This is a genomic window from Streptomyces sp. NPDC047982, assembly GCF_043204165.1.
In the GTDB taxonomy this organism is placed as follows: Bacteria; Actinomycetota; Actinomycetes; order Streptomycetales; family Streptomycetaceae; genus Streptomyces.
Genome location: NZ_JBIDBS010000016.1, coordinates 111,709 through 169,379 on the forward strand (window position 1 = coordinate 111,709; position 57,671 = coordinate 169,379).

34 protein-coding genes (2 of these 34 only partly in view) are annotated in these 57,671 nt (G+C 69.4%); 20 read left to right on the top strand and 14 right to left on the bottom strand.

What is annotated here, in order from left to right:
- From ACGF2V_RS20615 to ACGF2V_RS20630, 4 genes are all read left to right on the top strand, one after another.
- On the top strand, nucleotides 1-13,196 hold the 3' end of the coding sequence (locus ACGF2V_RS20615) for a UvrD-helicase domain-containing protein (protein ID WP_362708191.1). The gene continues 17,908 nt to the left of window position 1, outside the view; 13,196 of the gene's 31,104 nt are visible here — the last part of the coding sequence; its start codon lies off the left edge, out of view; it ends in the stop codon at nucleotides 13,194-13,196.
- A 1,428-nt stretch (nucleotides 13,197-14,624) separates the two neighbouring features.
- The gene (locus ACGF2V_RS20620) at nucleotides 14,625-23,321 is read left to right on the top strand and encodes a toprim domain-containing protein (RefSeq protein WP_362708194.1); all 8,697 of its coding nucleotides are present in this window, start codon (nucleotides 14,625-14,627) and stop codon (nucleotides 23,319-23,321) included.
- Nucleotides 23,322-23,445: 124 nt separating this feature from the next.
- Entirely contained in the window at nucleotides 23,446-25,416 is a 1,971-nt protein-coding gene (locus ACGF2V_RS20625) for a hypothetical protein (RefSeq protein ID WP_392912828.1), read from the top strand.
- A gap of 34 nt (nucleotides 25,417-25,450) precedes the next feature.
- The gene (locus ACGF2V_RS20630; protein ID WP_362708199.1) at nucleotides 25,451-25,666 is read left to right on the top strand and encodes a hypothetical protein; all 216 of its coding nucleotides are present in this window, start codon (nucleotides 25,451-25,453) and stop codon (nucleotides 25,664-25,666) included.
- 76 nt (nucleotides 25,667-25,742) lie between these two features.
- Here ACGF2V_RS20630 and ACGF2V_RS20635 read toward each other — a convergent pair whose 3' ends face one another.
- Nucleotides 25,743-26,615 (bottom strand): hypothetical protein, encoded by an 873-nt coding sequence (locus tag ACGF2V_RS20635; RefSeq protein ID WP_392912830.1) that lies wholly within the window; start codon nucleotides 26,613-26,615, stop codon nucleotides 25,743-25,745.
- A 293-nt stretch (nucleotides 26,616-26,908) separates the two neighbouring features.
- On the opposite strand from ACGF2V_RS20635, the gene ACGF2V_RS20640 reads away from it, so the two are divergent.
- From ACGF2V_RS20640 to ACGF2V_RS20650, 3 genes are read left to right on the top strand one after another with little or no spacing between them, the layout of a single operon-like run.
- On the top strand, nucleotides 26,909-29,809 hold the full coding sequence (locus tag ACGF2V_RS20640; protein ID WP_362708205.1) for a DEAD/DEAH box helicase: 2,901 nt from the start codon (nucleotides 26,909-26,911) through the stop codon (nucleotides 29,807-29,809).
- Nucleotides 29,806-30,027: a hypothetical protein gene (locus tag ACGF2V_RS20645; protein ID WP_362708208.1), complete on the top strand. Its 222-nt coding sequence runs from the start codon at nucleotides 29,806-29,808 to the stop codon at nucleotides 30,025-30,027. The genes ACGF2V_RS20640 and ACGF2V_RS20645 overlap by 4 nt, the downstream gene beginning before the upstream one ends.
- 48 nt (nucleotides 30,028-30,075) lie before the next feature.
- The gene (locus ACGF2V_RS20650; RefSeq protein WP_362708210.1) at nucleotides 30,076-31,107 is read left to right on the top strand and encodes an SWIM zinc finger family protein; all 1,032 of its coding nucleotides are present in this window, start codon (nucleotides 30,076-30,078) and stop codon (nucleotides 31,105-31,107) included.
- Nucleotides 31,108-31,167: 60 nt separating this feature from the next.
- On the opposite strand, the gene ACGF2V_RS20655 is transcribed toward ACGF2V_RS20650, so the two are convergent.
- The 8 genes from ACGF2V_RS20655 to ACGF2V_RS20690 form a co-directional block, all read right to left on the bottom strand.
- Nucleotides 31,168-31,434, bottom strand: a complete 267-nt coding sequence (locus ACGF2V_RS20655) for a hypothetical protein (RefSeq protein ID WP_362708212.1) — start codon at nucleotides 31,432-31,434, stop codon at nucleotides 31,168-31,170.
- 163 nt (nucleotides 31,435-31,597) lie between these two features.
- Nucleotides 31,598-32,596 (bottom strand): hypothetical protein, encoded by a 999-nt coding sequence (locus ACGF2V_RS20660; RefSeq protein WP_362708214.1) that lies wholly within the window; start codon nucleotides 32,594-32,596, stop codon nucleotides 31,598-31,600.
- Complete coding sequence (locus tag ACGF2V_RS20665; protein WP_362708216.1) at nucleotides 32,593-33,015, bottom strand: hypothetical protein; 423 nt, start codon at nucleotides 33,013-33,015, stop codon at nucleotides 32,593-32,595. The genes ACGF2V_RS20660 and ACGF2V_RS20665 overlap by 4 nt, the downstream gene beginning before the upstream one ends.
- A gap of 40 nt (nucleotides 33,016-33,055) precedes the next feature.
- Complete coding sequence (locus ACGF2V_RS20670; RefSeq protein WP_362708218.1) at nucleotides 33,056-34,162, bottom strand: hypothetical protein; 1,107 nt, start codon at nucleotides 34,160-34,162, stop codon at nucleotides 33,056-33,058.
- The gene (locus ACGF2V_RS20675) at nucleotides 34,159-34,365 is read right to left on the bottom strand and encodes a hypothetical protein (protein ID WP_362708221.1); all 207 of its coding nucleotides are present in this window, start codon (nucleotides 34,363-34,365) and stop codon (nucleotides 34,159-34,161) included. The genes ACGF2V_RS20670 and ACGF2V_RS20675 overlap by 4 nt, the downstream gene beginning before the upstream one ends.
- 197 nt (nucleotides 34,366-34,562) lie before the next feature.
- Complete coding sequence (locus tag ACGF2V_RS20680; RefSeq protein WP_362708223.1) at nucleotides 34,563-35,960, bottom strand: DUF2637 domain-containing protein; 1,398 nt, start codon at nucleotides 35,958-35,960, stop codon at nucleotides 34,563-34,565.
- A 74-nt stretch (nucleotides 35,961-36,034) separates the two neighbouring features.
- Nucleotides 36,035-36,382, bottom strand: coding sequence for a hypothetical protein (locus ACGF2V_RS20685; protein WP_362708225.1), 348 nt, complete (start codon nucleotides 36,380-36,382; stop codon nucleotides 36,035-36,037).
- Between the two features lie 638 nt (nucleotides 36,383-37,020).
- The gene (locus ACGF2V_RS20690; protein ID WP_362708229.1) at nucleotides 37,021-37,455 is read right to left on the bottom strand and encodes a hypothetical protein; all 435 of its coding nucleotides are present in this window, start codon (nucleotides 37,453-37,455) and stop codon (nucleotides 37,021-37,023) included.
- Nucleotides 37,456-37,963: 508 nt separating this feature from the next.
- On the opposite strand from ACGF2V_RS20690, the gene ACGF2V_RS20695 reads away from it, so the two are divergent.
- The 11 genes from ACGF2V_RS20695 (at nucleotide 37,964) to ACGF2V_RS20745 (ending at nucleotide 52,402) form a co-directional block, all read left to right on the top strand.
- Nucleotides 37,964-38,722 (top strand): GntR family transcriptional regulator, encoded by a 759-nt coding sequence (locus ACGF2V_RS20695; protein WP_362708231.1) that lies wholly within the window; start codon nucleotides 37,964-37,966, stop codon nucleotides 38,720-38,722.
- Between the two features lie 2,666 nt (nucleotides 38,723-41,388).
- Nucleotides 41,389-41,745 (top strand): hypothetical protein, encoded by a 357-nt coding sequence (locus ACGF2V_RS20700; RefSeq protein ID WP_362708234.1) that lies wholly within the window; start codon nucleotides 41,389-41,391, stop codon nucleotides 41,743-41,745.
- 748 nt (nucleotides 41,746-42,493) lie between these two features.
- Nucleotides 42,494-42,706: a hypothetical protein gene (locus tag ACGF2V_RS20705; protein ID WP_362708236.1), complete on the top strand. Its 213-nt coding sequence runs from the start codon at nucleotides 42,494-42,496 to the stop codon at nucleotides 42,704-42,706.
- Nucleotides 42,707-43,282: 576 nt separating this feature from the next.
- The gene (locus ACGF2V_RS20710; RefSeq protein ID WP_362708238.1) at nucleotides 43,283-44,323 is read left to right on the top strand and encodes an aldo/keto reductase; all 1,041 of its coding nucleotides are present in this window, start codon (nucleotides 43,283-43,285) and stop codon (nucleotides 44,321-44,323) included.
- Between the two features lie 43 nt (nucleotides 44,324-44,366).
- Nucleotides 44,367-45,614 carry a methyltransferase domain-containing protein gene (locus tag ACGF2V_RS20715; protein WP_362708240.1) on the top strand — a complete coding sequence of 416 codons (1,248 nt, stop codon included), beginning with the start codon at nucleotides 44,367-44,369 and terminating at the stop codon, nucleotides 45,612-45,614.
- Between the two features lie 126 nt (nucleotides 45,615-45,740).
- Nucleotides 45,741-46,457 (top strand): uracil-DNA glycosylase family protein, encoded by a 717-nt coding sequence (locus ACGF2V_RS20720; protein ID WP_362708242.1) that lies wholly within the window; start codon nucleotides 45,741-45,743, stop codon nucleotides 46,455-46,457.
- Between the two features lie 79 nt (nucleotides 46,458-46,536).
- The gene (locus ACGF2V_RS20725; protein ID WP_362708244.1) at nucleotides 46,537-47,313 is read left to right on the top strand and encodes a nucleoside 2-deoxyribosyltransferase; all 777 of its coding nucleotides are present in this window, start codon (nucleotides 46,537-46,539) and stop codon (nucleotides 47,311-47,313) included.
- A gap of 163 nt (nucleotides 47,314-47,476) precedes the next feature.
- Nucleotides 47,477-49,252 carry an AMP-binding protein gene (locus ACGF2V_RS20730; RefSeq protein WP_362708246.1) on the top strand — a complete coding sequence of 592 codons (1,776 nt, stop codon included), beginning with the start codon at nucleotides 47,477-47,479 and terminating at the stop codon, nucleotides 49,250-49,252.
- A complete protein-coding gene (locus ACGF2V_RS20735; RefSeq protein WP_362708248.1) occupies nucleotides 49,249-50,382 on the top strand; it encodes a beta-ketoacyl synthase N-terminal-like domain-containing protein in 1,134 nt (377 codons plus the stop codon). The genes ACGF2V_RS20730 and ACGF2V_RS20735 overlap by 4 nt, the downstream gene beginning before the upstream one ends.
- On the top strand, nucleotides 50,379-51,404 hold the full coding sequence (locus ACGF2V_RS20740) for a beta-ketoacyl synthase N-terminal-like domain-containing protein (protein ID WP_362708251.1): 1,026 nt from the start codon (nucleotides 50,379-50,381) through the stop codon (nucleotides 51,402-51,404). The genes ACGF2V_RS20735 and ACGF2V_RS20740 overlap by 4 nt, the downstream gene beginning before the upstream one ends.
- On the top strand, nucleotides 51,401-52,402 hold the full coding sequence (locus ACGF2V_RS20745; RefSeq protein WP_362708253.1) for an alpha/beta fold hydrolase: 1,002 nt from the start codon (nucleotides 51,401-51,403) through the stop codon (nucleotides 52,400-52,402). Before ACGF2V_RS20740 ends, ACGF2V_RS20745 begins: the two co-directional genes overlap by 4 nt.
- Before the next feature lie 77 nt (nucleotides 52,403-52,479).
- Here the strand turns inward: ACGF2V_RS20745 and ACGF2V_RS20750 are convergent, their stop codons facing one another.
- Complete coding sequence (locus tag ACGF2V_RS20750; RefSeq protein ID WP_362708255.1) at nucleotides 52,480-52,869, bottom strand: hypothetical protein; 390 nt, start codon at nucleotides 52,867-52,869, stop codon at nucleotides 52,480-52,482.
- A 360-nt stretch (nucleotides 52,870-53,229) separates the two neighbouring features.
- Between ACGF2V_RS20750 and ACGF2V_RS20755 the strand changes: the two genes are divergently transcribed.
- Nucleotides 53,230-53,595 (top strand): hypothetical protein, encoded by a 366-nt coding sequence (locus tag ACGF2V_RS20755; RefSeq protein ID WP_362708257.1) that lies wholly within the window; start codon nucleotides 53,230-53,232, stop codon nucleotides 53,593-53,595.
- Nucleotides 53,596-53,662: 67 nt separating this feature from the next.
- Nucleotides 53,663-54,763, top strand: a complete 1,101-nt coding sequence (locus ACGF2V_RS20760; protein WP_362708260.1) for an aminoglycoside phosphotransferase family protein — start codon at nucleotides 53,663-53,665, stop codon at nucleotides 54,761-54,763.
- Between the two features lie 285 nt (nucleotides 54,764-55,048).
- Here the strand turns inward: ACGF2V_RS20760 and ACGF2V_RS20765 are convergent, their stop codons facing one another.
- The 4 genes from ACGF2V_RS20765 to ACGF2V_RS20780 all read right to left on the bottom strand — a co-directional run.
- A complete protein-coding gene (locus ACGF2V_RS20765; RefSeq protein ID WP_362708263.1) occupies nucleotides 55,049-55,570 on the bottom strand; it encodes an NUDIX hydrolase in 522 nt (173 codons plus the stop codon).
- Nucleotides 55,571-55,733: 163 nt separating this feature from the next.
- A complete protein-coding gene (locus tag ACGF2V_RS20770) occupies nucleotides 55,734-56,213 on the bottom strand; it encodes a PPC domain-containing DNA-binding protein (RefSeq protein WP_362708265.1) in 480 nt (159 codons plus the stop codon).
- Nucleotides 56,213-57,238: an asparaginase gene (locus ACGF2V_RS20775; RefSeq protein ID WP_362708268.1), complete on the bottom strand. Its 1,026-nt coding sequence runs from the start codon at nucleotides 57,236-57,238 to the stop codon at nucleotides 56,213-56,215. The genes ACGF2V_RS20770 and ACGF2V_RS20775 overlap by 1 nt, the downstream gene beginning before the upstream one ends.
- Nucleotides 57,239-57,280: 42 nt before the next feature.
- Nucleotides 57,281-57,671: the 3' end of a 6-carboxytetrahydropterin synthase gene (locus ACGF2V_RS20780; RefSeq protein WP_362708271.1), read on the bottom strand. It continues 1,613 nt past the right edge of the window; the window shows 391 of its 2,004 coding nt (coding positions 1,614-2,004); its start codon lies beyond the right edge, outside the window; the stop codon is at nucleotides 57,281-57,283.

Below are 57,671 nucleotides of genomic sequence, written 5' to 3' on the forward strand. Positions count from 1 at the left end.
CCCAGGACCTCGCCGCGTCCTGGAACCGCTACCTGGCCCCCGCCGCACTGGAAGCGGACTCGCTGTTCGACCTGGAGCCCACCTCCCCCCAGGACGGCCCCTACACCAGCCTCGAAGAGTTCACCCGCGCCACCACGGACATGATCACCGCGGCATGGGCGCTGGCCGCTCATCCGCAGTGGCCGGCCACCGACCCGCGCACCTCCCAACTGCGCGAGGCGATGGCAGCCGTGCGGGCCTTGAGTCCCAGCACGCCCTCTGAGGTCGTCCGACCGATCCTGATGCTGGCCCGCGCCACCCAGAACCCTGCCCTTCGGGAAGTCCTCCCGGCAGAGCTGGATCCCGTCTTCACCGCGCTCGCCGACCAAGCCCGACAGCACGCCGACAAGACGGCCGCCACCGCATGGAGCGAAGCGTGGCGGCAGGTATTCCCCACCGCGATGGAACCCTGGTACGAGGACCCGTTCCTCATGCCGCGCCTGGGCTACCCCGACCCGCGCCAACGCCCCCTCGCAGCACTCCCCATGGAGGAGCTCGGCGACTACGAGGCATTCGGCAACCAGACCTACGAGCAGACCACCCGCCCCGGCAACCCTGACCGGCTGTGCTACCGCGTCCCGGGCACCGACGACTACACCGTCGTGCAGGAAGCCATCTGGAGCGGCCCCGCCTACACCCTGCGCACGCCCGACGACACCATCGTGGCGACCCTCGTCAAGGAGGGCTCGGGCTGGCACACCGTGATGGGACAGCACCTGCCCGGCAACACCACCCAGCCGCTCACCATCCTGCCCCCACAGCCGTACGGGTCGGACAACTTCCACCACGCGGTCCTCAACGCCCTGCGCGTCTGGGCCGAGGAGAGCGGCGAGCCCCTGCCCGGCCACACCACCTACCCCGACGCGATGCGCGTGTCCTGGGCCTTCGCCGAACTCGAACCCGGTGCCGCCGCACTGCGCATCGCCGCACGCCACACCTGGCCGCTCACCTGCACCCAGCAGCCCGCCCTCACCCGCGTCCTGGATGCCCTCGACCAGGTGCAGGCGCACGACCGGATCCAGCTCGACGACAGCCAGATCCGCACCAAGGCCGACGCCATCGAGCGCCTCGCCCCTGCCGTGGCCGCGCTGCGCACACAGCTCGAGAACGAGCAGCAGCACTCCAGCGACCTGTACGGGCTGGTGCGGGTGCTGTCCGGACACGTCCACGAGATGCCCGAACGGCTGCGCACCTTCGTCGACAGCCGCACCATCCCCGCACCCGAACCTGCACCAGTTGCTACGCCGACGCCCGAGACGGCGGCCCCGGCATCGGAGGCCTCGATGACCACCACCCCCACATCCGGCGATGACATACCGGTGACGGAGGGAGGCGTCTGGGAGCCCGACTACCCGGTGCCCGCCACTGTCGGCGAGCTGTGGAGGACCGCCCGGGCCCGCGGGTGGAGCATGACTCGCGAAACCATCTCTGGCAGCTACAGCACCGACCGGTTCAAAGTCATTCTGGAGGCCCGCACGACCGTCGGACACTGGAAGTTCGGCCTGGAATGGGGGCTGCGAAAGGGGCGGTACGCCGCCGACAAGGAGCGGTCCTGGGCCTGGTGGCCCGACGGTCGCACCGGACCGCGCGGTGGCGAAGTACATCCGACCGTGGCCGATGCCCTCAACGCCATGGCCCGCTACGCGGCGATCTCCGCACCCGCCGAGGAGCCCGGAGTCCCCACTGAGCAGGCGGTTGCGGTCGAGCAGACGGCTGCCGTCCCGATGGCTGCGGCCGAACCGGACACGAGCGCCGGTCTGCCCTTCGACGCGCAGGAAATCGCGAGCATGCCTGGCTACTGGTGGCGGCTGGAACCGCCGCGCGAGGGTGACCACGACGATGTCGAACGCATCACCGTGGGCCACGGCACCGAGCGGGTCGGCCACGGGCACGGCTCCGACAGCTCGGACAACACGGCCAAGTGGAAGATCGTAGTCGGCACCGACTCCATGCCCGGCGAGCGCACCCCGTTTGCCACTGCCAGGAAGATCGCTGAACGTCACCACGCACTGGAGGAGGCCGCCCGCCTCACCGGGCCCCGTGACGCAGAGACGGTGTGGATCCACCATGAGCGAGAGCACGGCAAGGAGACCCGCACCTACGTCTTCGGTGTCGCCGCAAGCGACAGGGACGTCGTGGCGGCTCTGGAAGCAGAAGACTTCATCCCTATGCCGAGCGCCGGCGCCTGGGTCCAGCGCAAGGGCACACGCCCGGAGACCCGGGCCTACAAGACGGGCCTGTTCGTACGACGCATGCTCAAGCATGGTCGCTCCATCGCCGTCCACTACAACCGTGATGGTGCACCCGCCGACACCACCCTTCCCGAGCTCGACGACGGGCGGCGCGGCGCACTCGACTCCCTCAGCCAGGGGGAGCGCAGGGACTGGAGCCCGATCGAGTTCCAGACCGGGGACCAGGTCCTCCTGAAGGGCTCGCACACTTGGTGGCACACCGTCACCGACGTCCAGCCCCGGCAACTTGCCGTTGAGCTGGAGACCGTCGTATACGGCGATGTCCTTGCCCGCCGACGCGGCCAAGACCTGCTCACCGCCAGCGACCCGGTCGGTGAGATCACCACCGCCCGCCCCGGATCCATCAACCTGCGCGGCGAGGCCCCCGAGGTCCTCGAAACCGAACAGGCACGGCTAGAGCTGCCGCTGGCCGACCCCGCGCACGCTCCTTTCGTCGAAGCACGCCAGGCCCAGATCGCGACCGAGCGGGAGCGGGTCTCGGGCAACCTCGGAGCCACCGAGAAGCGGCGGGCCCGCCTGCAGTCGGTCCTCACCAACAAAAAAGCGCTCAAGGAGCACGGCGGCAAGCTGCTGGCCAATGAGTGGGGCGAGCCCCTCGGAGCGGTCGTCAAGAAGGAGTCCATCGAGAACCTGCCGCGCATGAACAGCGCGTACAAGTGGTTCTTCATCGACTTGGACGGCAATCCACTGTTCCCCCTGGACCGCAAGGGCGCGGCCCAGGGCGACGCGATCCGCCGCGAGGAACGTCTGCACACCAAGGCACCGGCCGGCTGGCGGCGCAGCAACTGGAGCCAGGTGGAGGCCGGCACCGTCATCCGCCTGCCCGAGACCGAGGAGAAGGGCCTGACGCCGGAGAACTGGTCCGAGCCGCTCACGCTGATCGCCACCCACCGCGGCGCCGACGGCTCCCTCACGGTAGAAGGCACCCGCGACGGACAGACCATCCAGCGCGAGTTCAGCCGCGTCGACGCTCTGCCGGGCCCGCTGCGGGAGGCAACCGGGACCTGGGCGGTGCGCCCCGAAACCGTCGTCGCCCGCGCCGCCCGCCCCGCGCTGCTCGAGGCCCTGCGGCACACCCACCCCAACGTGGTGCTCCCCGGCAGCAGCCTCGAACTCGCCGACGCGCTGACAGCCATCCGTCGTGCGGAGGAGGCGCTCTACGAACGGCCCACCCCCATCCCCGTCCTGCGCGAGCAGATCACTGCCGCCCGCGACGCTGCCGCCCGACTGGCGGCCGATGCAGAGCGGACCGGGTGGTCGGAGGTCGCCAAGCGGGCACAGGCAGCCAACGCGGTGGCCCAGCACTGGGCCGACGCCTTCGAGGATGTCGAAGCCACGGCCCAGCGACTTCAGGGAGCCAGCACCGCACCGGAGCCTTCTGCAGCTACCCCCTCCGCTGACCTGCAGGCCATGAAGCAGGAGCCAGCTGGCCAGCCTTGGACGCAGATGCGCCGCGAGGACTTCGGCAGCGCCCCGGCCTCCGAGGCCGCGCAGTCGGCCGGGCTTCCGGAAAGACAGATGCAGCTCGGTGCAAAGACGCAGGACCAGCCCCCTCTGTCCGATTACGACGCGCTCCGCCTCGGCGGCCGCGCCCTTGCCACAGAACTGGCATCTCGCGCCACCCTCGCTGATGCGGTGACGTACGACGATCTGCGCGCGGTGCTGCTGGACGGTGCCGCCATCGGGCACATCCGGCCGGACGGCGAGGGCTGGAGGCCGCATGGCGTCGACGCGGAAGACCGTGGCGAGCTCTTCGAGAGCCAGACCGGTGCCATCGCCTGGGCCGTCGCTGCCTTCGACCGCCGGCAGTCCGAGCCGCCGTCTCCTGACGCCGACGTTGAGCCCGAGCAGCCCCTCCGGCAAGAGCAGGAACAGGACACCGCCCAGCAAGCCCCGGCAAGCTCAGGAGAGAAGGCGCACGGGGCGGTCAGTATCGACCTGGCCTCCAGCTCCCTGTCTGCCTGGGACGCCATGCGACTCCACGGCGAGGAGACGGCCCAGGCCCTGCTGGACCGGGCCACGGTGGGAGACCTGCGGGCCGATGGACACCTGATGCGTGCACCCGTCCTCCTGGACGGCCAGGTCGTCGGCTCCATCGTCACCAGGCCCTCCGGCGGGTACGCCGCCACGACCATCGACAACTGGACAACCAAGGACCCCTACGAAACCCCGACCGGAGCGGTCGCCGCAGTCGTCCGGGCCTACGACATCTGGGAAGACACCCGCGAGGAACGCGAGGCACGCCATCGCGAATTCGCCCTCGACCAGGAACCGGCCGTACCGGCGGGCGAACTGCCCGACGGTGCCACACCCGTGCCCCGCCACCCCGAATACCACGAGGTCAGGGACTTCCCCGGCGTTGTGGTGTACGGCCCGGACCGCAACAGGATCGGCTCGGTCGATACCCGCACCTACGGCCAGGGCAAGCACAGGACCCTGTACGGCGATAGCCCGCTCAAGGGGAAGGACACCATCGAGCAGTCGGTCCGTCACCTGGTGGAAGCCCACATCTTCCTCCACGACCAGCCCAACCAGCAGCTCTGGACGGATGTCTGGATCGAGCACAACCACGAGCACACCTACGTGTGGGGAGCCGCCGAGCAGTACCGGGAGCTCGCCTTCGCGCTGGAGCTGGCCAGCGGCCCGCAGGGATTCAACCGCCGCGTCGTGGACGGCCCCCACCGGCAGCACGGCACCGATTGGCATGCCCTCCCGTCGAACTACTCCTACGAGACCCGCACCCAGAAGCTCGACACGCTGCGTCAGATGATGGCCCGACGAGGACGTGACATACCCGTCTTTGAGAGCCTGGAGGCCAAGCAGGCGGCTTTCGCCGGCGACCCGACCCCCGTCGACCCGCAGGACTTGCGCTTCGCCGCGATCCCCGACTCCGAACCGGGCTCGGCCTTCAACACCACCGCCGAGGTCCGCAAGATCCTTCGAGACATCACGAGGCTCCACAGCACCGGACTGCGCTACAGCACGGCCTGGTACCGCATGACGAAGACGCTGGGGGTGGAGGGGCGTCACGACGCACGGCGCCTGAACGCCGCGATCGACGCCGTGCGGGGCGAGGAGCTCTTCACCGTTCCACAGCCGCTGGCACTGGCGCGCACGGTGGAGCTGGCGCGTGCCGCGCGTGCGGTCGCTGACCGGCTGCGCGACGAGAACACCCCGGCTCTCCACCGGCGGATCGAGGAACTTGCCAGCCTGGCAGAGCCGCTGGCTGCGCGTACTCTCACCACGGCTGAGCGCCCGATGACCTGGCAGGCCGTCTTCAAGACTCCGGTCGCCGACGACTCCGCGCTGGGGTCCTACCAGCGGGCGTATGCGCAGGTATGGGCCCAGTGGTGGACGATCGTCAGCTCCGGCTACGACCTCACCTCCACAGCAGGTAGGGCCCTCCAGGCCGTCCTGCTCGGCGACCAGCTCCCCGCGGAAGCCGCCAGCGTCGAAGACGCTGTCCGGGGACTGACCGCTCTGCACGCCGCGGCGAGCGACCTGCAGAGGGTCCTGCTAGACAACCCTGACCTGTCCCATCCGCAGATCCAGTCCGCTGTGGCCGAGATCGCTGCCATCGCCCACAGCAGCCTGCCGCAGGAGCCTGGTGCCGACGCCACTTCGCAGGCCGCACCTGCCACCGAGAAGCTGCCCCAGTCGGTGGCCGCCGCTGTCGCGGGAGAGCAGACGGCGTCGGAGGCCGGGGTGCAAACTCCCGTCGAGCCCGACACAGCGGCCCTGCTGGCTGTGTCCGGCCCGGTGCCCGTGGCCGATGCGCAGGCCGCAGCCGTCTGGGAGGCGTCCAACCCGCGGCCCGCGCAGCGCCTGGCCGTCTTCCGCGAGCGCACCAACGTGATCGTGACCGGCACAGAGAAGGGCGAAGGCGATGCCGAGCTGCGGGATTGGCTCAAGAACAAGCACTTCTCCTACATCCAGGAGGCGGGCCGCTGGGAGTCCAACCATGGCGGCTGGCGGAAGAATCCGAAGACGAACATCTTCGCGGCCCGCCTCGAAAAGGACACCCAGGCCCGCATCAACGTCCTCGACGTCCAGTGGCAGCAGACGAGGGACCGGCTCGGGCAGGCACTGACCCCCGAACTGCGCGCCGAGTACGAGCAGAAGGCTCTGGCGGCCGAGACGAACACTCTCACCGCCCAGCAGCGCGCGATCGTCACAGCCGCCCAGAACGGCCTCAACGTGGCCGTCCAGGCCTTGGCCGGCACCGGAAAGACCAGCACGATGGTCGCCCTCGCCCGGCGCATGCTCAACCGGCGCATCACCTACCTGGCCTTCAACTCCGCCAACGCCGTCGACGCCCGGCAGAAGTTCGCGGGCCTGCGGCACGTCAGTGTCTCCACCGCCCACTCACTCGCGGCCCGGGACCTGATGTCTACCGACCTGGCCCAGAAGGTCCAGGAGGGCAAGGCAGACGGCGGAGTTGGCCCCAACGGCAATGCGGACTGGGCCGAGTTCCTCGGGGTGCGCTCCCACCCCGCCTCCGACGGCGGCGACGACCTCGCCCCGGAGGACATCGTCGTCCTCATCAAGGAGACCATCAAGAACTTCCGCAACAGCGACGCCGACGTGCTCGACCTGACCCACGTGCCCGACGTCGACCACCCGCTGCTCGACATCGCCGCCCGGCGCAGCCGGCTGCGCCGAGACGTCCTGGAATACGCCCGGGACGCATGGGCCGACAAGACCGATCCGGACAGCCGGGAGGTGAACTTCCACCACGACGACTACCTGAAGATCTGGGCGCTGTCGCGGCCGAAAATCCACGCCGACACGATCATTTTCGACGAGGCCCAGGACATCAACCCCGTCCTGCGCAAGGTCGTGTACGACAACATGCGCCCCGCCCAGGGCCCGGCCGCGCAAGTCGTCATCGTCGGTGACCCCAACCAGGCCATCTACGCCTTCCGCGGTGCGGAAAACGCGCTCAAGGACTGGCCGGCCGACATCGAGTTGCCACTGAACAAGTCATGGCGGTTCGGCCCCGAGGTCGCCGACATCGCCAACGTCTTCCTCAAGCTGCTCGGCTCTCCCTACCTGATGGAGGGCAACGACGCCATCAGCACCCCCATCGGCCCCATCGACACCCCCAACGCTGTCCTGGGCCGCAACAACACCGGCGTGGTCGCCGCAGTCCTCGACGCCCTGGAAGAGGGCCGCTCGGTGCACATGGTCGGCGGCGGTGACGAGCTGCAGCGCATGGCCGAGGGCGCCAAGGAACTGCAGGAGAAGGGCAAGACCCGCAAGCACCCCGAACTGGTGTCCTTCCGCTCCTGGAAGCAGGTCCAGCAGTACGTCGACAAGCACGACAGCGCCCGGCAGCTCAAGAGCTTCGTGCGCCTGGTCGACGACCATGGCGCGGACACGCTCATCGACATGGTCGGCCAGCTCACCGAGAACGCGGACGACGCCGACCTCATCGTCTCCACAGCCCACAAGTCCAAGGGCTTGGAGTGGGCATTGGTCCAGGTCGGCACCGACTTCCGGGGCCCCAAGACCAGCACCGAGCCGGGCCAGGACATCACGCTGCCCGAGGACGAGGAACTGCGCTTGGCCTACGTCACCGCCACCCGCGGTATGCGCGGTCTCGACCTCGGATCACTGGACTACGTGGAAGATCTGCGCGCTCTTGCCGACGAGCGCTACACCTCCCGAGGAGAAGCAGTGTCCGACGGCACTCCCTCGCCGCCCCAACCGACGCCCGTCGACACGACCCCGGAGCAGACTCAGCAAGGCGAACCTGCTGCCGGGAGCCAGGAAGCACCACAGCAGGACACTGCTGCTCCCGAGCGGACCGCATTCGAGGCCATGAAGCCTGCCGAGGCGGCCAAGCTGGCCGCTTCCGACGGCACCCTGTGGTGGGGAGGCAAGGCCGCGAGCCGAAAGAAGGCGAGCACGCAGCCGGTCCTCGTCCGCCTCAAGTTCGGGCCCCGCGGGGTGGTCGACGTCGAGGACGCCGCGACCGGCGAGAACATCGAGCGTATCCGCACCGGCACACCGTTCTTCGCCGCTTCGCCCGCGGTCCCCCAGACGGCGCCGCCCGCCGGCGGCCTCGCAACTGGTGAGGACACCACACCCACCGCCGGACGCGAGCCCGCAGCGGATGCCGCCCCCGCCGACTCACCCGCCGCTACGGAGCAGCGGCCGGCCGCAGACTCCCCGCCGTTCCGTGTCAGCGCCCGGCCTACGGACGCGGGCAGGCGCTGGACAGTCGTGGACCGTGCCAGCGGAGAAGTCGTCTGGATCCGCCACCAGGGCGGGGAGCCCTTCGAAGCGGTCTTCGCGGACAAGGACGACGCCGAGCGCATCCGCAACAGTCTCACCCTGGCGCCCGAAATGCGCGTCCCCGCTCCCGAGCACGCACCCTCCACCCCGGATACGGCTGGCAAACAGCCCGGCGCCGCCTTGGCCCCGATCCTGGGCAAGGTCATCGCCAAGGAGAGCCGGGGCACCGCCCAACTGATCAAGGTCCAAGTCGGCGAAGGCACCGCCACCCGCGTCTTCGTGGCCTGGGACCCCGTCGGCGGTCACCAGGTCGAGCTCGGCCAAGCCGCGTTCCTCTCCGGCACGCTCGGTGCCGAGGTCCATTTCAACGGACGCGTCGAGACGCCCGTCGAGGGCGGCACCGTGGAAGGCGAAGAGGTCGCGTACGACCGTCGCCACCGCACTCAGCCCGCTCCCCAGGGATGGATATCCGCCGACCCGAGCGCCCAGCCCGACATCGAGGAGGGCCAACGTGTCCGTGTCCTCGATCCGCACCACCCCGCGCACGCCACCGAAGGTCAGGGCACTCAGCTCTACAGCACCGTCACCGTAGAGCTGGCCGACGGCACGTACTACATCGGCACCACGCCGGACGCACGCACCCTGGACTTCACCCGCGACCAAGTGATCGCGGTCCCGGCCACCGGCACTCCCGAGCAGCCGCAGTCCCAAACGGCCCCAGCCCCCGAGCTCGCCACAGACCCGGACGCCGCGCTCGACGTCCCGGTCCCTCTCCTCTCGCGGCTGCAGGGACCCGAATTCCCCTACCCCCGGCGAGCCGACCGCTGGACCGTAGACGAACTGAAGCCGCGGGAGGACGGCACCCGCATCGAGGTCTTGCTGCGCAAGAGCGGCGAGTGGGCCCAGGCCGCCTGGGTCGGCCCGCACAACCTGCGGGACGAGCGCGGGCACTACCACGGTCTCGAAGAAGTCCTGGCATGGCGGGACGGCACCCAGCTCGTCACCCTGCTCGACCGTCCCGAGCGCCTGCCGCGCCCAGGCGCGGCGGCCCCCGTCCTGGTGCAGGAGTCCGCTCCCAAGCCCCCGCTCGTCTCTCGCGCGCCGCAGAGCATGAAGCGCGCCGAGCTCGAAGCCAGTGCCGCGGCCCTGGACCAGTGGCTCAACGCGTACGCCGCACACGAGGACAGTGGCGCGAGCGTCCGCGCCGTCGAACAGCGCGACACGATGCGTGCCGAGCTGACGCGCCGCAGCCGACAGCAGACGGACGCAGAACAGCTCGGCGGCCCTGCGGCCTTCCGCCGGGACCTGGCCGCACTCACCGTGGAGCCGGCCGACGCCAGTGGCATCCAGGACGTCACGCGCAACGGCGCTCTGCTCGGCACGATCGTGGCGAGCCCGGAGGGCTTCCACTTCGCCGCTGACGGCCAGCTGGCCCTGGCCGAGGGCACGGCCTACGCCAGCCCTGAAGGCGCCGCGGTCGCGCTCAGCCGGTTCGTGGCCGGTGTCCCCGAGGACCAGCCTCTGTCCGAGCGCGGCACCGCGCCTGTTTCGGTCCCGGCCCCGCGCTTCGTCCTCACCAAGGAGGACAAGCAGGCCTACCCGGGTGCCGAGCCGAACATGCTGCTCAAGGCACACCTGAGCGGGGCCGTCCGATACAAGGCGGATCCAGATCAGCGCAGCCAGCGGATGATGATCGAGCTGTGCCACAAGCACGGCAAGCCCGAGGCCGGGACGCACCTCAGCTCGGGCGGCCGCCTTGCGATCATCACGGTCGCCCCCGACACCTACGAGGTCCGTGCCCCCGACCGGCTTACCCACGTCCTCGGGCCCTGGGGCAAGAAGCTCGAGACGCGCGAGCGTGCCCACCGCGTCGCGGACGCCCTGGAGAGCATCCGCGATGCACAGGGCCAGCCGTTTCCGTGGGACATGGAGAACCCCACGTTCCGGGCTCTGCAGCTCAAGGCCATGCACTGGCGCGACGAGCACGGCCGCGACATCGAGCAGGCGATCTTGTATGCCCTGGTCACCCAGGGCCTCGACGAGCGCGACGGCCGGTACGCGAAGGCGTACTTCGAGAGGACCGGCCAGCGGCTGAGGGGACCTGCGCGGCCCGCCCCCGCTCCCCGGCCGGTGCCCGAGCACACCGACCCGTCCATGCCGGGGCCGGACGCCTTCGAGATCACCACGGTCAAGAAGCTCGGCGAAGTGATCGCGGCCGACGGAACCTTCTGGTGGAAGGGCGAAGTAAACAACCCCCGCCAGAAGGCTCAGCTGCGCTCCTCTCTCACCCCGCTCGACACCCCTGTGCTCGTCCGGATCAAGGAGTCCACCTCGGAGAAGGGCGCGAGCATCGGCTGGGGCCAGATCCTGGACGCGGCCACGGGCGAACACCTGCAGAACATCCGCTCCACCAGTCACGTCCTGGTGGCCTCGCCCCTGGACGCAGCACCGGCGCCCGGAGGAATCGCTCCCGTTCAGCAGCGCTGGGCCTCACTCGACCAGGTCCGCACCCACCTGACACACGACCGCATCCCCGGCCTGAGCCCTCAGCGCCGTAAGGACCTGCGCAAGTTGGCTAAGGACCGGGAGCTTGTGGAGCTCACCGCCGACGGGCAGTTCGCCCTGCGGCACAACCCCACCACCGACACCTACGAAGTACTCCCGGCCGGCAGCGGCCTGCCCTTCGATGGCTTCCTGCCCGATCTCTACCTCAGCCCTGAGGCCCGACGCGACCTCACCGTCATGCCACAACCGCTGGAGCACTTCCCTTCGCTGGGAGAAGCCCGCGACTTCGCGGGCCGGCTCACCGAGCTGCGGCTCACTGAAGAAGCGCCGATCGACTGGAGCGACCCGCAACTCGGCCTCGACATCGACGACGTCGACATGCTGCGGCTGAACCACACGATCCTGGAGGAACGCGCCCACCACGACCGTGCCCACGGACACGACCATTCCCCCAGCGACCAGCTGTGGACCCTCTTCGAGGAACGTGCTGGCCGCCCCGACGAGCCCGAGGAGGGCCACCTCTGGGCGGATGAGCTTGCGCCCGGCGCGTGGGTCTGGCTGACGATCAACGACGAGTACAAGCCCTGGGAAGTCCTCGACCGCGACGACACCGAGTTCGGCACAGTCGCCCTCACCCTCGATGACGCAGGCACCTGGCACGTCCCGCGCAACCTCCCGATCGCGCAGGCCGACGACGAGACCGTCCTCGATGCCGACGGCCAAGCCGTCGGGGTACGCCTGGACCACGACTACGTCCTCAACGACGACATCATCGAATTCGACCTGGACAACCAGGGGAACGCCGTGTCGCCCTCCGGCCCCGGGGGCATCCCCGCACCCGGCACCCGCCGCATCCGCGGCCGTGCCCTGGTGACCCACCGCCATGCGCACGGTGGCGGCGAACGCACCTTGCTGCTGGACGCCACGATCGTCAACGGCACCACCATCGAGGCTGCGCCAGCCGAACTCGCACTAGCCGCACACGAGTTGCCCGAACATGTCTACCGGCTCTCCCCCCGGGCGGAGCTCGCGGAACAGCCCATCCAGCCGCAGGCAACGGCCATGCCCCGTCCGGCCGCAGACGCGACCGTGCTGCCGGAAGATCCGCAGGAAGAGCCGGATCTCGACATCGACCCTGCCCTTGAAGCGGACGCAGACCTTGAGCTCGCGGCGCAGACGGAGTCCGAGCGCGAATGGGAAGAGGCCCTGCGGGCGCTCCAGCAAGCCGGACCGGAGGAGCTGGAGCACGAAGCGGACGACAGGGAACCAGCAGAGGCTCCCGCGCCCCCCGCGGGAGAGTCTGAGGCCGGTTCCCAGCTCGAAGCCGACGACGCCGAGCCGGAAATCGAGCCCGAGACGGACGCCGAGCTGGAGCAAGAGACCGCCCAGGAGTCGGACCTTGAACCCGAGGAGGCACCGCAGAATGTGGCGGCGCTCCCCGCCAGGCCATCAGAGGGCGAGGCACTGCGCCGCAGCCTACTGCGTTTGCTGCGTGACACCGGGGCACCATCGACGCCCATCAAACACACCCAGCTGAACGATGTCCCGCTGTATGTACGGGTCGTCAACAGCGCGCGATACGGCAGGGTCCTGCAGTTCGGATTCGACCCTGACGCTCCCCGTCCGGTCGCTCAATTCACCGGCGCTGAGCTCGAGGGGGCCAGCGGTGAGCAGGTGCTGCACGCAATCCTGGCCCACCAGCCTCAGCAGCCTGCCGAGCCAGAGCCGATCGACCCCCAGGAACTGCGTGCGGACCTGCTACGGCTCATGGACAACCCCACCGCGCCCAGGGAGCCCGCCCTTCAAGGAACCGTGAGCGCCCTCGACCTGTACGTGGCCGTCACTCCTCACCCGCAGCACGGGCGCGTGCTGCACTTCGGTTTCGATCCCGACACCCCAGCGGCCGCGCAGTTCACTCGGTCTGAGCTTCAAGGTGCCACCAACGACAAGGTCGTCATGGCCGTAGAGCGCTACGGTTCGGCCTTCGTCCAGGATCGTGTCAATACGGACAGGGCCCGCCGCGCCCGTGACCGCCTCAAGGCGGCAGCTGAGGCACGCAGGGGAACCGTCCCGGCCCAGACGGCCCGGGCCACCCAGGAGCGTCAGCCACGTCCGGATGAGCAGGGACCACAGGCGCCAACCGTCGCCAGGAGCCGCTAAGACTCCCGGACCGCCGGGGGGGATGCGCCACAAGATTTCTGCGCGGCAGATCCCCCCAGGCGGGAGACCGGTGCACGCATCACTTCCCGTCCCAAAGAGATCCATAGCGTCGAAAGGCACTTGACCTGCCCAGGGGAAGCAGGCGGCCTGGCCGCCACCCGTAATCGTCAACGAGGTGACGAATTGGCCACCGCTCCCGAAGAGTTCCCGCTCCCGCCGCGCAACCCAGTCGCGTGGGGCGAAGACGATGCGCCCTCCGCCTTCGGTGATGCTGTTGGCGACCCAGCAGCTGAAGGCGCGACGAACGACGTGGCCGGAAGGGCCGCGGGTGGCTGGGCGCGTGAGGACGCGCCCTCGGCGTTCGCGGACGCGCCGCCGCCGGCAGCAGCGGCGTGGGGTGAGGGGGACGCACCGTCGGCGTTTGCGGAGCCCGAGCCCCGTCCGTGGGCGCGTGAGGACGCGCCGTCGGCTCTGTCTTCCGCGCCAGGTTGGGGGAGTCAGGACGACGTTCCCTCGGCGTTTGCGGAGCCCGAGCCCCGTCCGTGGGCGCGTGAGGACGCGCCGTCGGCTCTGTCTTCCGCGCCAGGTTGGGGGAGTCAGGACGACGTTCCCTCGGCGTTTGCGGAGCCCGAGCCCCGTCCGTGGGCGCGTGAGGACGCGCCGTCGGCGTTCGCGGACGCGCCGCCGCCGCCGGCAGCAGCGGCGTGGGGTGAGGGGGACGCGCCGTCGGCGTTTGCGGAGCCCGAGCCCCGTCCGTGGGCGCGTGAGGACGCGCCGTCGGCGTTCGCGGACGCGCCGTCGGCGTTCGCGGACGCGCCGCCGCCGGCAGCACCCGACATTGCCTCGGGCCGGTCCGCTGCGGACGAGGTGCCTCGCGTCCTCCCGCCTGTTCACAAGCCGCCGAGTGGGCCCGAACACCCCCATCTTCCAGCTCAAGACGGGCCCACCGATGCCCGCACTGCAGCCCAGACAAATGGCCGTGAGGCCGCTAGGGCTCCCCGTACCACCGCTCGCAGCCCTCGGAGCACCAGTGGCCAGGGGGCGGACGCCGACGCACGCGGCGATCCAGACGTAACCACCCCTGCCACCGTGCCCGTGACTGCCAGCGGCGACACCCCCGGAACGCACTCGGCGCCAGTTGACTTTGCCGCCGCAGGCACTCTGCCGGAAGAAGAGGCGAAGGGGGAGGCTCCAGACGCGCGCGGGAAACCGCCTCAGCGTCTCTCTGCGGCTGGGAGTAACGAGTCACCTTTCGCCTTCGACGCCGAGCCTGATGAGCAGGGCACAGCGCCGAAACAGCAGGCCAACGCCAACCAGACGCAGCACACCACCCCTGTGCCTACAGGCTCCGGGGAGAACAGCGACGTGTCCTCAGCTCCGGGCCAGGAGCCGGAAGAACTTGGCCAAGAGGGTTACATCGCAGCTCTCATGGACGTAGCCGACCAGGCGTTCCAGTACGCGGACGAGGCAGCCAACAGGGCGCAGCGAGCTGCGGCACGGGCCTCGACTCGGAACGAGGAGCGCCTGGAGGCGATCATGCACGCCACCCACGTTCACTGGCTCGATGCTGAGCGCCATCACGGCGGGGCGCGGGAGGCGCACGCCAACGGACAGAAGTCGCGGCTGGAGTACTACGCGTCCGAGGTGATCAGTGCAGCGGTGGAGACGCAGCGGGCGGCTGGCGTCACCACGACCGCGGATGCCCTGAGGGAGGTTCTCGAAGGGATCAAGCCGGCTACAGAGCGAGCCCGGCAAGCGGAGGTACGTGAACAGCTGCAGGCGGAGCACGACCGGGAACTGACTGCTGTGACACGCATGGACGCTGCTAACCGCGACCGGCTGCTAGGCGCTCAGTGGCGTGCCGAGAGGGCCGTGCCCGAGCTGGGCTGGTGGCCGGCACTCGCCTCGGACATGGCACATGCACACCAGGACCGCCTGTGGCTGGACGAGACAGGCACCCCGCGTCTGGTGAAAAGGAATGATGACAGTGGCCTCGTGTCGGGGCGGAAGGTCGATGCGGCCCGGGTTGCGATGCTGCGAGCCGCCGGGTTCCTGGTGACGGGTACCGAGGGTGAGACCTCGGTACCTTTGCGTCCTTCGGGCATGGGGCGAGAAGCGTTGTACCTCGCGACGCTGTACCCGGAGGGTCTCCACGAGGACGCACGCGCCGCCTACGAGGCCCGATACGAGCAGTCGCGTCGGTCATGGATGAACAGCGAGGAACGCAAGTCGGCGGCGCGCCGTCTGCCGCCGTTGGACGCTCACGCGATGCGGGCAGTCCGTGAAAAGCCGGTGCTGCTGAAGGATGACCAGATTCCTCGGATCAGTATGGAGGCCGCCACCCGGCATGCCGAGATGACGGAGTTGGCACAGCGGTTCGAGCGCTGGGCAGCGATGAGCCATAGCGAGAGGCCCGACGTCATCCAAGCTCCGGGCACGGCTGAGCTGGCCCAGGGGCAGGAAGCGTCGGCCGATGAAACGCAGCATGACGTCATCGGTGACGAGCGTGCAGATGCTGCCTTGGCCTCGGGTGAACTGCCGCCGACACCGGGGCGGAACACCCCACTCGCTGGCACAGGTTCTTCCACCACCACTCCCGATGAGGCGAGTGAACGCACCAGCGGTTCTCCCGCCGCCGATGCGGCGCCCGCACAACCCTTCGCCCAGGAGCGCGAGGAACCCATCGAGCCGGAGGATTGGTCGGCCGACACCCCCTCCGCCGTGGCCGCGGCGTCCTTGGAGGGGTCCGGGGGCGACGACGAGGTCCCCGCGGTGCCTCTTGCGTCACCCGGGGCACAGGACGATCCCGCCACCGACATCCGGCAGCCCAGCGTTCAGGAACAGACCGAGCTATTCTCCGCGCCGACGCCCGCCCAGGATGTCCCGGCGGCAACGGAGGCAACCGTGGCCGAGCCGGAAGAAGAGCTCCCGCGCTACTCCCAAGCACGCCAGCAGATCCTCGACGAGATCGCGCGCGGCAACATCAGCGAGGTCGACGGCCGGTTCATGCAACGAGTTCCCCGGCGCTCCGTCCGCCCCTTCGGCTCCCCGCAACGCATCAACGCTGTGCTGGACGAGGAGCTTGCCGAGCGCGCGGGTGAACAGATTCAGCTCTCCGAGCGCGGCCTCGCCTGGTATGCCCACCACAACCGCCCTCTGCCTGCCGTCCCCCGGGACGTCGCGACCGTCGAACAGGCACCACTCCCGCCGATCGACTACACGCCCCTGCACGCCCTTCCCGCGTGGGAGGAGAGCGGTGAGACCCCGCTGCCGCCCGCCCCGGCGCCCCTGTCCGACGACTGGTACAAGTCCGAGGGACGCCGCAGCGTGGAGAACATCCAGGCCACCTACGCCATGGGCGCCGAGGCCGCTGAACGAGCTGCGCGTTCGACCGCCCGCGACGTCGCCGGCATTGCAGCAGGACCCGACCACAGCTTCTGGACACACCAGTACCCGCTGGCTCAGTACGACGAGAACGCCGCCGCGGCGCTGGAATCCCTGACCGATCCCGTCACCCGCGCGTATGCGGCCCGCGCCGTTCGGAACCTGCGGGGCGCGCTCGAGGAGGCGGGAAGGGAGGCGACTGACCACTACGTGCAGAACGTCCGCAGCCCGCAGTGGAAGACCGCCGAGGGCTCGCAGTCGGATGACGTCTACCGGGAGCGCGTACGCGGAATCGTCATCACCTATGCCCGCGCGGTCCGCGAGCACACCACGGCGTACGGCCTCGACGCCGACTCCATCGTCCACGTGCTGGAGGACGCCGCCGGCTGGACAGGCAGGTTCCGGCCGTTGGGCAACAAGGCGGTCGAATACCCGTATCTGCCCGCGGCGGAGAACGTGGCCGGGGCTGCCCAGCACGTAGCCAACGCCCTGCGTCTGTACGCGTTGGGCAGGAGGGAGGCGGTTGACACCGCAGCCGACCGCCGTAAGACATGGCGTACCGTCGAGCCCCGTCGGCCCATCGCCGCACCCACCGCACCTGACGCGGAGGCGCCACCGGCCCGGCCGGCACAGGAAGTCGTAGGGGTGCCGGATGCGACCCCAGCGGCCGTGCCGACCTTTCCTCGGCTTCCCCAGGCGCGTCGCAGGGCTCTCGTCGACATCGCACGCGGCAACATCACTGAGGTCGACGGCCTGTTCATGAAGCGGACCTCCGAGCACACCGTCGAGAGGGCCTACTCCCAGCACGCGGTCACTGACGTTCTTGAGCTGGGTCTGGCTGAACGTGCCGGCCAGCAGATCCGGATTACCGAATACGGCACCGCATGGCTGGCCCACCACGAGATCACGGTGACGGACGGCGGCCGTCAGAACGCGGCGGCCCCCGGCGAGACGGTGCTGGCGCCGACAAGCTCCAATCCCCCGGCGACGCTTCCGGTGGCAGGAGCGGCCATGGGTAGTCCCCAGCCGCCAGCCCTCGCCAGCGAGCACGCCTCCACCGAAGCTCTTGGCCCGGAGGACGCCGAAGCTGCCCAGGTCCTGCCCAGCCCGCACTCGACCGAGGAGGCAGCCACCGAAACGACGCCGACCGCAGACCTTGCCATCGGGAGCACCCGCACTGATCCCACTGTTCAGCAAGAGGCTGCTCAGGGCGTCCCGACGCAGGGACCGCTCAGCCCGGATGAGACGGCGTTGGCGCAGGCGACGACGCCCAGTCCGGGCCAACGTCCGCCCGACGGCGCCACAGCCATTCCGACCGCGGCGGGCGAAGCCGTCGATTTTGCACCCCCCGAAGGGCCGGCTTCCAGCCTGGCCGTCACTGCCGAGCGCACACCGGCCGTACCCGGCGCCGCGCCCCGTACCCCCGCGCAGGGCGGCGGCCCGGGTGTTCTCGCCGAGACCGCCCCAACTCCTGCCGACCATGAGAAGGAACCCAGTGCGCCCGGCTTGGAGCTGAACGTGCCCGTACCCGAGGGGGCCGCCGCCGGGCCCGGCGACCGGCGGGTACCGCTCTCCCCTGGTTCAACTGACACAACGCGTCCACCAGCTGCCGTACCTGAGGAGGGCACCGTGGCCACCAGTGCTTCGCCGAGTGCGGCCGCAGTCGCCGAAGCCCCTGACCAAGCCACCATCAGCAACCGGCACCTGGAGCTGGAGTCCCCTGCGCCCTATCCGGACGCGGACGCCTACGCCACTGCACATGAGGCCCTGCTGACAGAGCTCGACCAGCACGAACAGTGGCTGGCGCTCACTCCGGCAGCGGCGGAAGCAGCAGCCACCCTGGCCGACACCGGCGACCTCGGCATTCCCGGCCTTGCCGCCCTGCTTGCCCTGCAGGCCGCGCTCGGTGAGGGGCCGGACGAGGACGGTCAGCGCACGCACCTCGCGCAGCGGCTGGGCCACCACATCCGCTGCGCGCAAATGACCATGGCGAAGATCTACTTCGTCCGGGCCGCGCGCACCAGCAGCACGGACCTGCTGCGAGATCTGTATGAGTGGGCCGCTGAGGGGCAGTTCCTCGCCTTCAGTCAGCGGACCGCGGACGGTGAGCTGGAACTCGGCCAGTACCTCCCGATGCGCGCCCAGCAGATCACTCAGCAATCCGTCGGCGCGGGAGACCCCGCCGAGCCGACACCTCAGACGGCACAGGAGGCCACCACGATGGCTGTGGACCCGGACGACGACAGTGAGCTGCCCGTCTTCGAGCTGCCCGGCGAGGTCCTCATGTCCGCTGCGGAGGCCGCCCCGCGCCTGCTCGCCCAGACACAGTCCCACCTGTCCGGCGGCAACCCAGCCGTCTCGATACTCGCCCACCTCCATGGCCGTCCGATCTACGCCAGGGTCGACCAGGAGGAACCGTCCGCGCCTGTGCTCATGCTCGGGCTCACAGCGGTGGATGAAGATGGAAACGCGCGACCCGTCACGATCCCGGGCCACGAACTCGCGGCGGTCGTCCCGGAAACTCTGCTGACCGCAGTCACCGCGTGGATGAACGCGAGCGACGCGGGATACCGCCCCCTCCTGCACTACGCCCCCGCCGTGCCTGAACCGGCCCCCGTACGCCAGGCGCCGGATCAGGCAACCCAGGCAGAGGCGGAGCAGCCCGCCCCGGCGACAACGCCCACCGCGCCGGAACCCGCACCACCCTCACCCGAACCGCAGGCCCCCCGGGGGCCCGCCGAGCCCTCGGCTTCCGCCGCCCCGTCGGCCACGGCCGCGCCGGAACCCGCGCGGACCACCCCTGCCGCGACGGCCACACCCTCTGTGTCGGAACGTCCCACGGCACTGACGCCCGGCAGCGGCCAGGAGCAGACAGCGCCGTCGGTCAGCGCCCGTTCCACCGCGCCCGAGGACGACGCCCGTTCGCTTCCCGGCGGAGAACAGCGCAAGGCGCAGGACAGCACCCGACAGGCGGAGACCGCCTCCACCACTCCTGCGGAACGCCCCGCGCCCACCCGCACCGAACCCGTCGACCAGCTCACGGAGCTCGCCCGCTCCGCCTTGACGGACCTCGGAGTCACGCTGGAGGCTACGGGCGTTGTCACGGCCGAGCGCACCGTCGTGATCACGCTGGAGACCAGCGGCGACGCCGAACGTGACCGCGAGATCACGGACCAACTCCGGCTCGCCCTGCATGAGGCGATACGTCAGCACCCCGACCGTGGCCTGGCTGCCTATCGTGTCGACTTCCAGCACACCCCCCAGGTTGGCCAGAGTGCCCTGCACGACGCTGCCGCAGCGCAAGGGGCCGCAGTGCCACGTGAACGGTTGATCGCCGCCAATCGGGCGGCCGCGCAGATCTTCGCTGAGCGCCTTCAAACCGATCCGAACGCCGAGCTGGCCCGCACCTACCTGACCGAGGGGCGGCGGCTTCCCGCCGAAGTGCAACGGGAGTGGGGACTGGGCTACGCGCCCTCCGACCGCAGTGCCGGCCGCTGGGACGTCCTGGTCACCGAACTCACAGCCCAGGGCTTCACCGAAGAGGAACTGCTCCACGCTGGCCTCGCCACGCGCAGCAAACGCGACACACTAATCGACGCGCTCGCTGACCGGATCATCTTCCCGATACACGACGAGAACGAGGACATCGTCGGCTTCAGCGGACGGAGCATCGACAGGCCCGGCGAAACAGAGGAACAGGCCAAGAAGCGCGGAGGGCCGAAGTACTTCAACACCTCGAATGAAGCGGACCTGTTCAACAAGGGCGATCTCGTCTTCGGGCTCCACCACCCCGCGCAGTCACAGGTCCTCGCGCAGAGCAGCGGGCCCCGCGTCAGCGTCGAGGGCTACCTCGACGTGATCGCTGTCGCGCGGGCGGCTGCCACCGTGCCGATCGAGCAGCGGCCCGTGGTCGGCGCCCCGATGGGTACCGCGTTCACCGAACGCCAGCTCACGGCCCTCAGGGGCCTCGACACCGACAACCCGCGCCCCCACATCGCCTTCCTGGACGCGGACGAGAGCGGCCGCAAGGTACTGCTCGACAAGTGGGACCTGCTGGTCAAGGCAGCCGGACCGACGACGGTGACCACCGCCCCGGGTGCCAAGGACGCCGCGAAGCTGTGGGAAGAGGGCATCGAAGCGGACGGCGACGGGGCGGCACCCGTCCTGCGCGCCCTGGAACAGCGCCAGCCGCTTCTCGACGCCACGGTTGAAGCGGTCCTGCTGAAGAACGCGGACGACGGTGAGCGCGCCAGCCACTCCTTTGCCTCCGGCACCTTCTTCCCGCGCACCCGGTTCATCGCCGCCGAGGCCGCGCGCTACATCCACCAGGCGGTGCAGATCCAAGCGCCCGGCGACACGACCGCGCTCCAGCAGGCCGCGCTCACCTGGGCGAAGCGGCTGGACAGGGAGTGGGGCATCCCCGGGCACATGACCGCCACGGCGGTACTGCTCGGGCCGGGCAAGCACGACGAGGACTACGAGAACGAGATCTACGAGCAGGCCCTGGACCTGCTCGCAGCCGACCCCGAGGGGTACTTCACCGACGACTCCCACGTCCGCAGCCGCCAATCCGCCTCCGCGGCACCGTCCACGATGGCCGCAAGCGCGGATGCAGCCGCAGCCCGGCCCGGACAGTGGCCCCCAGGGACCCGCGCCAGCGGACCCGTAACCCCCACCAGCGCGCCAGCCAACGAACCGGACCCCGGATCCGGGGAACTGGTACTGAGCATGTTCCTGCCCTCACCGGTCGACGGGCAGCCGGTCGAGCACACCGACCGCACCACCGCGGCATACGCCCTGCACACGGCCGTGCACGAGCGCCTCGGCCAGCACACCACCGAGAGCCCCGAGCCCGACCGGCTCCCCCAGCCCCTGAAGCTGGGCACCGTCTACGGCATAGATCTGAGCACGTCCGGCGACGACCAGACCAGCAAAGACCCCACCGTCGTGGTGTGGTTGGGCTCTGCCCGGATTGACTCGCTACGCATGTCGTACAGCCACTTCGTCAAGATGACCGGCCCGGAACTGCTTGCCGCAGTCGAATGGCGCGCCGCCCAGGCCGCCGGACTGCTCGGCGCCCCTCTGAGCCAGACCTGGCGGGATGCCGTACGCAGCGTCCTCCCCTCGCAGTTCCCGGCTCGGCCGACCCCCGCCCAGCTCGCCGACCTGCTTGACACGATCGCCCAGGGACCAGACGGGAGCGCGGAAGGAACCCGGCGCCGAGCCGAACAGGCTCTCGCCCTGTACACCGCCGGCCACCCGGACCTGGCCCTCAATATCCTCGCGGCCGAAGACCACATCTGGGTCCTACGCAACGACGGCTCCTGGATCCAGGAAGAGAAAGTCGGCACCGAGCTGAGTTGGGAGGAGCTCGACAACGGCGTCAGCCAGGAGGCAGCCGAACTCGACGACATCACCCAGGCCGCCACCGCGCTGCCCCCCGGCGATCCAGTGCCGATGCCGGCCGACCTCACAGTCGCCCACCACAGCGCACACGAAGCCCTCGCGGTACTCCGCCCGTACTCCATCGGCCTGCCCAACACCCGCTACGAAAAGATCACCGACCTCGTGGCCCAGATGGACGCAGCCGAGCCGGCCCTGCGCCGACTGCGTGGCCCGGGCGGCGAACAACTGATGAACCGGGCCAAGAGGTCCTTCATCCGGATCATCGAAGGGCTGGCGACGGTCGCCTCCAAGATCCGGCTCACCAGCCTGAGCAACCGCCTGGAAAGCACCGTCGCCCGTCTGCGAGGCCAGGCCCCGGACACCCAGCCCGTCCCCCGGGCGGTGCGTACGGACCGCCGCATGCAGGACCTTGCCCATATCGAGCGCGACCTCGAGCGCCGCATGGCCGCTCCCACCACCACCCTCGACGAACGCGGCGAACTCCAAGAACAGTGGATCATCAACCGGGCCCGCTGGCGGGCCCGCTACGAACAACTCCAAGGCCAGCCCCCGGGCTCGGACTTCCTGCCCGACAACGGCCTGATCGCCGGCGCGCCCCCCATCCCGAACCTGATCGCCGCCCACGACCTTCTGCTGAACCGCCTGTCCGCCCGGGTCGATGTACTGCGGGACATCGACCCACACACCGGAGAGGAGTCGAACCCCTACGACCCCACCGCCGACCTCTTCAACGGCGTGGCCTGGGCCTACCAGCAGCGCCTGGTCGGCATCGTGCCCGCCGGAGACGACCCCCAAGGCCCCATCGACCCCGCCCAGCTGCGGCAGGCAGCCCTGGCCGTCACCTCCCACCAGAACGCGTCCCCGCTCACGTTGCGGCGCACCATGAACGTCACCGCCGAGCGCGCCGACCGCCTCCTGCACCGACTGGAGGAACAGCAGATCCTCGGCCCCTACCGGGCCGACGCCCCGCGGACCGTCCTGGCCCGTCCCACCGACATCGACACCCTCCTCGCCAGGCCCGCGACCCCGCCCGGCCTCCGCACACCTGCCGAACCCGCACCTGCGCAGGCCCCGGTCGGCTCTGAGCCCGACGGCGTGGAGTCCGAGGGGGCAGACACGAACGAGATCGACGAGGCCAGGATCCGGAAGATGGTCCTCAAGATCCTCGCGGACCGGCAGAAGCGCAGCGAGACACGAGGCGAGCCAGACCCGGCCGAAGCCGCCGCGCCCGCATCGCGCGTGCGTAAGAGCCTGCGCAACACCGCGCACAAGGAAGCCGAGACCAACGCCCTCGCCGCCGGTCAGTCCACCTCACTCGCACCCAGCCAGCCCTGACGCGGAGATCGTGATGACGACACCGACCTCAACCCAGACCGAACCGACCCCGCCCGTCCCCAAGCTGTCTCCCAACGCCCCGGCAGGCATGACGGCGGAGCAACTCGAGCGCTACGCACGCCACATGAGTCTGCAGCGCGGCCCGCTCCGCGCGCGGGCGCTGGACAATGCGGACGCGCCACCCGCAGCAGGTCCCCGCGATCTGACCGGCCTCAATGCCACGATGACGACCGCGCAGAGCAATGAGGCGTGGTACTGGAGTCACCCCGACTGGCATGCCATCCGTGACATCCGCCAGCAGGTCGACGACGTTCTCGCCCGCCTCAACGAGCAAGCAGAGATCACACCTCAGGCAGCGATCAACGCGGCCAAGATCACCAGCCTGGCCGCGAGCCTCATCGCCCGGCATGCCGCCAAGGTCAGCGCCCACCTCGACGCCGGGGGGCGACGCGACACGCCAGGCGGGCTGGCCATGCGCAACCTCACCCGCGTCGCCGAAGACCACGCCGCCCGGGCTTCCGGCCTCGACTCCGTCCAGGCCCTGGACACCCCCCGGCTGCTCATCGCCCACGTCCACAAGCTCACCAAGGAGTTGCGGCGGGCCGAGCCGGACGACCCCGAGCCGGACCTCGGCCTGGACGACCCGGACGACCCCAGCCTGGAGAGCGCACTGTCCACCGGCGCCAAGGCAGACCCGGAACTGGCCGAGGCCTCCCAGCTGATGACCACGCTGAGCGAGATGGCCGGCAAGGCCCGCCGCGCCGGACACCGCCTCACCCTCGACGTACGCCTGCACGGCATGGTGGAGACCGCCCAGCTCCGCGGCTTCGAAATGATCTCCGGGATCGCGCGCACCGTCATGCAGCGCTACGACAAACGGGACCTCGGCACCTCGGGGCGCCGCAACATCGCCGCGATGATCTACCACTACGCCGAGCAGCGCCTGGAGCGCATGCGCGGCACCCTTGGCGCGGAAGAGCAACACGACTTCGGCCACTACGAGGCGGAGCCGCCCGAGCGGTACATGGACGCCCTTTTCGAGGAGTCAAGCGCGGCCGTCCAAGAGCTGCGAGCCAAGCACATCACCCCCCAGGACCGCACCGACGCGCAGATCCGCTTCCTCCTCGCCCAGAAGGAGATCGACGGCGACCCGGACTGGGGCACTCAGCCCTGGTTCCCGCCCATCGAGTACGTCGCCGGCATGAAGACCGACACCCCGGTGGAAACGCGCCTCGCCCTCATCGACGCACTGCGCCGACGGGTAGAGAACAACCCCTTCCACCGGGACGCCCATTTCCTCAACAAGGTCGCTGACCGCTTCTCCCAGGAGATCGCGGGACCGCCCGAGCTCACCGCGCAAGCACTGGCAGCCGACCTCAGCGCCGACCAGGTCCGTGCCGTGGCCGCGCATCTGGTCGGGCAGGGCACGGTCGCCTCGCCGCTCGTGCTGAGCGAAACCGCCGAGCTGGACCTCACCCACGCGCAGGCGGAGCGGGCCCTGGCCGTGCTCCAGACCCTCAACGTGGTCGGCCCGCCCAACGGCCTCAAGCCGCGCGAAACCCTCACCGTCTCCCGCAACGATCTGCCAGGCCAACTGGAACTGCTCGAGCAGCGACTTCCGAACCTGCTCGCAATGCAGAGGAGCGCCGCGGCCCTCCCCGTACCTGAGGCGCAGTCCCCGGCGGCGCAGCCGGAAGCCGGCCCGACGCCCGAAGCCACCGCCGAGCCTGAGCAAGTGCAGGCGTCGGCGGCACCGGCACCGACCGCGCCCGCCGAGTCCGCCCCGGCGGCCCCAGCGCCGGAGCTTCCGCGCCGGGACCGCTCCGCCGAGCGCCGCCATCCGGGCAACCTGGGGCCCCGCCCCACTACGGCCCCGGCTGCGGAGACCCCGACCGACGAGAACCTCGCCAAGCTGATTGAAGGCCAGGAGGACCGGGTCAAGGAAGTGAGCCAGAAGCTGATTGCCGGAACGGAAGCCCGGGCCGCCGCCCACCCGGCGCCCGCCGAGACAACACCGGCCAAGGCCACCACCGTGGATGAGGCCCAGCAGAACGCACAGCAGGCCCAGCAGACCGTCGGCGTCGGCGTGCGCTGACCACCAATCCCCCCGGCACGAGAGGACACAGCACATGGCCGCACGAATCGAGGAGCTCGAGGAGCACCGGAGGCAGGCGAGACTGCGTGATCAGGAAGAAGAACGCCGCGCGAGGAAGGTCGCTGCGGACCTCCGGCTGCAGCAGCAAGAACGCCAAGCCCAGGACGAGGCACGCCTGACCGAGGTGCCCCCTGCGGCGGAGCAGCACTACGCGCAGTTGCCACGGCAGTCCTACACCGGCATCCGATGACCGACGACGGGGGCGGCCGGGCTGGCCCGCATCGTAGGGCTGTGCCCGGCCGCCCTCCCGGCCTGTGGTTGTCCGGTCAAGCGCGGCCCTGCGCCCCCACCCAGCGGGCGACGCCCTCGTAGGCATCCAGAGTGCACGAGTGGAATCGGCCGAGCTGATCGCGCAGTTCTGTGGCGAGCTGCTCGAAGAGGGCGATCGCCGCGCGCGGTTCGCCCCGCTTCCCGGTCAGCTCAGCCACCGCCATCCACTGATCGATGACTTCCGGGTGACTGGCGGAATGGTGCTGAGACAAGAGCTCCTCCAGACGCTGCCGGGCGGCCCGCAGGTCGTCTTCACCCCCGGGCGCCACCGCCTTCTCAGCCTCATGGGTGCTGTCTGTCGTCACGAGCTCGTGGCGATCGGGAAGCGGTCCACGCACCGCGGGCTCGCCGACATCGATCACAGAACGAAGGGCGTCGGCAACCTCTCCCAGGTCGTATGACGAACCCTCGGCGATCACCGCCTGAAGGGCTTGGACCTCGCTCAGCAACTGCGTCAGGCGGGCGATGACCGGCCCCTGAGAGCGGAGACGCCGGAGCGTCAGGTCCGGCCAGTCATCCCGCGATGCGAGGTCCACCCGTGCCGGAGTGCCGTCGGCGCCGGTGCACACCACCAGTGGCGACGTCCCCCACGGGTGGGCACGCAGGAACTGCCGCGCGGCGTTCTCGACGGCCGGCCACCACGTGGGCCGCTCCGTACGCCGAAGCGCCAGGGCCTCGTCCCCGAGCACGGTGCCGTCCACGAAAACAAGCCGGGGCCAGTCGCGGACCCACTCACGGGCCTCGTACTGATCGAACCAGACCTGGGCCACCGCGCCGTGCAGCGCGTTGGCGTCCCGAACTCCGGTGTCCATGCGCAGCGCTGTACGAACCTCCCGCAGGAGGTGCTGTGCCGCTGGAACCTGCTCCACGCGATGTCACCTTTCAGAGTTGAAGGACGGAAACACGTCCAGACAGCGGCCAGGTAAGGCCGGTCCTCCGGACGTCAATCGCGGCAGCGCCACGGCTGGGGGAGGAGGCCGCAGCATCCCGGCAGCGGCCTCGATGGCATGACCAGGAGCAGGGTGCCTCGATCGGGTAGGCAACAGGCGTTCGGGCCCGGCCCGCGACGGGACGGCGCTACTCTCGGCAAGCACGGCCCTGCTGGCCGTGCCGTGGTCTGGGTCTGGGGAGGCGGCTGCTCGTGGTGTTTGGTGCATCGGTCATGACAACTGCGGACGGCAGTCCAGCCCCTGCTTCCCAGAGGACCGCGGCGCAGCCGGGAGAGCTCACCGCGTGTGCCGCGGTGTTCGTGCCCTCTGACCCCCCGCGCGCGGCACAGGTTGCGTTCTGGCGCCCCGACTGCCTGCCCGTCCCGGCGGCCGCCGACCGGCTGACGGTGGTACGCCCCCACGGGGTGTCCGTCCGCCGCCGGTCGGTGGAGGCCCGCCTCGTGCCGGTGAAGGACGCCCTGGCCGTCCTCACCGAGGCCCGGCGGACGGAAAGAGCGGACCCGGCGTCCGCGTTCTGGGGCGCCGCCACGGTCCTGGCCCTGCAACTGATCGGCCGGGGACGGCTCCTGCCCGGTATCAGCCCGGGAGGCTACGACGAATGGCGGATCGGCCCGCTGGACCGAGAGGACGTGGTCCGCGTACAGGAGTTGGCCGCTGCCATGCCACCCGAGGCCCGAGCCGAACCGCTGCCCGGCAAGAGCCCTCTGGAGCTGCCGCAGGCCGAGCCTCTGGTGCGTGCCTTTCTGGACGCGGTCGCCGATGCGCTGGCTCGCACCCCTGCGGGCACGGTGGCCGCGAGCGAGGAGACCTGGACCGCCCACGCCCCACACAAGGTGGCAGGGCCGCCGCGGGAGTGGGCCCAAGACGTCGCAGCCGGGCTCGACGCGGGCATCGGCGTCTCCCTGCGCATCGAGATGCCCGGCCTGGACCACCTGGGCGACCGGGCCGAGGGGACAAGCCCAGCCTGGAACGCCCCGTTCCTTGAGGACCGGTTGAAGGCCGTGGTCCAACTGCACCACATGGCCGACGGCTCCCTCGCCGACGCGGCAGACATCTGGTCAGGGAGAGCGGCGGCCGGTTTGTCCGCGCCGGACGTACGTGCGCAGGCACTACTGGTGCTGCGCCGGGCCACCCGGGTCTGGCCGCCCATGGAGCGGCTGCTGAACATGGCCGCCCCCACCGTACTGGTCCTGTCCGACGACGAGGTCAGCGACCTGCTCGGCGACGCCGGACAGACGTTGGCGGCAGCGGGCGTCCGGATCCACTGGCCCAAGGAACTGGCCAGAAAGCTTCTGGCCCGCGCCGTCGTCGAACCAGCCGAGAGGACGGCATCCGACCTGCCGTCGCTGTTGTCGGCCGAGGCCCTGTTGTCGTTCCGCTGGCAGTTCACCCTCGGAGGCCGCGAACTCGATCAAGCCGAACTCGACCGGATCGCCGCAGCCACCCGGCCCCTGGTGCGGCTGCGCGATCAGTGGGTGCTGATCGACCCGCACCTCCTCGCCCGGGCCCGTGACCGCGAACCCCGCGACCTCACCCCGGTCGAAGCGCTCCGCACCGTGCTGGCCGGCAGCACGGACATGGCCGGCGAGCGCGTCCCCGTGACCGCACGGGGCTGGCTCGCCGATCTCAAGGAGCGGCTGGCCGACCCCGAAGCGACCGCCCGCCGCTCCCCGGTACCGCCTCCGGCGGCGCTGGACGCGACCCTGCGCGACTACCAAGTCCGCGGCCTGACCTGGCTTGACCAGATGACCTCGCTCGGCCTCGGCGGCTGCCTTGCCGACGACATGGGCCTCGGCAAGACGATCACCCTCATCGCCCTGCACCTGCACCGTGCGGGCATCCCGGGCCTGACGGGGCCGACACTCGTGGTCTGCCCGACATCCCTGATGGGCAATTGGCAGCGCGAGATCGAACGCTTCGCGCCCGGCACTTCTGTGCGCCGCTACCACGGCACGAAACGCAGTCTCGACGACCTCGAGACGGACACCGGCTTCGTACTGACCACCTACGCCACCATGCGCCTGCGCCAGGCCGAACTCGCAACGCCCATGTGGGGAATGGTGGTGGCCGACGAAGCCCAGCATGTGAAGAACCCGTTCTCGGCGACCGCGAAGGCCCTGCGCACACTGAACACCCGGACCCGCATCGCGCTCACCGGCACCCCGGTAGAGAACAATCTCTCGGAGCTGTGGGCCCTGCTCGACTGGACCACCCCCGGGCTCCTGGGCCCGCTGCGCACCTTCCGCGCCGATTACGCGCGCGGGGCGGAAAGCGGCGAGGACGCCGAAGCAGCGGGCCGGCTCGCCGCCCTCGTCGCTCCGTTCCTGCTGCGCCGCAAGAAGTCCGACCCCGGCATCGCCCCCGAACTGCCCCCGAAGACCGAGACGGACCACCCGGTCATCCTGACCAAAGAACAGGTCGGTCTGTACGAAGCGCAGGTCCGCGAGACCATGGCCCAGATCGAGCAAAGCGACGGCATGGCGCGGCGAGGTCTGGTCCTCAAACTCCTGGCGGCGCTCAAGCAGATCGCCAACCATCCCGCGCAGTTCCTCAAGGAGGAGAAGCCCGGGAAGACCGCGGGCCGGTCCGGGAAGCTCGACCTCCTCGACGAACTCCTGGACACCATCCTCGCCGAGCAGGAGGCCGCCTTGGTCTTCACCCAGTACGTCGGCATGGGCCACCTCATCGCAGACCACCTCGCCCGGCGCGGCATCCCGGTCCAGTTCCTGCACGGCGCCACCCCGGTGCCTCAGCGCGAGGCGATGGTGCGCCGCTTCCAGGACGGGCAGGCCCCGGTGTTCCTGCTCTCCTTGAAAGCTGCTGGGACCGGCCTCAACCTCACCCGAGCGGGACACGTCATCCACTTCGACCGCTGGTGGAACCCCGCCGTGGAGGAGCAGGCCACCGACCGCGCCTACCGCATCGGCCAGACCCAGCCCGTCCAGGTCCACCGTCTGATCGCCGAGGGCACGGTCGAGGACCGGATCGCCGACCTCCTGGAAGCCAAACGCGCCCTGGCGGACGCCGTTCTCGGCGGCGGGGAGACAGCGTTCACCGAGCTGAGCGATGCCGAGCTCGCCGACTTCGTCCAGCTGAGGGCGGTGCGCCGATGAACCACGCTCCGAGCTCTGGCAGCGACCGTGACCGCCACCGCGTCTTCGCCCCGCTGGCTCCGGCCCGCGGCCGCCGCTCCTTCGCCGACAGCTGGTGGGGCAACGCCTGGGTCAGCGCGCTGGAAGGCCCCACCCGCACCGCCACCGGACGCCTCGCCCGCGGACGTACCTACGCCCGTGCCGGAAACGTCCGCGAGATCACCATCACTCCCGGCTGAGCCACCGCTCAGGTGAAGGGCAGCAGTCCCACCCCCTACCGCACTTCTATGGAGATCCCCCAGCTCACCGCCAACCAATGGGACGCACTGCTCGATGTGGCCGCAGCACAAGCCGGGCACCTGGCCGCTCTACTGGACCGCGACATGCCGACCGCCTTGGTCGAGGACGCTGCACAGGCCGGCGTGCGGCTTCTGCCGACCAGCCGTGAGCTCGTCCCGTACTGCTCGTGCCCCGATGACGGGTGCCCCTGCAAGCACGCCGCAGCCCTCTACTACCAGGTCGCCCGGCTCCTGGACCACGACCCCTTCGTCCTCCTGCTCCTTCGAGGGCGAGGCGAGAACGAGATCATGGCCGAGCTCCACCAGCGCAACGCCGTCCAGGCCGCAGAAACCACCACGCCCGCAGCGGCCATGCCGGCCGGGGTCACCGCCCGCCAGGTCTTCGCATCCGCCCAAGCCGGTCTCCCGCCACTGCCCGCGCCACCACCTGCCCTCCACCACCCCGGCCCTGTAGCACAGCTGACGACCGCTGCCGAGCCGGTGTACGGCGTGGACGCGCAGGCCCTGGAGTTCCTGGCCGCCGACACCGCCGCCCGGGCGGCGCACCTGCTGCGCCAGGCCCTTCTGCCCCGCGGGGAACCGGTCGCCCCAGCAACGCTCAGCGTCGCGGACGACGCCGCACGGCTCGCCGCAGCGGACCCGCCGCCGGAGATCTCCCAACGCCTGGCCTGGGGGACCCACCGCACACCCACCGCGCTGGCCCGGGCCACCCAGGCATGGCGGTACGGCGGCGCGGCCGCCCTCGCGGTGCTCGACGAGCCGTGGGAGGCGGACCCAGGTCATATGAGGGCCGTGCGCGAGGAGATCAAGCGGGCCTGGGACGGAGAACACCCTCCAGTCCTGGGTGTGGACATGTCATGGATCACGGTGGCGGCGCACGATGCCCAACTCCGCCTGGGCCGCGGGGCAGACCAGTGGTACCCCTACCGCAAACGGCACGGCGCCTGGTGGCCTGCAGGGTTACCCCAGCAGGACGTCACGGCAGTACTGACCGATCTGGTCTCGCTGGACGGAGAGTAGCTCGCTGACCTGCTAGGAGGCGGGAGCGGAGCATGGATGCATGAGTGCTTGGAGAGAGGGTCAGGTCAGGATGCGGAGCAGGATGAGGGCGATGACTAGGCCGAGGACATAGGCCCAGATCGGCGTGTCCGTGGCAGCGGGCCCGTCGCCTTCAATGCGGTCGTCGGGGATGTCACCAACCGCGTGCTGGCGAGCGCGGTGACGGGCCCGGTGGTCTTTGGCTTCCCGCTCGCTGTCGTACTCCTCGGAGTGAACCTTGCAGCTGTCGCAGTGATAGACCCAGGGCACGGCCCTGTCCCCCTCGATAACGCTGTTGGTGTTGACCAAGCAGGTTAAGCCCACGGACTGGGCGCGAGGGGCTGATTCTGGCCGGTGCACGGGAGACGGGCGGGAGACACTCGAGTAGATGACCGGTAGATGCAGGGAGATGACGAGGGAGATTCGCAGGTAGATGCCAGGGGGGATGGCATCTACCTGCGAATCGGCGCGCTCAGGCGGCCTCCTCAGGGGAGGGGGCGGAGACGGCCCGCAGGTGCCGGGCGATCAGGGGGGTGGGAACGGCCTCATCCGCAGCGGTATCCGAGTGGTGAGCGGGGGTGGCGAAAGCCCTCTTCTCCGCCTCTTTCTGCACCCCTTCCGCAGGGCCCGGGAGAGGGGCGTTGCGGAGGGCCGCGATCGCCTCTGGGATACGCATCTTGAGGGCGGTGGTCAGCTCGTCATGACGGATGCCCCAGGTGGGGTTGGACCCGCTGACCTTGACGCTGCGGTTGGTGGGGATCCCGGCACTGTCGCACCACTTGCGCAGGCGTGTGATGTCCCACTCGTCGAAACCGGTGTATTCCTCTCGCAGTTGGTCGAGGAGGTCGGCGACGTGAATGCCCTTGCGCTTCTTCTCGTGAGCGTCGTGCACGGCCTGGAGGATGACGATGCACAGCTCGCGCTCAGCACGAGCCTGAAGCTCCGCCGCATTCGCGGCGGGCTCAGCCTCATGAGGCCTCTCCCCTGCAGATTTTTCATGATCGTTTCGGGGTGTGGGCGTCCCCCAGGGGAGGGGCACCCGCGATCCCACGATCCCGGCAGCGATCAGCCAGGAGGCCGACAGAGCATAGGAGATCAGCGTGCCGTACGGAGCGAGGATCGGGAGCAGGTAGGCGATGACACCTCCCAGCGAGCCGAAGATCACGCCCGCGCCCACGATGAAGGCCATTACTGCGGACACGAAGCGATCCTGGCGTGCGGTTGCCGAGTCCTGCTCCTTCGCGGCGACCACGCCGGCGGCCGAGCTCTGGCTTCCCTCGCTGTTCGGCGCGATGGCCGCGGGCGGCTGGGTCATGGCCTGCCAGGCGTCGACGATTGCGTTCAGAACGAACCGCAGGGCCAGGTAGACGATGATGAGCGTCCCGCGCAGCAGAGTCTTCAGGAGCGTCCCGAATCCGCCGAAGGGAGTGCGTACGGACTGCCACGGAGAGGTGAGTCGGGTCGACTTCATGAGGCACCTGCCATGTTCAGCACACTGGTGCGGACCATCTCGGTGATGACACCGATGTAGCCGCCCGCGTTTCCTGCGGACACGCCTGCCGCGATTCCGAAGATCGCGGGAATCCACCGCTTCTTCCAGCCGGGGCCGAAGCCCAGGAGGATGAACACCAGGGTGGCGATGCCTGTCCCCGGGTCGCCCATGGGGCCGTTGACGACGACCGACGCGGGCAGATCGTGCACCCCCTTGACCAGGTCGGACCAGGACTTTCCGGCGGCCATGGCCATCATGCCGAAGAGGAGCGCGGTTGCGGCGACATACTTCTTGTCGGAATGGATGAACTGAAGGTCAGTGCCTCGAATCGCAAGGATCAAGACGATGAAAATCAGCATCGCGATACCTGACGCGGTAGCGGAGCCGACGATATGCACGGACGTGCCTTTCCATAAAGAGAGGTGAAGGGGAACGCGATCAGGGGGCGGTCGTGAACATCACACACGCGAGAATGGAGCTGCTCAGCAGTGCGCATGCAAGCCACCGCAACAGCCAAAACCTGCGGCGGAGCAGCCACATCCACCACGCCATCGGGCCAATCAACCCGATCGCGTTGGCGAGGAGTTTGGTGTTGTACGGGGAAAGCCCGACTTTCGCCGTGTGCGGGTAGGCAAGGGGAAGCAGATCCGGCCCGTAGGTTGAGCCGAGCCACGCGGACAAAACGAGTAGGCCGAAAAGGGCAAACGGATTGAACGTGGTGGCGCGGAAAAGCAAAATGCCAATCGTAAAGGCACTGAGCGTGATGGTGTAGGCCAGCACACCGTCGACCTGATGGACCGGATCATTGGCCCACTGGGAGAACCAGACGCGAATACCCGCATAGCTTCCTGCCCCGGCAGCCGTTCCCCAGAACAGCAGGAACCTGCGCCACGGAGTGTCCAAGAAGCCGGGGAGATGCTTGCTACCTGGGACGTCGGAACTGAAAGACCTCGGCTTCCGCAGCCCCCGCGACCGGCCAGTCCTCTGCTTCGGCTCCCGGACCTTGGCTACTTCTACCTCCTCTTCCTCATCAGCGTCAGGAGGGCGGTCGCTGCCCTGTGCCTCGTCCCCGGCATAGTCCTGTCCGCCAGGGCGGGCCTGCCTCGGGGAGTGATCCGCCACAACGCCGCTGTCCGCCGGCGGAGCCACGACGGCGTCGTGAGCCGGGGCGACACTGGGCCCTGCCTGCTTCGGGTCACCTTGGAACACCGAGACCTCCCCGGACTGCCCCACGAGGTCCACATGGCGCGTGTTACTCAGGAGCCGAGCCTTCTGGGGACGCAAAACAAGCGGTGCCCTGGCCTCCGGCGGGGCTGCTGGGGCAGCCACCTCCTGATTGAGATCGACGGCAAGGGAACCCTCCGCTGGGATGATCCGCGTGGGGGTGATCACCCTTCCGTCGAGAGGGACCGCCGGGGTCTTGTTACTGCTCCCCCGGGGGACGGGAACAGCCCCTCGTGCGGAGCTGACCTGCGTGTCTACCGCATCTCCGTCTCCATCTACCTTCGGCTCGACGGTGGATCCGGTGTCGCCCGTGGTGGTCATGAGCGGCCCCCCATCGCGACTCCCATCGCGTGAAGCTGCTTACGGATGCGCTCCTCGGCGGGGTCGTACTCGCCCAGATCCGGGACGAGCCGCAGGCGCGGACGGGTCCGGCCGAAGCCGCGGGACTGGTCCCCGTCAAGGACGCTCCCGTGCGTCGTGCCGCGCCGCGCAGCCGTGTGGGACAGGTCGGCGTGCGTGGGCATGGTGGTGCTCCCTTCGTTCTCTCTTGGACAGCTGATGCGGCGCCCAGGCCCTGACCCGTTCGGCCGGGCACGGACCCATAGCAAGGCGGGAACCAAAGGGCCCCGCCGGCCGCGCAGCGGTATGTGTCAGCGCCGCCGTGTGGTCCCGCCCCTCTCGCGGGACGGGACCACACGAGGCTCGCGACGCCGCTTGATGACTACGCAGGGTTATGAGCGGCGGAGCCCGTAAGCATCTGCTCAAGCCTCAGCTCCTCGGCTCGGTCCCGGAACTCGGCGTCGCGATCAAGTCGCTTCGAGGCCTCGCGGAGGCGGTCTCCGCCCCAGGTCTCGCGCTGGTTGTAGAGACCTCCGAACTCCTTGGCGGTGGGCCGTGCGTTGGCGAGGATGAGGCTCGCGGCATGCAGTTCGGCGTCCTCGCGCTGAGCTTTCAGAGCCTCGCGGCTCAGCGTGTTCCCGCTCTGCGGGGGCGCCGGTCGCGAGCCTCGCGAAACCGATGCAGGACGCGGATCGGCGAGGGCCTCGCGGGTATTGCGAAGCTGCTCCTGGCTGGTTTGCGAGGCAGTCCGGACAGCCTCGCGCCGCTTCACTTCATCGGCCTTGGCCTGCGCTTCTTCCCTCCTGCGAGCCTCCTCGCGAGCGTGGCGCTCAGCCTCGATGCGAGCCTCGCGTTCGAGTGCCTCGGCCTTGAGACTGGCTGCTTCGCGAGCCTCGCGAAGCCGGGCCTCGGTCTCTGCCGCGAGCCTCGCCATTTCCCGCTCGTGCGCCTCACGAGCCGCCTCGCGTTCGGCCTCGCGAGCCTCGCGCTCCGCCGCCTCGCGAGCCTCGCGCTCGGCCTCGCGAGCCTCGGCCTCCGCCTGCTCGGCTTCCTCCCGCTCGGTCAGCGGAGGGGCGGGAAGTGGCTCACCGTAATCAGCAAGCCTCAGCGGGAGCACCACCTCGACAGGGGCTTTCCGCCGGGATCCGTACCTCGCACGCAGGCGGTACAGGTACACCAGGCGCTCTTTCTCCCGCAGAAGAGCCTTCGCGTAGGAGGTGATTTCCCACAAGCGCATTCGTCGCCAAAGACCAAAGGTCCGCAGCGGATCGAGGAACCACCGGCTCGTGCGGACCTTGTCCATCGAATTGTCCTCCGCCAGGTGCGCCAGGCGGCGCACAGCATGACGGGCGGCTTCCACCGTCGCCACAAACAAAAGCGGAAGTACGGAGTGCATTCCCACAGCGACCGGATCATCCCAAAGGGACGGGTACGGATTCGCCGTGGTGGGGTCCGGAATTCCAGCGCTCGCATTGAAGTAGATCGTCGCGCCGGTGAGAATCCAGGCCGATTGCCGCATCAGCGGCATAGGGATGCGCATCCTGGTGAGCCAGAGGTCCAGCCCGAGAAGAACGATGATTCCGGCATCCACACCCACGGGCAGGAAATAGGAGAAGTCCCCGAACCCCTTGTTCTCTGCAAGTTCCCTGAGCGAATCGTACGAACCGGCGAATCCGATGGCTCCTACGATGGCAGCGCCGATGATGATGGCGGCCGTGAGAAAGCGGAAGGCGATGAGGCTGCTTCGACTCGGGGCCTTCGTGGAATTCGCGGTGGTCACTTCTCTTTCTCCCTGGGCGTTGGTTCTTCGTGCCGACCGGGGTGTCGTGCTCCTGGGCGACGTCGTGCGGCCAGTCAGTCGGTGGCGGTCTGGGCCCCACTGACAGGGGCGGTGACGGGGCTGCGGTGGGTGGCGCGGTTGGGGCAGGGCTCCCAGTGAAGGTGGTGCGTGGTGCCTCGGGAGGACTCCTCGCAGTCGGTCCGGGCACAGGACCGGCCGACGATCCCGTTGCCCGAGCAGTCGCGACACTCCTTGCTGAGCGCGATCTCGTAGAGGTAGATGCGGAGCCGCCCGACCAACGCGTGGGCCTTCGCGCGGGCGTAGTTGCCTTCGTTCAGGGCGAGCGTGGCCGCGTGGTCGGACGCGTGAGCCTGGGCGAGCAGCTCGGCGGAGCTGCGGTCGCATACGGGGGTGTTCAGCATGGTTTTCCTTTCAGCCGATCGGCTCGGCCCGCGTGCAACGACGGGGGTGGTTCAGGCCGGGGCGTCGTGCGCAGGCACGGCGCCCCGGCGGTCCCAGGGGGGCCTAGGTGGCGGACTGCCGACCGGGCGCGGCATGCACTGCACGGAGACGCGCCGGGACGCTCCGTCCCTGGGCGGTCGGGTTCGGCGCGCCGCCGGAGTTGAAGTAGGCGTCCCAGTTCATCTCCCGGACCAGCCGCAGGCGAGGCGCCCGAGACGGAGCGGCCCGCTCGCCGTGCCCCGGACCCGGGCGGCTACCAGAGTTGAAGTAGGTGTCCCAGTCCCACGCCATCAGTGGCCGCCGCCGGCGCGCTGGAACTGCTCGCGGCTGCGCCGGGCGGTCTGGGCGCCCGTGGCGGCGTCGCGGACTCGCGCCATCCGCCGGGAGACGTCGTCGGTAAGGTTCAGCATGGCTGCGTCCTCCAGGTCAGTTCTGGGAGTTGCGTGGCGGCGGGCTGGTGTGTCCTCACCGGCCCGCGCCGGTCGTCCGGGCGGTGCGCTTCCCTGCGGGGTGGCTTGCCGGTCCGGGCGGCCGGGGTCGTGCCCGACCCCGCTTCCTTCGGGGTCGGGCACGGCGCCCGGCGGTCCGGGTCACCGGGTCATCCGCCGCACGGGACCGGGACGTTGTCGCCCTCGGTCGTGGCGTACTGGAAGCGGACGAAGCCCTGGTAGGCCCCCCATCCGCCGTTGCCGTCGTTGCGCGAGGTCTGGACCACCCACGCCAGGTTGGGGTCGTTGGGGTGGCAGCCGAGCACGGACGCCTCGTCCTTCTCGCCCATGAGGCCCTTGATGTGGCCTCCGGCGTCGCGGAAGTAGAGGCCTCCGGTGCCCGGCTTCGGGTGGATGTCGACGGTGAATCCCTCGTAGCCGACGTACGTCGGGTCGGCGGAGGCCGGCGTGGCAAGCGCGGCCCCCATCAGCCCGAGGGCGGCGGCGGTGCCGGTGGCGACCGCCACGCGGCGCCGGTTCCGCCGCTGCGTGACGAAGGTGCCCTTATCCGGCTCGGCAAAGCCGAAGTAAGCGCGCACTGTCATGAGTTGGTCTCCCTCTGATGGATGTTGAAGTGGGTGGATGAGCAGGCCCTTTCTCGGCCGGCTGGTCTCCACTCGCCTCGGCCGGTGTGGTCACGGCCGTCGTGCTGCGGTGGATCGCGCTGTGGAGTTGTTGGACGTTGCCGACATGACCGCAGGAATCCGCGTGCCTGCCGACGTGGTGGTACTGGCCACCTGCCGGGCGTATGCCGTGTCCCGTACTGCTCGTGGGGCGGTTGGCGCTGCAGGTGGGGGACCCGAACCGCCAGTCCTCGACCCTCACGGTCCGCCCAGATGTCAGGCGGTAGGCGAAGGCAGGGGACAAGCAGTCGCGCAACCCCTGGGTGCTGGGCTGCTCGGTACCGATCACAGTGAAGCAGAAGTTCCGTAAGGAATCCAAGAGGTTCCGTAAGGAACTTTCGCCTATGGTTCACGCGCCGGGGCGTGGCTTCATTCCGCGCCGTTCCGCCCCGTACGATCAGGGTCCGACGGGAGAGCTGGGAGGAGCGATATGACTGACGCGTCGAGCGCGCAGCGCGTGTTTGTGAACATCGCTGACCAGCTCCGCTCGGACATCGCGCGGGGCGTCTACGCGGACGGGGAGCGGCTGCCCGGCGAGGACGAGCTCGCGGCGAAGTTCCAGGTGGCCAGCCGGACGATCAACCGCGCCGTCGACCTCCTCAAGAACGACGGGCATGCCATTGGCCGACGTGGGTCCGGCGTCTACGCGCAAACCCCGCTCGCCATCAAACACGAGCCGTGCCCTGATCCCGCCGGGCCTCATGGGAGAGAAGGAGCTTGGGCTGCCAGCGAGCCTCGTGCCTTCGATATCGACTGTGTGGCCATCACCTCCGACCCGCCGCCAGCGGACATCGCGTCTACCCTCGGTCTCGACGCCGAGCAGGCAGCCCTCACCTGGATGGCACGGTTCTCCGTCCAGGGCCGGCCTGTGAGGCTGACGCGTATGTACGTTCCGGATGGGCTGGTGCCGGAGACCTCGGTCGCCCGACGCGACGCCTCCCCCCGTCGTCTGACCACGCTGCTGCACGACCTAGGGCTGTCTGCCGTGGATGGGGTCGTGCAGACCCGGGGGCGGGCACCTTCAGGAGAGGACTGCGACCTTCTCGAGATCCCCGTCGGGCGCTTCGTGCTTGATGCCCGCCTCACCGTTTGGGACGCCGAAGAGCGTGTGCTGGCGGTCGAGCAGACCGTGATGGACACCGCCGCGTACGTCGTGTCCCACTCCGTTGACCTACGGGAAGCCAGATAACAGGCTTCGCGTTCACCGCTCTTCACTGCCGATGGGCGCTGGTCGGCCGGCCGGCCGGTTGCCTCGGATTTCGGGCAACCCCCGGTCGAAGTCCTTCCTACGGCATCCTGCGTAGGACCTGCACGCTGCTCCTCTCGCTCGTCTCTGGTTGATCGCCGTAACAAGCAGCTTGGCGAGAAGGAAGATCGACTCCGACCTGGATGAGGCGTTCCTGGCCGGGACGGCAGGTCCCTGACTAACGCCGAACAGGCACGACTGGTCATCGACTCGTCCTCAGTCTGACCACCCGAGGGCGGTCCGCCGGCCCCGTTTACCCACCGTGGATGCCCCAGGTGACCCAAATCGCGGACCCACGCCCGTTGATGATCGAACCGTCGCTGATGCGGCACGCAGACGCGTGGGCCCCGGGTGTATAGCCGGTGTAGGCGTCTCGTCGGGAGCGTAGCCAACCACCTGCCCCTCTCGGGCCCAGTGGTGATAAGCCAATAACGAAGCAGCGGAGGTGCCCACCATGGGTGGTGGGATCGAGGCAGATGTTTCCGCCAGGCGCTCGGCCCCACTCCGCGGGCATGCCGTGCAACTACGAACCTTCACCCAAGGCAGGGCTGCACGGGCACGCTTCCGCACAACATGTGGGGGGGGGGGGGGGGGGGGGGGGGGGGGGGGGGGGGGGGGGGCGGGGGGGGGCGCGCGGCCGCGGGCGGGCGCGCCGCGCCCGCGCCCCCCGGGGCCCCCCCCCCCCCCCCCCCCCCCCCCCGCGCCCGCGCCCCCCCCCCCCCCCCCCCCCCCCCCCCCCCCCCCCCCCCCCCCCCCCCCCCCGGTGTGACGGTCGCCAGCCCCGCTCCCCGTGACGGAGAGGGCGAGATGACGTAGTCGTGAAGTGTGGCGGCGCCCTCGCGGGGCGCTCCGCCATGTGGCCGGGCCAGGTATTGGCGTACCTGACTCCGACCCTCCCGTCACCGCTCGGCAGCAACCCGAGCGAAGGCGCCGGTTGGTCGGCCTGTAAGCCGCCTCCACCGGGGATGTGATCCGACGAGGATCTCGAAGTCGCGGTGCGGCTTCGTGTTGCCTCCCTCTTCCCAGAACGAGGCCCTTAGACATGGTGCAGCATGGCGCTGCCCTCTGTCAGCTCTGGCATGACCAGGTGGCAGAGAATGCGCAGAAAGTCCCGAAGTTTGCCTGTGCCTGCGCGCCGCAGGAAGGCGTACACCGTGATGTCTCCCCGACAGCGGCCCTCGGAGCCGGCCCGGGTTTCGGAGCGACGCGATGACGTGGACCCGGAATCCGACCACCTCTGGATGCCGCGCCGCTGGGGATGCGAACCCGCCATCATCGGCAATGCCACGAGCGACTACGCGCCTGGACGGACACTCCGCTCCATCCGAGGCGCTTCGGCTCGGCAAGGCCATGCAGCGCCGCCTGCGCACCGCCGTGACGGCGGCAGTAGCCGCTGCCCGGCAAGCCGAGTCCCCTGACGCCGCCGTACTGGGACTCCTGGTCCTGATGGCCAAGACCTCCGCCCAGGACGGAACCGCTCGGATCTGGGCCTCGGAACTCGGGCGCTGGCTCGGCATCAGTCAGTCCGCTGTCGCCCACGATGTCCTTCCGGCGCTCCGGAACAGCGGTCTTCTGGCTACCCGCCCGCTGACCGATGCCGCAGGCCGGATAAGAGGTCTGGAGTGCGTCGTCATGCCGATGTGGCGCGCACGGCGGGAAGGCGACAACACCCACCCGCTGGCTCTCGCGCGCCCTGAACTCGCCACTCTCCTCCGCTTCCTGGAGGGCCTGATCGGGCCAGGATGGCAACCATCCGATCCAGGCAAGGCCGCAACCCCTGCCGGGCTCCTTGCCGAGCGCACGGGCCGTGGCGCCGCCACCGACCGTTTGGCCCTAGTCCTCATGGCCCTCAACACCACGGATCGCGGCCGACTGCGGCTGTGCCCGGGAACAGTCGATACTCGCCGCGGCCGTCCGGCCACCACCGTGGCACGCCTGCTGGCCGCAACCCCTGCTGCCGGTGCCAAAGTCCTGGCCCGGCTCTCCGCGCTCGGAGTAGTAGCGGTCGCCCAGCCCGCGACGGACATCGGTATGGGGGGCAAGAGCCGTGTGGTGCTGCCGGCGCTGGTCGATGCCCTGCGTCCTGCGCCTGCGTACACGTCCAGCAAGTGTCCTCACACCCGTCTCGACGAGGCATCCGGACATGCTCTTGGTGACAGCGCGGCCAACACGCCCTCACCGGGACCGATGCCAGCCCCTGGGGCAGCTCAGGAGCGCAATCCGATTCTGTCGGCGCACGATGGCGGTGCGACGGAGGGGGCACTGAGCCAGGAGCCACCGGACGAGGAATCCGATGACGCCGAGGGACGTCTTTCTGCACTCGGCGATCTTGTACGGCGCGGCCGTCCCCCCGCCCAGCGCCCCCAAGGGATGAGCCAGCTTTCTGAGCACATAGGGAGCAATGTTGGGGGCCACGACGGTGCTGTAAGGCCGGGTGGAGGACGCTCAGGACGCCGGCGGTGCCCACGAGACCGAGCAGTGCGGCAGCCAGGGAGACGACCTGGCCGACGATCTGCCGGGCGTAGAACAGGCCGCGGTCGTTGGCCCGGTAGGCCTCGTCGTGCCAGTCCGCGTCGTCGACGACCTCGAGCCGCACATGGGCGGTCAGGGTGAGGAACTCCGTCTCCAGCGCGGTGCGGATCGTCGGTGTCACCCTGGCCTGCGCGACGGCGACGCCCGCCTCCAGGAGCGCCCGGGCGGACAGGAAGCCGACCACGACCAGCAGTTGGGGGATGGCCGCCCGCACCCTGTCCGGGGTCGGCCCCTCGGCGAACAGCTCCCGCAGCACCGCAACCGACGCCATGAGCCCGAACGCCGTCATCGCGGCCGACGCCAGCTGCAGGATCACGACCGCGAGCGTCGCGGTCCGGTCCGCAGCCCAGGCAAGTCGGCCGATCTGGCGCACGATCCGCGGCAACCGAGCGAGGATCTGCCCCACCGTCGCCTTGGACGCGGCGCCGTCGTAGACGGACCAGTACGCCTCCTCCAGGCCGTCGGCGATGTCACCGTCCTGCGGACCGCCGGGCACGGCGGCGGGCGGCAGCGGAAGTTCCGCACCACGCGGGCCGGGCACCGCACCCTGGCTGATGCCGTCTGCATCACTGCCGCTGCTCATGCCCCCCACCTCGTATCCAGTCGTGCTGAGCGGCGCGCGTAGATGTCGGACTGCCGAGGTCCGCAGGTCGGTGAGGCGAGCGGGGACCGCCGCCGCTGTTCGAATCCGGAGCGATGGGCGGGAGCGGGCTCAGTGTTCACGGTGTGTCCTCCGTCTGGGCGGCCGGTTGGTACTGGTGCTCTAAGAACGCGCCGAATCCGGAGCCGTAACGGCCCCGGACGGGCGGATGTCTCGAACGTGAATGCGGTCCTGGTGTTCGGGGCAAGGGCCGCCTGGCTGGTTGCCTTTGAATCCACACGTTCGAGTGGTTGACGACGTGTGGCACTCGATCAGGGGCTTGCGCGCGGGCCTTCCACGGCCACGGGGCGGGACGGTTGCGCTTCAGCTCCGCCAGCACCGGCTGACTGAGGCGGGTGGGCAAGGGCGGGTTGCTGGGAATTGCTGACCTAGGTAGTCCGTAGTGATCAGCGGAGCGTCCCGTCTCAGCACCTGGATGGCAAGAGGGCCGAAGCGTGCCTCGATCTCCCCGAGCGTCCGCGGGTCGCACGCGGGCGAAGGCCCCGCGCACAGGCGGCGGGGTGACCGCGCTGGTGTTGAGAATGACGCCTATGCCGGTCTGGTGGCGCAGCCGGGGGAGGAGTTCCTCGGGGTGGAAGGTGCAGCGCTTCCAGGAGCTGCCCGGCCGGCTGACGACGCTGGCCAAAACTGTCTCCGCGTCGCCGATCGCATCGGTCAGCCAGGACAGTTCGGCCGGGGACAGCACCCTCGACGATCGCAGTCGCAGCAACGGGAAGAGGTTCCTCAGGGAGTAAAACCGGAGCTTCGGAGATCAGGGTCACCACGGGGTGCCCGACGTCCGAAGCCCAGGTGGCTAGGTGTGAACGGGGGACGCGGGCGACGCCCCGGCACGTCGAACTGCCGGTATCGCTTGCCCGCTTGAGAGCTGATCACCAGCCTGCCCTGACGCCACCTGTCGGGCCAGATGCACAGGGGCTCATATCGAGGGTCATTCAGTTCCGCCATTCAGCACGCAGCAGGCAGCCTCAAATCTGGGCATTTCTGTACCGAACGCCCGTGGACGGGTCTCCCCTTCTTGGAAATGACCCCCGATATGAGCCGGTGGGCAGCTGGACTTCCCGTTCGGACGAATGTGACGGTGGGAGCGGGGCTGATGAGAGCCGTGCTCCGCCCCACTTCTCTCCAGATTCTCCGGGCCTGCTGCATCGGCGCTGTGCTGCACCACGGCGAACCGAGCCGGCGCCCAGTCCTTCGCGATGAGAGCGAGCCCCGTGACCGCTTCACACTTACCCAGGCGACGCCTGGTCGCCGGATGGGACCAGCACCCTCTCGGCGTTGGTTGTCGGCCCATCGGGGGGCCGGCAACCAACATGGGACACGCCGCGGGATGGGCCTCCGTGGACGACGGCTGCGCGGTCGATGCCCTCCTGCGCGCCCGCGAAGAGGGAGCGACTGTCTACGACACCTCGGACGTCTACGGTCTCGGGCGCTCCCAGGGGCTGGTGGGCCGCATGCTGGCCCAGGTACCTCGCGAGAGCGTCAGCATCACCAGCACGGTCGGGGCCTTCAGGGGCACCAGCGTCAACGCCTACTGCTCCCTTCACCTACAGGCACAGGTAGAGCACAGCCTTGAGAACCTCGGCGTTGAATCGTCGGTTGTCCTGACGCTGCACCACACCGACTTCGGTCCTCGCGACCAGTACCTCCAAGAGGCACGGGAGACGCTGGAGGCCTTGCGTGACCTCGGCAGGGTCAAGGCGCTCGGAATGAGGGCGCCCCACGGGCTGGTAGCCGGCACTGCCTCGGGCGACCGCAACCAGGTGACTGCGGCTCGGTTCGCCTTCCTCGTCCAACAGTTCGGTCCCGAGGTCATCGCCACCCCCTTCAACCCGCTCATCCAACCACCCGAATCCGAGGCCGCCGACAGCGAAGAGGACGAGGACATCTTCAGCTTCGCCCGTCGCCACGGCATCGCCACCGTGATCTACAAGCCTCTGGGCCTGGGGCTGCTCACCGGCAAATACCTTCCGGACACGGTCTTCGGCTCTGGCGACGTCCGCTCCCGCATCAGCGCGCCGGTCCTGGACGCCGTCCAGCGAGGCCTACAGCCCCTGCGGGACAGGTTCGGACCTACGCCGCAAGATCTCGCCCGGATCGCCCTCCACTACTGCCTCAAGCGCTGCCCGGACTCGATCGTTCTGACCGGATTCAGCAGTTCACAACAGGTGGCCGTGAACTACCAGAGCTTCAAGAACGAACTGAGCGAACCGGACTACGAATTCGTCGACGCCGCTTGCTCGGCCTTGCGAGCCGAGCTGGTAGAGCTCGGCCAGCTCCGCTCAAGGGATGCGGCGTCCGTGCCATGTATCCCCGGGTCGAGCCGGCCTGCCCACGTCCCCGAGGAGCGATGACGCCCCCGGGCGTGCCGCGCAAGGTGAGAAACGGAGGCCCCACATGAGCCCCAACAGTATCTATTGGATGAAATACGCCATTGGCGTCGCACAAAGGGCGCCGCAGTCAGGTCGGCGGGTCGGCGTTGTGCTTGTTTCTGAACACGACGCGTTGATTTGCTCCGCCTTCGAGGGCGAAGTACGCGGCGCATCCTGGTACGGCACTCTGCGGCGCAGGATCCAAGAACTCGGAGCATCCAGCGCACACAGCGCATATCTGACGATCAACACCGTGTCGGCGGCCTGGTCGTTTGAGCTCGCCGAGCTCTTGAAGGAAGTGCGCATCGACAGGGTCTATATCGGTCTGCCAGACCCCGCGTTGACGAGTTACCTCGATGGCGACCCCGTCACCGCCCGAGGCCATGTACTCCGCTTCCCCGACGATCTTCAGCGCCAGATCCTGGAGCAGAACCGAGACCTCTACGCGGCGAGCGGGCAAAGCATCGAGTGCAACCCCCACTACTCCACCCATCGCATCAGCGAAGCCGTCTCCACCAGGCTGATGTCGATGGGCTTCGCGCTGACCAGGAGCGACGTCAACGCGCACCGGGGGAGGGTTGCGCTCGCCTCTCTCATCTGCCAGAGGTACGGGACAGAGTACAAAGAGGCTGACAACGCCGTAGGCGACGCACTGGCCGCAGCGTTCGACGCGAAGTACGGCACCTACGACTACGCGTACGACGCTCGCGCCGCCAACGCGGGGTGGGCCGACGACTTCATGGCGGTGTACAGGAGGTCATCCACAAGGTCCCTGACTGCTGTCAACATCCTCAACGTCGGCGTCGGCTCCGGCCACGAAGCCGCGGCTCTGTTCTCCGACTGTCCGCAGATCACCTTCGCCGATATCGCGGAAAGCGGCCTCGCGAACATAAGTGGACGCATTCCCTTGTCGAGAACCGTCGTCTCCAGTGCCGAAGACCTGTCCGCCCTGCCGGACGACAGTTTCGATCTGTATATCTCATTGAGGACGTACAACTCGTCATTCTTCGACACGTCCGCAGCGGCCTCGGAGGCGCACAGAGTACTGAAGCCCGGTGCGGCGATTATCGTCTCAGTGGCCAACGGATTTCTGTATACTCAGCGGGGCTGCGTCGTGCCGGGGCTTATCATCCCCGGCACTGAATTCGTCGACCTCTATCGCGGGATGGACACCGCCAATCTAATTGGTGCGGAGCTCGACGGCGCTGGATTCAAAGATGTCCGAATGTTTCCAACAAGTACCGAGATTTACCTTTCGGCGGTCGCCGCCTAACGTCGCCACCGCCCTCCGGCCGGCCGCGGTCGCGACGTCCCACCAGGCCCGCGGGAAGACTGAATCGCAGACAGCCGGTGCGGCCGGTCAGTCTGGAGCGACCAGCATGAAGGAAGGACTTCTGCAATGAACGGGCGAACGACCGTTGCCGATCGGATCCTGCAGTTCAACGAGGAACTCGCGGAGACGACACTTGAACTGCCGCCGGGATTCGCGGCCATCAACCCGTTCAGCGGCCCCCAGAAGGAGCGCGTCCACGAGGTGACGACTGCGTTCTACCACAAGTACTACGACGACGACAGGCCGCGCCGCCTGGTGCTGGGGAGTTCGCCCGCCCGACGGGGCACGGCCGTGACCGGGGTCCCGTTCGAAGACGCCAAGCTCCTCGAGAGCGAAACGGGAGTCGATGTCGACGGCTATGCGGTGAGCAGGCCCTCCGCCGGATTCCTGCATGACGTCATCGCGCGCTACGGGGGCCGGACAAGGTTCTACGCCGACTTCGTCATGAGCTTTGTGTGCCCTCTCGGTTTGATGAGAACGAATCCCCAGGGAAGAGAAGTCAACTGCAACTTCTACGAGAACAAGAAGCTGCTGGAGCTTCTGCACGATTTCCTTGTGGACGCCCTGGAGCGTCAGGTGGCATTTGGAACCGACACCTCGGTGTGCTACTGCATCGGCAGCGGCGAGAACTTCAAATTCCTCTCGAAGGTGAACGAGGGCCAGCGCTTCTTCAAAAAGATCGTTCCCTTGGAGCACCCGCGCTTCATCACACAATACAACGGGGTGAGAAAAGAAGAATTCGCCGAGAAATACCTCAGTGCTCTGCGCGGAGAAGGCGACTAGCTGTGCCGCCCTCGGCTGACTCCCCGCAGGCTGAGGGCGCCCAACGTGACTGATCGAGAAGAAGGAGAACAGCACAGTGGTGACAGAAGGCAGAGTCCTGGTCCACTTCGGCTCGGAACGCGTCAGCGTCTACCGCTTCCAGAGCGGCGAGCTGCAGCTGCTCACGAGGGAGCGGCTTCCGTTCGGAGCCAGCCTCGCCGGCGAGGCGCTGGCGGACAGCATCGGCGAGTTCTGCGCCGGGCTCAAGGAATTCGCCGAGGTAGTTGACAACAAGAGCACGCGGGTGCACGCCACCGGGGTCTTCCAGCAGCTTCCGCAGCCGGAGGCGGCCGCACTGGTCAACAGCGTCTACGTCGACACGGGCCTCTACTTCAACGTCGTGGGGCCCGAGCTGGAGCGGTTCTACCTGGACACGGGCATGTCCGCATGCGGTTCGGACGACATGGTGGACGGTCTGATCCAGCGCGAGTTCCGGACGGCAGTCGTCTGCGGGAGCTTCCAGCAGTCCCTAGGGCCCATCGAGGGCACCATCGCCCAGCTGCGCGAAACCGGCACCGAGGTGCTCAGCCCCCGCAGCACCAGGATCAAGCCGGAAACCGCAGGCACCGACTTCATCCTCTTCGACTACCAGGACCTGCTGAAGAACCACCGCGACACCTGGCGGCACAAGTACGTGCACATGGACGCGTTCCGGCAAGCCGACGCTGTCATCGTGTGCAACCCGGGTGGTCGCGTCGGAAGCGGCACCGTCTTCGAGCTCGGCTTCATGTCCGCGCTCGGCAAGAGGGTCATCTTCACGGAGGAGCCCCTGGGCGTATCTGTCTCCTTCCCCTGCGAGGTAGGCCTGGGGGCCTGAGAACACCCGCTGGGGCCTGCTGCACCTCACCCCGTTCCGGCATCTCCGCCCGGATCGCGTCTCGGCGAACGGCGCAGTCCCCGAAAGCAGGTTTTCGGCTCGTCCACTCTGTCCACCCCGATCCCGCTTCTCGGCTACGAAGACAAGGAAAGGACCCTCGCCGGTGGAACACATCGACATAACGCGCGGCAGGCTGCGAGAGATCGTGGCGTCTGTCCTTGAGGTGGACAAGGACGCCATCGAGCCAGGTGCCCTGTTCTATGAGGAACTCGGCATGACCTCCTTGGAGAAGGTCGAGGTCGTGGTCGCGGTCGAGCGCGAGTTCGGCCCCCTGTCCGCCCAGGAGGCGGCAGCCCTCACCAGCCTGGACGCCGCAGTGGCCGTGCTCGGCGAGCGGGCGAGGAACCTCCAGGGTGTCGACCTGATCGACCGCCTGGTGGCGGGCCATGTATCCGCCGGCCGGGGTGACCGGGCCAGCTACCTCGACCCCCAGGCCGGGGAGATCACCTACGCGGGCCTCCTGGAAGGAGCACGCGGGTACGCGGGCGCCCTCAGCGCAGCAGGCGTGCCCGAGGGCGCCCGCGGCCTCCTGGTCGCCGACGACTCCGTGGCGACCGTGGTCGCCGTCCTGGGCCTGTGGTGGCACGGCTGCGTCCCCGTGGTGATCAGTCCGATGCTCACGGACGACGAAGTCCGCTACATCGCCGCAGACTGCGCCGCGGCGGTGGTGCACCTGGACGCAGCTCCCACGCGGCAACGTGCCCTGGAGGAGCTGTTCGCGACGACACCCCGGTTCGCCGGCGCGGACGTCCGCGCCAGCCTGGCGACGGCCGAGGCCGGCCCCGCACGCCGCCCGCAGGAGGCCGGCCCCGCGGCCGCGTGGAGTGCGGGCCGTGAGGCGCTCGTGCAATACACCTCCGGAAGCACCGGCATGCCCAAGGGGGTGCGGCACTCGGCGGGTGCGATCGCGGCCATGGCCGACGGCATCGGCACGGTCCTGGCGCTGACGCCCGAGGACACCGTGCTGTCCAGCGCCCGGATGTCCTTCGGCTACGGCTTCGGCAGCTCCGTCCTGTGCCCGCTGGCAGCCGGCTCCCGCGTCGCGCTCATCAGCGGCACGGTCGACGTCCACTCGCTCGCCGCCGCGATGCAGCGCCACCGGCCCACCGTGCTGTTCTCCGTCCCCCGGCTGTACGCGGCGCTGCTGAACACCTCCGGGATGGCACTCGCCTCCGACTCCGTGCGGCTGTGCGTGGCGGCGGCCGAGAACCTGCCCGGTCCGCTCAGCGAGCGGATCCGCACCGCCTTCCACGTCGAGCTGCTCAACGGCCTCGGCGCTACGGAGGTCCTCTACATCGTCGTCGGCACGCCGCCGGGGAAGGAGCGTCCGGGGACCTTCGGGGTCCCGGTGCCGGGGATCACCGCGACCGTCCGCGCCGCGGACGGCACGCCCGTCGCCGACGGTCAGGAGGGCTGGCTGCACATCGCCGGCCCGACCGTCGCCCTGGGCTACATCGGCCGGCCGGAGGCCGCAGCGGTCACCTTCGCCGACGGCGGCGCCTACACCGGCGACGTGGTGCGCCGTGCGCCGGACGGCACGTTCACCCATCTGTGCCGCGCCGATGACCTGCTCAACCTGGGCGGCTATAAGGTCGTGCCCAGTGAGATCGAGAGCGTTGTCCGCGGTGTGGACGGGGTACAGGAGTGCGTGGTGGTCGGCGGCCGGGACGCCGACGGCCTGGAGCAGGCCGTGGCGTACCTGGTGGCCCGGCCGGGATCTGACGAGGCTGTGGTGCGGCGCGCGGTGCTCGCCGCGACCCGTGGCGGTCTCGCCGCCTTCAAGCGGCCCGCCCGTCTGGAGTTCCTGGACGAGCTGCCGACCACGTCGACCGGCAAGGTGGCCGCCTTCGAGCTGAGGAAGGCGGCTGCCCAACTGTGACCTGGGACATCACGGGTATGGCGGCCATCGCCAACATCGGCGCCGCCCCCGGGGAGATCTTCGCCGCGCTGTGCGCGGGCCAGGAGAGCCGCACGCCCCTGATGGCGTTCGACCCGGACAAGTACCGGGCGGCCTACGCCTACGAGATCGACGACCGGCCCGGGGGCGGTGACATACCGCGGCGCGCCACCCGCTGGCTGACCACCGTCGTCCGCCAGGCGGCCGCCGACGCGGGCCTGGGCGAGGACCTGGCCCATGTGCCCGTGCTGGTCGGGACGACCATGCGCGAGCAGCGCAGCCTCGAACTGTGGTGGCGTGACGACGCGGACGTCGTCCTTGAGGACCTGCACTTCGGCACCGCCCTGAAGGCGGCCTTCGGGGCGTCCACCACGTACACGTTCGCCAACGCCTGCTCCGCCTCGCTGTACGCGCTGGGCATGGCCACCGACATGATCGAGCTCGGCCTGGCTGACACGGTCGTCGTCGCGGGCACCGACGCCGCCACCGAGAGCGGCTTCGGCACGCTCGACCGGGTGCAGAACGACATCCCCAACGCGCTGCGCCCTTTCGACACCACCCACAAGGGCATGCTGATGGGGGAGGGTGCGGCGGCCGTCGTCGTCCAGCGAGTCGGCACCGGGGGTGGGCCCGTGCACGCTCGGGTGCGCGGTGTGTCCATGAGCTGCGACGCTCACCACGCCACCGCGCCTGACCCCGACGGCATCACCCGCGTAGTGCTGGACGCCTACCGCAGAGCGGGGGTGCGGTCGCAGGACATCGACCTGGTGATGCTGCACGGCAGCGGCACCCCCCGCAACGACGCGACGGAGTCGAGCGTCCTGCGCCGCATCTTCCAGGGCGCGGGACCCGGTCCGCGGATGACCGCCATCAAGGCGATGACCGGCCACACCCTGGGCGGCTCGGGACTGCTCAGCCTCGTGATGGCGGTGCTCGCTATGGAGAACGGGACGGTACCCCCGGTCCTGGGACTCGCCGATCCGATCCCGGAGGCCGCAGGGCTGGGCCTGGTGCAGGGCTCCCCCACCTCCGGCGACCTGGCCATCGCGCAGATCGACGCGTTCGGCTTCGGAGGGATCAACGCCGTCGCGATCGTGGAGGCAGCTCGATGAACGCGACGAGCACCGCACACACGAGGAACCCGAGCGCCCGGGAGGTCGTTGTCACGGGCGTCGGACTGGCGCTCCCCGGTGTCGCTACGTACGGCGACCTCCTCGGACCCCTGCCCGCCGAGGGCGGCTTCGATCCGGCCACCGGACTCATCGGACGCGAACTGCGCCACAAGGACCGCGCGTCCCGGCTCGCCCTGCGCGCCGCCGAGTTCTCCCTCCACGACGCCGGTCTCACCGACGCCGACACCACGTTCACCGGCGCGGCCGAGGCGACCGCCGTCGTGGTCAGCACCAACCTGGGCAACGCGGACAGCGTCTGCGAAGCCACCGACACCATCGCCGCAGCAGGCGTCATGGGCCTCAGCCCCTTAGGCCTGCCCCAGACATCGAGCAACGTCGTCGCCGGCTGGGTGGCCATCCGCTACAGTCTGCGCGGCCCCAACCTCACCGTCTGCAACGGCGTCACGAGCGGTCTGGACGCCCTGGCCTGGGCCCGGAACCTCATCGTGACCGGGCGCGCCGACGCAGCCGTCGTCGTCGGCGTCGAACCCGCCAACGACGTGGTGACGAAGGTCCTCGGCCGGCAGTCCACCGACGCGGCGGTCGCCGTCGTACTGGAACCCGCGGATGCAGCCGCCTCCCGTGGCGCACGGCCACGCGCCACGATCACCGGCTACGCACGGGCCCGGAACCTCGCCGCGGCGCTGGCCTCCACCGGCGTGACCGAAGAGGAGCCCGTCGGACTGTGGCTCGCGGACGAGGCGGAAGCCGCCGGGGCCGGGGCGGGCCACCTGCTCGCAGCCCCGCGCCGGATCGACCTGGAATCCCAGCTGGGCCCGCTGTCCGGGGCGCTCGGCGTCCTGCAGTGCGCTGCTGCGGCTGCCCATCTGGAGGGCGGCGCCACCGGCAACGTCCTCGCCACGGCCGGAGGCCCCCGCCACGACGCGACGGCCGCCCTGCTGCTGACCCCGTCGCCACCGGCCACTCGCCCATCCACGCAGGAACGAGGACAACACCCATGACCACGACGAGCGTGACCATCGAGGATCTCCGCGCCCTGATAGCCGGCGTACTGGAGACCGAGCCCGAGGAGGTCACCGACGAGGCGCACTTCGACCACGAGCTCGACATCGACTCGCTGCTGATGCTGGAGATCTCAACCCGCGTGGAGAGCGCGTACGGCGTCCCGGAGAACTCCGTGGCCGCCAGCGGCGCCACCACCCTCGCCGAGCTGCACGCCTTCCTCACCTCCAAGCTCACCAGCGAGACGCCGGCTTCCCCGCTCATCCGCCCCAGGCCGCTGAGCGAACCAGCGGCGCGCCTGTTCATGTTCCACCACGCCGGCGGCTCACACCTGCTCTACCGGGGCTGGGCGGAACACTTTCCCGCGAACTGGGAACTCTGCCTCCTGGAGGCCCCCGGACGAGGCAACCTGCAGGCCCTGCCGCTGATCGACGACTGCGATCAGCTGGTCGACTACTTCCACACCGCCATCGCTCCACTGCTTGACCGGCCCTTCGGGTTCTTCGGCCACAGCATGGGCGCACTGATCGCCTACCAGCTCACCCGCCGACTCCTGCGCCAGGGGGAACCGCTCCCCACCTGGCTGGGGGTGTCCGCCTACGCCGCCCCGCAAGGCGAAGCCGACGCCGACAGCAGCCCCCACCTGATGGCCGACGACGAACTGCGCACCTGGCTGCGGAGCGGCGGCGGCAGCCCACCGCAGCTCCTCGACAACGACGACGTCTGGCACAAGTTCGCTCCGGTGTTCCGCAGCGACTTCAAACTCGTGGACACCTGGACTCCACCCCGCACCCCCGAGCAGCTGCCCGTTCCGCTCACGGCATTCGCGGGCCGCCACGACAAGCTGATCAGCGACGACGATCTCCTTGCCTGGCGGGCGCACACGACGAACTTCCGCGAACTCGAGAGGTACGAGGGCGACCACTTCTACCTGACGAACCACCAGCAGCCTCTCGCTGCCGCCATCACGGCCGCCATGCGCTCCGCCGCCCCGTGAGATCGCTCTCACCACCACGCCACCCGCCAGGTGATCAGTCCCAAGGCGGTGTTTGCGGAGGGTGCGGGGGTGGTCCCTCAGGCGTCGGGGTCGACTTCGGGATGCGTGAACCGCACGGGCCTGCCCAGCGACCGGGCGTAGGCGATCTCGGCCCGGGTGCTGTCTCCGATGTAGTCGCCGACCACGAGCACCTCATCAGCAAGCAGGATCTTCGACCGATGCAGCGCGTCGAGCCGAATCTTCAGCGCCTCAGCCTCGACATGATCCGACCACAGCTCGTGCGGCGACTTCAGGTCGCAACCTGGCTTGACGACAATCCGTCCAGCCATGGTCTCCCGCAGATCGGCCTCGGCCATCTCGGCCATGAAACGAGTAGAGCCGCAGATCGCGACGATACGCGGGAAGCTCAGCAGCTTCTTTGCATCAGCGAGCTTCTCCTCGGGGGTGATCAGCTGCGGGGACGACACTGCTTCCTCCTGGTGGTCTGGCCCGAGGGGTGCCTGCGGAGACAAGAACGAAGGCGTCCAAGATCGCCTTACGGCGAACATCATGGCCACCCTCGCGCCAGCACTCTATGCGACGAGCCCCCCGACCTGGTGCCGTGGCGCCCGCCGGTCGGCCTTACGCCCCCGCCTGAGCGAGACCGAACTGATCACCTCGCCACGAAAAGCCGGCGTCGCTTACCGCGTTCACCCCCTCGATCAGCCGAGTCACGCGCCCGGGGGCCGCGGTGTCGGCTTGGTCGGCCGGTCCCCTTCCGGCAGCTGGTGGAGGTGCCGGATCGGGCTCGGGTACTGCGACAACCCGAACGAGGGAGGCGCAATCCGATGACCGCCTTGACGGAGCGTCCGTCGACGATCTTGCAGCCCCGCTGCCCCCGGCGTGGCCCGCCGCAGTTCGCTGAGCACCTGGCGGCCTCGGTCCGGGCCTGGGACCGTCATGTGCGCGCCGAGGACAACCGCCAGCACGTCGATCCGATCCTGACGGTCCATCCGGCTGGCACGCCCGACGAGCAGGTGCCTCCAGGCGACATCCTGGACAAGGAACACAGCCGAATGGTGATCCGGTGGCCCGGACGTGAGGCCCAGCGGGTCGCGCTCGGCCAGCTGCTGCAGAGGTGTCCACCCCACGTTCACCCCGCCATCACCCGCCGAGCCGAGCACCTCACCGGCACCCCCGTGGCCGAGTCCTGATCGCCCCAACCACCTGCCGCCCGCTCATCATCTGACCACTACCGCTGTGTGCTTCGACGAGGAGACCATGTCCACCGCATCTCACCAGCCCGCCAACAAGCCCGTCGCCGCGCCGTCCACACCCGGCCGCACCGCGGAGGGGGAGCAGCTCATGGCGATCGCCGACACGCTGGTGCTCGCGTACGGACTGCACCCGGCAGAAATCACGCGGATCCCGGAGGGCACCTCGACGGACAACTTCGCCGTAGTGGACCAGACGGGCCGTCGGCACTTCGTCAAGGTCTATCGCACTCGAGATAACTTGGCTCTGGAGCGGGCGTCGGTTGAACTGTCCGAGTACGCCGCCGACGGAGGTGTCGCGACCGCGCGGGCAACCCGCACGCGCGAGCACGAACTCCTCGCGACCCACGGCAGCCTGCCCATGTCACTGTGGTCGTACGTGCCACACACCGAGACTGCCGAGGGCACCCTGACCGGTGCGCGGTGGGCAGCGGCCGGCGCTGCGATGGGCCTCCTCCACCGCCGACTCGCCACTCACCCCGCCGTCGCACCCACCCTGGAACCTGGTGCCGCGGTGTGCGACGTGGCCGCCGCACGTGACCGCTTCGAGAGACTGATTCTCGCGTTCCAGAACATGCCCAGGCTCGGGGAGTTCGAGACATGGGCGCTGCAGGCGGCGCGTGAGCGGCAAGCCGTCTTGGGGGACGTCGAGCGCATCCTCGCTTCGCTTCCACAGCTGACGGTCCAGGTCATGCACGGCGACATGGCCGGTCCCAACGTCCTGCTGAAGAAGGACGATGTCGCCGCGTTCGTGGACTTCGGACCACCCACACCTGGGTACCTCGCCTGGGAAATCGTGCGTCTTGGCTGTGACCCCAAGAGCTGTCTGGCCAACGGTGTTGAGAGGTGGCTCAAGGGATACACCGATCTCGCCCTCGCCTATCGAGACGTCAACCCCAAGGCGCCCGTGGACGACCTCTTGTCCTCGCTTCGTGTCGGCTGTGCAGCCATGCTCTGCGCGGCCTTTCCGTTGTCGACACCAGTGGAACGACCACACCTCGTCGACGCCGCACTTGAGTCCTACGCGCGGGCACGGCACGAGGCAGCTCTGATGCTGCTGGAGCGGCTACCTGTCTTGGAGGAGCCCCTGCGTGACACTCTTCGCTGAGTTCATAACCCTCATGGCCATGCAATGCAAGCCGCAGGCCCGGACAGCGAACTCGACTGTCCGGGCCTGCTGGAGCAGCAGGGCACTCAGGGCCGGCCGAGGGCCTCCATCTGGTGGGCGCGGTAGTACAGCCAGGAGTCGCACGCGGCGTGGGGCCTCGTCGGTGGTGGACTGATTGCCGAATCCGTTGTCGAGGGACGGGGTGATGCGCATGCGGAAAGCGCGGCCGCCGCGCCCAGAAAGCGGAGGTGGCGGCCGCGGCGGGTCAAGAGGACTGGGCCGCGATCATCTGGTGAGCTGGTCCACCCGAAGCAAGTCGTCCGGGCCGATGTGGATCGCGGCGACATCGGCGAGCCACTGCATCCATACCGGCTCGACGCCGGGCGCAGCCTCGAACTCGGCGTCCGTGATACGCCCCTTGGCGTAGGCGACTGTCCGGTCTGCCAATTCCTGTAGGGCGTCGGGCGTGATCCAGCGGACGTTCTTCGTCTCGCGGGCGCTCGGGGTGAGATCGCCGGTGACGGTGGCCTGGTAGATGGTCCAGTCGTGGCCGGTGCCGCGTGCGCCGGCGAGGCGGCGGCATCGGTTGCCCCGCCAACAGCCGGTGGCATGGGTGAGGTCAGTGACGGTGAGGCCGAGTTCTTCCTCGACCTCGGCGCGGGCCGCGTCCTCGGCGGTCCCGTGGTCGTCGATGTGGCCGGCGGCTGGGGCCGTGCCGGGCGGGAAGGTGGCGCGGTCGAACATCAGGAAACGGCCCTGGTGATCGGTGATGACGATGCCGACCGAGGTGTTGTCGCAGGTCTTCATGGTCTCGCTCCTCGTGGGTGCTGAAGGTGACCGGCGCACCTCGTACGTGGACCGCTCCTCACCTGGCGAGGCCATGCTGGCCCGACCGTTCCGGCCCGGCTCGCCGGGGCGATGCGGCAACCAACGCCGAGGCCATCGCGCCGAGCTCGGGGCGGAGCGGGGGTCACAGGGTGTCGGCCTCGGGGAGCAGGGCGAAGGACAGGGTCGGGACGGCGTGTGATCCGCACAGCGGTCGCAGCATCTGAGGGGAGACGACCTCCTGAAGGAACATCTCCTGGATGAACTGCACTTCCGCCCGCAGCAGATGAGACACGCTCCCCGCCGCAGCGAGGTCCTTGCGTCCGACCGCGACATGGATGTGCGGGGCGAGGGCGTCGTTCTCCGGGCTCCAGGCGAGGGTGGCGGAGCCGACGGCTTCCACCGTGTGCAGGACCGTCTCGTCCCAGACAGGTGCTTCCGGGTCCTCCAGCGGGCCGTTCGTCCCCACCAGAGTCACCTGCCGGAACCCGCCGAGGAACATAGGGATGATCGCCTGCCGGATCCCCATCTCGGCGCAGAAGCCGGTCAGCTCCGCGACGAAGTCGTCGCCGTCATCGAAGGCCAGCGCGAAGCTGCGCCCCATCGTCAGTTCTGTGTGCCGCATCAGCCACGTCCCTCCGTAGTCGTCCCGGCGGGAGCGAAGGTGGCAAGGATCGTGTCGCGGTCGGCGCCGCTGCGCAGCAGGACTGTCAGCAGATGGCGGGCTTTGTACGGGTCGAGGTGCCCGGCCCCGATCAGGCCCCGGTCCAGCAAGTCCTTCTCCGAGCCGTCGAATCCGTACGCGTGCGTGAGGGTGGTGCCGCCACCGGTGCGGGAGGCGAGGACGATCGGGATCCGCTGAGCGGCCTCCTGGAGGATGGGGACCCAGGTCGCGGGCACGTGACCGACGCCGAAGGCGGCGATGACCATGCCGTCGACCTGTTCGAGGAGCGGCGCCAGCAGCGTGCCGTCGTCGCCGAGGGACGCGGGGTATACGCCGACGCGGGCCGGGCGGGTCATCGCTGCGGAGAGGGGGAGGGGTTTGTGCGCGGGGATCGCAAGGAGCCGCAGGCGGCCTTCGGCCACGGTGCCCAGGGGACCGGTGTCGGGTGCGGTGAACGCGTTCGTGCTGGTGCTGTGAGTCTTGCGGACGTTCGCGGCGTCGAAGATCTGGTCGTTGAAGACGACCAGGACGCCCAGGCCGCGGGCCTGGGGGCTCGCCGCGACGGTGACAGAGGCGAGCAGGTTGGCCGGTCCGTCGGCTCCGGCCAGGTAGGGGGCGCGCATCGCGCCCGTGATGATCAGAGGCGTCTCGCCCGCGTACAGCAGGCTCAGCAGGTAGGACGTCTCCTCCAAGGTGTCGGTCCCCTGGGCCACAACGAAGCCGTCGAACGTGCTCTGACCGTCCATGGCCCGCAGCTGGCCGGCGAGCTCCGCGATCTCGTCGAACGTCAGGGAGGCACCCGGCTTGGTCGTGAACGACTGAGTCTTGACGACGATGCCGGTGTCGGCCAGTTGCGGCACGGCCGCGAGCACGTCATCCGCGCTCAGCGTGGGTTGCGCCGCGCCCTCAGCGGTGGTGGGGGTCATCGTGATGGTGCCGCCGAGGCTGATCACGAGCACCGTGGGAGGAAGGGAACTCGGCTTCAACGCACATTCCTCGGATCGCGGGTGGAGCAGGGCGAGTTGAGCCTATCGGCCGTCACATGGGCTGCCCAGCCTGCCGATGAAGCGCAGGGTCTGGTCGAGCGCCTTGAGCGTGAGAAGGCGGCTGCGGGGACGCAGCATGCTGGTGAGCCCCTCCTCGGCGAGGCCCTGGCACCGGCCGGTCAACCAGGTCCAGTCCAGGTCGAGGTAGTCGGCCAGGGCCTGCAGCCGTGCCGTCGGCGTCGGCCCGGCGACCAGACTGTGAGCCCGCGCGTGGCCGAGGACCTCCTGGTAGGGAGCCACCTCCCGTCGCGCGCTGGTAGTGGCGACCCGCCAGACGGATTCTTCGCGTACCCAGTTCGCCAGGATGGCCTGGTTGCGTGCCAGGACGAATCCCTCGACCTCTTGGTACTCCTGCTCCGTGCTCAGCCACACT

What these genes read in the sequence shown, in the direction of transcription:
- ACGF2V_RS20620 (WP_362708194.1), top strand. Translation starts at nt 14,625, where the DNA reads ATGGACGTAGCCGACCAGGCGTTCCAGTACGCGGACGAGGCAGCCAAC.
- ACGF2V_RS20625 (WP_392912828.1), top strand. Translation starts at nt 23,446, where the DNA reads ATGAGTCTGCAGCGCGGCCCGCTCCGCGCGCGGGCGCTGGACAATGCG.
- ACGF2V_RS20630 (WP_362708199.1), top strand. Translation starts at nt 25,451, where the DNA reads ATGGCCGCACGAATCGAGGAGCTCGAGGAGCACCGGAGGCAGGCGAGA.
- ACGF2V_RS20640 (WP_362708205.1), top strand. Translation starts at nt 26,909, where the DNA reads ATGACAACTGCGGACGGCAGTCCAGCCCCTGCTTCCCAGAGGACCGCG.
- ACGF2V_RS20645 (WP_362708208.1), top strand. Translation starts at nt 29,806, where the DNA reads ATGAACCACGCTCCGAGCTCTGGCAGCGACCGTGACCGCCACCGCGTC.
- ACGF2V_RS20650 (WP_362708210.1), top strand. Translation starts at nt 30,076, where the DNA reads ATGGAGATCCCCCAGCTCACCGCCAACCAATGGGACGCACTGCTCGAT.
- ACGF2V_RS20660 (WP_362708214.1), bottom strand. Translation starts at nt 32,596, where the DNA reads ATGAAGTCGACCCGACTCACCTCTCCGTGGCAGTCCGTACGCACTCCC.
- ACGF2V_RS20670 (WP_362708218.1), bottom strand. Translation starts at nt 34,162, where the DNA reads ATGACCACCACGGGCGACACCGGATCCACCGTCGAGCCGAAGGTAGAT.
- ACGF2V_RS20675 (WP_362708221.1), bottom strand. Translation starts at nt 34,365, where the DNA reads ATGCCCACGCACGCCGACCTGTCCCACACGGCTGCGCGGCGCGGCACG.
- ACGF2V_RS20685 (WP_362708225.1), bottom strand. Translation starts at nt 36,382, where the DNA reads ATGCTGAACACCCCCGTATGCGACCGCAGCTCCGCCGAGCTGCTCGCC.
- ACGF2V_RS20690 (WP_362708229.1), bottom strand. Translation starts at nt 37,455, where the DNA reads ATGACAGTGCGCGCTTACTTCGGCTTTGCCGAGCCGGATAAGGGCACC.
- ACGF2V_RS20695 (WP_362708231.1), top strand. Translation starts at nt 37,964, where the DNA reads ATGACTGACGCGTCGAGCGCGCAGCGCGTGTTTGTGAACATCGCTGAC.
- ACGF2V_RS20705 (WP_362708236.1), top strand. Translation starts at nt 42,494, where the DNA reads ATGACGCCTATGCCGGTCTGGTGGCGCAGCCGGGGGAGGAGTTCCTCG.
- ACGF2V_RS20710 (WP_362708238.1), top strand. Translation starts at nt 43,283, where the DNA reads ATGGGACACGCCGCGGGATGGGCCTCCGTGGACGACGGCTGCGCGGTC.
- ACGF2V_RS20715 (WP_362708240.1), top strand. Translation starts at nt 44,367, where the DNA reads ATGAGCCCCAACAGTATCTATTGGATGAAATACGCCATTGGCGTCGCA.
- ACGF2V_RS20720 (WP_362708242.1), top strand. Translation starts at nt 45,741, where the DNA reads ATGAACGGGCGAACGACCGTTGCCGATCGGATCCTGCAGTTCAACGAG.
- ACGF2V_RS20740 (WP_362708251.1), top strand. Translation starts at nt 50,379, where the DNA reads ATGAACGCGACGAGCACCGCACACACGAGGAACCCGAGCGCCCGGGAG.
- ACGF2V_RS20745 (WP_362708253.1), top strand. Translation starts at nt 51,401, where the DNA reads ATGACCACGACGAGCGTGACCATCGAGGATCTCCGCGCCCTGATAGCC.
- ACGF2V_RS20755 (WP_362708257.1), top strand. Translation starts at nt 53,230, where the DNA reads ATGACCGCCTTGACGGAGCGTCCGTCGACGATCTTGCAGCCCCGCTGC.
- ACGF2V_RS20760 (WP_362708260.1), top strand. Translation starts at nt 53,663, where the DNA reads ATGTCCACCGCATCTCACCAGCCCGCCAACAAGCCCGTCGCCGCGCCG.
- ACGF2V_RS20765 (WP_362708263.1), bottom strand. Translation starts at nt 55,570, where the DNA reads ATGAAGACCTGCGACAACACCTCGGTCGGCATCGTCATCACCGATCAC.
- ACGF2V_RS20770 (WP_362708265.1), bottom strand. Translation starts at nt 56,213, where the DNA reads ATGCGGCACACAGAACTGACGATGGGGCGCAGCTTCGCGCTGGCCTTC.